Source organism: Xenorhabdus aichiensis, from assembly GCF_028598775.1.
In the GTDB taxonomy this organism is placed as follows: Bacteria; Pseudomonadota; Gammaproteobacteria; order Enterobacterales; family Enterobacteriaceae; genus Xenorhabdus; species Xenorhabdus bovienii.
This window is the reverse complement of the sequence record NZ_JAQRFO010000018.1, coordinates 1-57671: the sequence shown is the minus strand read 5'-3', so window position 1 is coordinate 57671 and position 57671 is coordinate 1. Positions and strand designations below refer to the sequence as shown.

The 57671-nt window shown below is 43.0% G+C and carries 48 protein-coding genes, 1 pseudogene and 1 riboswitch (1 of these 50 running past the window's edge); of the genes and pseudogenes, 21 read left to right on the top strand and 28 right to left on the bottom strand.

Going from position 1 to position 57671, the window contains the following annotated elements; genetic code table 11:
- Both PSI22_RS10090 and PSI22_RS10085 read right to left on the bottom strand, forming a co-directional pair.
- On the bottom strand, window positions 1-181 hold the start of the coding sequence (locus tag PSI22_RS10090; protein ID WP_273579625.1) for a PliI family lysozyme inhibitor of I-type lysozyme. Its footprint begins 302 nt before the window's first position; 181 of the gene's 483 nt are visible here — the first part of the coding sequence; the start codon lies at window positions 179-181; its stop codon lies beyond the left edge, outside the window.
- Between the two features lie 427 nt (window positions 182-608).
- On the bottom strand, window positions 609-800 hold the full coding sequence (locus PSI22_RS10085) for a hypothetical protein (protein ID WP_012989158.1): 192 nt from the start codon (window positions 798-800) through the stop codon (window positions 609-611).
- A gap of 783 nt (window positions 801-1583) precedes the next feature.
- On the opposite strand from PSI22_RS10085, the gene PSI22_RS10080 reads away from it, so the two are divergent.
- Both PSI22_RS10080 and PSI22_RS10075 read left to right on the top strand, forming a co-directional pair.
- Complete coding sequence (locus PSI22_RS10080; protein WP_273579624.1) at window positions 1584-3038, top strand: alanine/glycine:cation symporter family protein; 1455 nt, start codon at window positions 1584-1586, stop codon at window positions 3036-3038.
- 341 nt (window positions 3039-3379) lie between these two features.
- Window positions 3380-4210, top strand: a complete 831-nt coding sequence (locus PSI22_RS10075; protein WP_273579649.1) for an N-acetylmuramoyl-L-alanine amidase — start codon at window positions 3380-3382, stop codon at window positions 4208-4210.
- Between the two features lie 110 nt (window positions 4211-4320).
- On the opposite strand, the gene PSI22_RS10070 is transcribed toward PSI22_RS10075, so the two are convergent.
- Entirely contained in the window at window positions 4321-4707 is a 387-nt protein-coding gene (locus PSI22_RS10070) for a helix-turn-helix domain-containing protein (protein WP_012989155.1), read from the bottom strand.
- 188 nt (window positions 4708-4895) lie between these two features.
- On the opposite strand from PSI22_RS10070, the gene mgrB reads away from it, so the two are divergent.
- Together mgrB and PSI22_RS10060 are read left to right on the top strand one after the other, a co-directional pair.
- On the top strand, window positions 4896-5036 hold the full coding sequence (mgrB, locus tag PSI22_RS10065) for a PhoP/PhoQ regulatory lipoprotein MgrB (protein ID WP_461716741.1): 141 nt from the start codon (window positions 4896-4898) through the stop codon (window positions 5034-5036).
- Window positions 5037-5543: 507 nt separating this feature from the next.
- Entirely contained in the window at window positions 5544-6914 is a 1371-nt protein-coding gene (locus PSI22_RS10060; protein WP_038182229.1) for an amino acid permease, read from the top strand.
- Window positions 6915-7101: 187 nt separating this feature from the next.
- Here the strand turns inward: PSI22_RS10060 and PSI22_RS10055 are convergent, their stop codons facing one another.
- Window positions 7102-7305, bottom strand: a complete 204-nt coding sequence (locus tag PSI22_RS10055; protein ID WP_273579623.1) for a hypothetical protein — start codon at window positions 7303-7305, stop codon at window positions 7102-7104.
- Window positions 7306-7849: 544 nt separating this feature from the next.
- On the opposite strand from PSI22_RS10055, the gene cspE reads away from it, so the two are divergent.
- A complete protein-coding gene (gene cspE, locus PSI22_RS10050; RefSeq protein WP_038195172.1) occupies window positions 7850-8059 on the top strand; it encodes a transcription antiterminator/RNA stability regulator CspE in 210 nt (69 codons plus the stop codon).
- Window positions 8060-8179: 120 nt separating this feature from the next.
- Window positions 8180-8272: riboswitch (TPP riboswitch) on the top strand.
- Between the two features lie 41 nt (window positions 8273-8313).
- Complete coding sequence (gene thiD, locus PSI22_RS10045) at window positions 8314-9114, top strand: bifunctional hydroxymethylpyrimidine kinase/phosphomethylpyrimidine kinase (RefSeq protein WP_273579648.1); 801 nt, start codon at window positions 8314-8316, stop codon at window positions 9112-9114.
- Between the two features lie 83 nt (window positions 9115-9197).
- On the opposite strand, the gene fbaB is transcribed toward thiD, so the two are convergent.
- The 8 genes from fbaB to PSI22_RS10005 form a co-directional block, all read right to left on the bottom strand.
- Window positions 9198-10247: a class I fructose-bisphosphate aldolase gene (gene fbaB / locus PSI22_RS10040; protein WP_273579622.1), complete on the bottom strand. Its 1050-nt coding sequence runs from the start codon at window positions 10245-10247 to the stop codon at window positions 9198-9200.
- A 599-nt stretch (window positions 10248-10846) separates the two neighbouring features.
- Window positions 10847-12223, bottom strand: coding sequence for a prephenate-dependent tRNA uridine(34) hydroxylase TrhP (trhP, locus tag PSI22_RS10035; protein WP_273579621.1), 1377 nt, complete (start codon window positions 12221-12223; stop codon window positions 10847-10849).
- Window positions 12224-12422: 199 nt separating this feature from the next.
- Entirely contained in the window at window positions 12423-13019 is a 597-nt protein-coding gene (locus PSI22_RS10030; protein ID WP_273579620.1) for a cysteine peptidase family C39 domain-containing protein, read from the bottom strand.
- A gap of 269 nt (window positions 13020-13288) precedes the next feature.
- Window positions 13289-13996 (bottom strand): envelope stress response regulator BaeR, encoded by a 708-nt coding sequence (gene baeR, locus PSI22_RS10025; RefSeq protein WP_273579619.1) that lies wholly within the window; start codon window positions 13994-13996, stop codon window positions 13289-13291.
- Window positions 13993-15381 carry an envelope stress sensor histidine kinase BaeS gene (baeS, locus tag PSI22_RS10020; protein WP_273579647.1) on the bottom strand — a complete coding sequence of 463 codons (1389 nt, stop codon included), beginning with the start codon at window positions 15379-15381 and terminating at the stop codon, window positions 13993-13995. The genes baeR and baeS overlap by 4 nt, the downstream gene beginning before the upstream one ends.
- 8 nt (window positions 15382-15389) lie before the next feature.
- The gene (gene mdtC, locus PSI22_RS10015) at window positions 15390-18473 is read right to left on the bottom strand and encodes a multidrug efflux RND transporter permease subunit MdtC (RefSeq protein ID WP_273579618.1); all 3084 of its coding nucleotides are present in this window, start codon (window positions 18471-18473) and stop codon (window positions 15390-15392) included.
- A complete protein-coding gene (locus tag PSI22_RS10010; RefSeq protein ID WP_273579617.1) occupies window positions 18470-21640 on the bottom strand; it encodes an MdtB/MuxB family multidrug efflux RND transporter permease subunit in 3171 nt (1056 codons plus the stop codon). The genes mdtC and PSI22_RS10010 overlap by 4 nt, the downstream gene beginning before the upstream one ends.
- Window positions 21640-22881: an MdtA/MuxA family multidrug efflux RND transporter periplasmic adaptor subunit gene (locus PSI22_RS10005; protein WP_273579616.1), complete on the bottom strand. Its 1242-nt coding sequence runs from the start codon at window positions 22879-22881 to the stop codon at window positions 21640-21642. Before PSI22_RS10005 ends, PSI22_RS10010 begins: the two co-directional genes overlap by 1 nt.
- Window positions 22882-23002: 121 nt before the next feature.
- Between PSI22_RS10005 and PSI22_RS10000 the strand changes: the two genes are divergently transcribed.
- A complete protein-coding gene (locus PSI22_RS10000; protein ID WP_273579615.1) occupies window positions 23003-23170 on the top strand; it encodes an Hcp family type VI secretion system effector in 168 nt (55 codons plus the stop codon).
- A 55-nt stretch (window positions 23171-23225) separates the two neighbouring features.
- Here PSI22_RS10000 and mgtE read toward each other — a convergent pair whose 3' ends face one another.
- From mgtE to purM, 6 genes are all read right to left on the bottom strand, one after another.
- Window positions 23226-24689, bottom strand: coding sequence for a magnesium transporter (mgtE, locus tag PSI22_RS09995; protein WP_273579614.1), 1464 nt, complete (start codon window positions 24687-24689; stop codon window positions 23226-23228).
- A 277-nt stretch (window positions 24690-24966) separates the two neighbouring features.
- A complete protein-coding gene (gene ppx / locus PSI22_RS09990; protein ID WP_273579613.1) occupies window positions 24967-26499 on the bottom strand; it encodes an exopolyphosphatase in 1533 nt (510 codons plus the stop codon).
- Window positions 26500-26502: 3 nt separating this feature from the next.
- Window positions 26503-28572 (bottom strand): polyphosphate kinase 1, encoded by a 2070-nt coding sequence (gene ppk1, locus PSI22_RS09985; protein ID WP_273579612.1) that lies wholly within the window; start codon window positions 28570-28572, stop codon window positions 26503-26505.
- A gap of 16 nt (window positions 28573-28588) precedes the next feature.
- On the bottom strand, window positions 28589-29152 hold the full coding sequence (gene speG / locus PSI22_RS09980) for a spermidine N1-acetyltransferase (protein WP_038257923.1): 564 nt from the start codon (window positions 29150-29152) through the stop codon (window positions 28589-28591).
- 278 nt (window positions 29153-29430) lie between these two features.
- Entirely contained in the window at window positions 29431-30069 is a 639-nt protein-coding gene (gene purN / locus PSI22_RS09975) for a phosphoribosylglycinamide formyltransferase (RefSeq protein ID WP_273579611.1), read from the bottom strand.
- A gap of 5 nt (window positions 30070-30074) precedes the next feature.
- Complete coding sequence (gene purM / locus PSI22_RS09970; RefSeq protein ID WP_273579610.1) at window positions 30075-31136, bottom strand: phosphoribosylformylglycinamidine cyclo-ligase; 1062 nt, start codon at window positions 31134-31136, stop codon at window positions 30075-30077.
- A gap of 231 nt (window positions 31137-31367) precedes the next feature.
- Between purM and upp the strand changes: the two genes are divergently transcribed.
- The 3 genes and pseudogenes from upp (at window position 31368) to hda (ending at window position 34775) form a co-directional block, all read left to right on the top strand.
- Complete coding sequence (upp, locus tag PSI22_RS09965; protein ID WP_038188686.1) at window positions 31368-31994, top strand: uracil phosphoribosyltransferase; 627 nt, start codon at window positions 31368-31370, stop codon at window positions 31992-31994.
- Between the two features lie 65 nt (window positions 31995-32059).
- Window positions 32060-33378, top strand: a pseudogene (gene uraA / locus PSI22_RS09960) (uracil permease).
- 689 nt (window positions 33379-34067) lie between these two features.
- Window positions 34068-34775 carry a DnaA inactivator Hda gene (gene hda, locus PSI22_RS09955; protein WP_273579609.1) on the top strand — a complete coding sequence of 236 codons (708 nt, stop codon included), beginning with the start codon at window positions 34068-34070 and terminating at the stop codon, window positions 34773-34775.
- Between the two features lie 92 nt (window positions 34776-34867).
- Here the strand turns inward: hda and arsC are convergent, their stop codons facing one another.
- Both arsC and bepA read right to left on the bottom strand, forming a co-directional pair.
- Window positions 34868-35224 (bottom strand): arsenate reductase (glutaredoxin), encoded by a 357-nt coding sequence (gene arsC / locus PSI22_RS09950; RefSeq protein ID WP_273579608.1) that lies wholly within the window; start codon window positions 35222-35224, stop codon window positions 34868-34870.
- An 11-nt stretch (window positions 35225-35235) separates the two neighbouring features.
- Entirely contained in the window at window positions 35236-36699 is a 1464-nt protein-coding gene (gene bepA / locus PSI22_RS09945; protein WP_273579607.1) for a beta-barrel assembly-enhancing protease, read from the bottom strand.
- Window positions 36700-36846: 147 nt separating this feature from the next.
- Here bepA and PSI22_RS09940 point away from each other — a divergent pair, with 147 nt between their 5' ends.
- Window positions 36847-37911 carry an AI-2E family transporter gene (locus PSI22_RS09940; RefSeq protein ID WP_273579606.1) on the top strand — a complete coding sequence of 355 codons (1065 nt, stop codon included), beginning with the start codon at window positions 36847-36849 and terminating at the stop codon, window positions 37909-37911.
- A gap of 83 nt (window positions 37912-37994) precedes the next feature.
- On the opposite strand, the gene bcp is transcribed toward PSI22_RS09940, so the two are convergent.
- Together bcp and PSI22_RS09930 are read right to left on the bottom strand one after the other, a co-directional pair.
- The gene (bcp, locus tag PSI22_RS09935; RefSeq protein ID WP_273579605.1) at window positions 37995-38468 is read right to left on the bottom strand and encodes a thioredoxin-dependent thiol peroxidase; all 474 of its coding nucleotides are present in this window, start codon (window positions 38466-38468) and stop codon (window positions 37995-37997) included.
- Window positions 38469-38482: 14 nt separating this feature from the next.
- Window positions 38483-39040 carry a glycine cleavage system transcriptional repressor gene (locus PSI22_RS09930; RefSeq protein ID WP_273579604.1) on the bottom strand — a complete coding sequence of 186 codons (558 nt, stop codon included), beginning with the start codon at window positions 39038-39040 and terminating at the stop codon, window positions 38483-38485.
- Between the two features lie 243 nt (window positions 39041-39283).
- On the opposite strand from PSI22_RS09930, the gene dapA reads away from it, so the two are divergent.
- The 3 genes from dapA to purC all read left to right on the top strand — a co-directional run bounded on the left by dapA (window position 39284) and on the right by purC (window position 42050).
- Window positions 39284-40183, top strand: coding sequence for a 4-hydroxy-tetrahydrodipicolinate synthase (gene dapA / locus PSI22_RS09925; protein WP_273579603.1), 900 nt, complete (start codon window positions 39284-39286; stop codon window positions 40181-40183).
- 16 nt (window positions 40184-40199) lie between these two features.
- Window positions 40200-41246: an outer membrane protein assembly factor BamC gene (gene bamC / locus PSI22_RS09920; RefSeq protein ID WP_273579602.1), complete on the top strand. Its 1047-nt coding sequence runs from the start codon at window positions 40200-40202 to the stop codon at window positions 41244-41246.
- Window positions 41247-41336: 90 nt separating this feature from the next.
- The gene (gene purC, locus PSI22_RS09915; RefSeq protein ID WP_273579601.1) at window positions 41337-42050 is read left to right on the top strand and encodes a phosphoribosylaminoimidazolesuccinocarboxamide synthase; all 714 of its coding nucleotides are present in this window, start codon (window positions 41337-41339) and stop codon (window positions 42048-42050) included.
- Window positions 42051-42237: 187 nt separating this feature from the next.
- Here the strand turns inward: purC and PSI22_RS09910 are convergent, their stop codons facing one another.
- The gene (locus PSI22_RS09910; protein WP_273579600.1) at window positions 42238-42618 is read right to left on the bottom strand and encodes a hypothetical protein; all 381 of its coding nucleotides are present in this window, start codon (window positions 42616-42618) and stop codon (window positions 42238-42240) included.
- A gap of 1087 nt (window positions 42619-43705) precedes the next feature.
- On the opposite strand from PSI22_RS09910, the gene PSI22_RS09905 reads away from it, so the two are divergent.
- A complete protein-coding gene (locus PSI22_RS09905; RefSeq protein ID WP_273579599.1) occupies window positions 43706-44140 on the top strand; it encodes a DUF441 domain-containing protein in 435 nt (144 codons plus the stop codon).
- A gap of 3 nt (window positions 44141-44143) precedes the next feature.
- A complete protein-coding gene (locus tag PSI22_RS09900; RefSeq protein WP_273579598.1) occupies window positions 44144-46303 on the top strand; it encodes a tRNA(Met) cytidine acetyltransferase TmcA in 2160 nt (719 codons plus the stop codon).
- Here PSI22_RS09900 and PSI22_RS09895 read toward each other — a convergent pair.
- From PSI22_RS09895 to PSI22_RS09875, 5 genes are all read right to left on the bottom strand, one after another.
- Window positions 46248-46442, bottom strand: coding sequence for a YpfN family protein (locus tag PSI22_RS09895; protein ID WP_273579597.1), 195 nt, complete (start codon window positions 46440-46442; stop codon window positions 46248-46250). The genes PSI22_RS09900 and PSI22_RS09895 overlap by 56 nt on opposite strands.
- Window positions 46443-46490: 48 nt before the next feature.
- Complete coding sequence (locus PSI22_RS09890; protein WP_273579596.1) at window positions 46491-47165, bottom strand: M15 family metallopeptidase; 675 nt, start codon at window positions 47163-47165, stop codon at window positions 46491-46493.
- On the bottom strand, window positions 47162-48289 hold the full coding sequence (gene dapE / locus PSI22_RS09885; protein WP_273579595.1) for a succinyl-diaminopimelate desuccinylase: 1128 nt from the start codon (window positions 48287-48289) through the stop codon (window positions 47162-47164). The genes PSI22_RS09890 and dapE overlap by 4 nt, the downstream gene beginning before the upstream one ends.
- Before the next feature lie 14 nt (window positions 48290-48303).
- Window positions 48304-48684 (bottom strand): ArsC family reductase, encoded by a 381-nt coding sequence (locus PSI22_RS09880; RefSeq protein WP_273579594.1) that lies wholly within the window; start codon window positions 48682-48684, stop codon window positions 48304-48306.
- A gap of 346 nt (window positions 48685-49030) precedes the next feature.
- Window positions 49031-49666 carry a response regulator gene (locus PSI22_RS09875; protein WP_273579593.1) on the bottom strand — a complete coding sequence of 212 codons (636 nt, stop codon included), beginning with the start codon at window positions 49664-49666 and terminating at the stop codon, window positions 49031-49033.
- Between the two features lie 551 nt (window positions 49667-50217).
- Here PSI22_RS09875 and maeB point away from each other — a divergent pair.
- The 5 genes from maeB to PSI22_RS09850 all read left to right on the top strand — a co-directional run.
- Window positions 50218-52497 carry an NADP-dependent oxaloacetate-decarboxylating malate dehydrogenase gene (gene maeB / locus PSI22_RS09870; protein ID WP_273579592.1) on the top strand — a complete coding sequence of 760 codons (2280 nt, stop codon included), beginning with the start codon at window positions 50218-50220 and terminating at the stop codon, window positions 52495-52497.
- Between the two features lie 154 nt (window positions 52498-52651).
- Window positions 52652-53554 (top strand): ChaN family lipoprotein, encoded by a 903-nt coding sequence (locus PSI22_RS09865; protein ID WP_273579591.1) that lies wholly within the window; start codon window positions 52652-52654, stop codon window positions 53552-53554.
- A gap of 112 nt (window positions 53555-53666) precedes the next feature.
- Window positions 53667-54470, top strand: coding sequence for an energy transducer TonB family protein (locus PSI22_RS09860; RefSeq protein ID WP_273579589.1), 804 nt, complete (start codon window positions 53667-53669; stop codon window positions 54468-54470).
- An 18-nt stretch (window positions 54471-54488) separates the two neighbouring features.
- Window positions 54489-56660 carry a S9 family peptidase gene (locus tag PSI22_RS09855; protein ID WP_370689018.1) on the top strand — a complete coding sequence of 724 codons (2172 nt, stop codon included), beginning with the start codon at window positions 54489-54491 and terminating at the stop codon, window positions 56658-56660.
- Window positions 56661-56784: 124 nt separating this feature from the next.
- A partial coding sequence (locus tag PSI22_RS09850; protein ID WP_273579588.1) for a TonB-dependent receptor plug domain-containing protein occupies window positions 56785-57671 on the top strand: 887 nt, incomplete at its 3' end.

Genomic DNA, 57671 nt, shown 5'->3' with positions numbered 1-57671 from the left:
TGAAAACAGCGATAGAATAGCTGCCAATGGATTCACTTTCCAGATCGCCAACTGATATGACAGCAAATTTCTTATCAGGTAAATTAATCAATGCTCCATCTTTTGCGAGAGCCGGGGTTGATAGTGATAGAACGAATAGAGTAGGGATAACAGCAATTTTTAGTATCTTACACAAATACATAAGTAATACTCCATTGGCTATTGTTTGTTTCAACATGTGGATGGTATTAAATTTATATCGTAGCATGGATTTCAAAAGCTGAGATGCTTACTGGCCGGATGAAGTCGTCAATTGGGTTAGGTCGATAGCCTATAGGTGAGAGAATGTGATTTTAGTGCGGATTATTAGTAAATTTTATTATTATTATTTGGATATTAAAAGTATGGTTATTGACTATAAATAACAAGAAAATATTTCGTAATATGGTTTTTTTTGATATGGATGCTGAATTTTATTCTAATTGAGATATATCATTCTTTAGAAATATCCAACAATTCATTACACATTGGTTGTTTTTTGTTTGAAAATATGAATGGAATTAATTGAAAGCCAGAAAATCAACGGGAGTGGAAACTCCCGCTTTATTAATCTCAACATATATCAAACTCTACGTGCTGTTTTTTTCAATTTTTTCTACAACCTTGTTGTATTCTTTCCAAACAACGGATACTGGTGAACTTAAACAACAGATAGAGATCGAACCGCCTGTTGCTGGGTGATACTCGTATTTTGATTTTCCTCTATAAACCCGTTTAGGCAGAATGTTGTCTGCGGGGTTTTTTCTTTTTCGCTCTAACATCAATTATAACCTCACTAGCAGATTATCTGATGGCCAGATAGTGGAACGTTAACATCTTATTAACTTATCGTTGTTGTTTCTACTGTAAAAATAACAATTGAAAATTTTAATATGCAATGATGGTTTTTTCCAACTATCACAGTATTAAAATTTAATAATCTCATTTGAAGAAGAATATTGCTATATGTTTTCGTAAATCTTAGAAATTTCAATATTAAATTTTGTAATTATTTTATTATTTTTAATAAATAGAGTTATTACTACATAAGGAACATGACAGTATATGGGAGGGAGGAAAAGTGAGTAGTACATTTGGTGTGCTTGTAGAAAGATAACTTCTGATTAAAGCACGTTTTTTATAAGGGTATTGTATTGAGATTGCTTTGTGGTGGTTGTATCTTGATTGCCAAATGGTTATTTATTATGGGTGAAATTGTTAATTAAATTGTATTTTTGCAATATATCTGGAAACAAGATTACGCAGCATATATTGCTGGTGAAATGCGCTTGAGAGGCTTGAAATGGGCAATAAATCTCCAGTAAAACTTAGCATGAATCTTAATAAATGCTAAAGTAAATGTAAAAAAATTATTAAAAGTTACCTATTGAAATAGATATTGTGTTACATTCTTTTCGTTTTACTGGCGGGTATCTCTGTATTTTTTGTACACAGAATTGTGTTGCTTGTGACTGGTTAATTATAAAGGATATTGAGCACAATAAATTTTGCAGGATACTGATTTATGGTCAGCTAATGTTTGCTAATAGTAAGGGGAAAATATCTTGACGGATCTGATTAACTTCATTAACAACATGCTTTGGGACTATGTATTAATATATTTACTCCTTGGAGTTGGCCTTTACTTCACACTGCGCACTGGTCTTATACAGCTTCGTCATTTTAGCCACATGTTTTCAGTCTTGAAAAATAGTAATAAGTCAGATGATTCTGGCATTTCATCTTTTCAGGCTTTATGTACTAGCCTTGCAGCACGTGTTGGAACGGGTAACTTGGCGGGAGTTGCAATTGCGATTACGGCTGGTGGGCCTGGCGCTATTTTTTGGATGTGGGTAGTTGCATTTATTGGTATGGCAACTTCTTTTGTGGAAAGCACGCTTGCCCAGTTGTACAAGACGAAAGACGATCAAGGAAATTATCGTGGCGGCCCTGCCTACTATATGGAAAAAGGGTTGAAGAAGCGATGGATGGGGGTATTGTTTTCAGTCTTCCTTATTATCGCGTTTGGTCTTGTATTTAACGCTGTTCAGGCAAACTCAATTGCGGAAGCGGCTGCTTTTGCCTTTCATGTCAAACCTATTTATGTCGGTATTGTATTAGTCATTATCAGTGGCGCGATTATTTTCGGCGGGCTGCGTTCGATTGCGCGGGTTGCGGAATTAGTCGTACCAATTATGGCTGGTGCTTATTTGTTACTGGCGTTTTGGGTTATTGGTCACAATATTGAACGTATTCCAGAAGTATTTGCATTAATTATCAAGAGTGCCTTTGGCCTTCAGGAAGCGATCGCGGGAACATTAGGTTATGGCATTTCTCAGGCGATGATTCAGGGTGTTCAAAGAGGGTTGTTCTCGAATGAAGCTGGGATGGGTTCTGCACCAAACGCGGCGGCTTCCGCCTCGCCATATCCGCCGCATCCGGCCTCTCAGGGCTATGTGCAGATGCTGGGGGTATTTATGGATACGATTGTTATCTGTAGTGCAACCGCTGTTATTATCCTGTCTTCTGGTATTCTCAATGAAAATGTGACTGCTATCAGTGGAATTGAATTGACTCAGCGGGCATTATCATCGGCTGTTGGGCATTGGGGAACGACATTCATTGCTATTGCAATCTTCTTCTTTGCTTTTACATCGATTATTGCCAACTATGCTTATGCTGAAAGTAACATGATATTCCTGGAGCGTAATCACACCGCAGGTTTGTTTATCCTGCGCTTGGCTGCGCTAGGCATGGTGATGTTTGGTTCGGTGGCAGAGGTGCCATTAGTCTGGAATATGGCGAACTTATCGATGGCATGTATGGCGATTGTTAACTTGATTGCTATTCTTTTGTTATCAGGTATTGCGATAAAGCTGGCTAAGGATTACAACCAGCAGAGAAAAGCAGGGCAGTTGCCGACATTCGATATCAATATGTATCCAGAGCTTCAAAAGGAAGTTGAAGAAGGCATCTGGGATAATAAGCCATCTCAGAACAGCCAAAAGTGCAGTCACTGATACTGAGGTATATGCTTAATAAATTTTAAGTTGCAGCGCGGTGGTAAATGAGCGAAGCGAATCCCCAGGAATATAGATAACTATATGATTGGGGTGAGTGAAAGCCACCAATAAAGCAGCAATTTAAAAGGTGAAGGATATACATTCATTATGAGTAACATGATGTTACTCATATGAGATAAAACGTATCAGCCGGACATTCAATCATTCAGTGGATGCCCGGTTTTTATTGGATTTTAATAAGCGCCTCTGCCAGTAAAAAACATCACATCTATTGTAGTTTTATCTACTATATAGTCATGATGATTCTATTTTTCCTCCATAATCACTGATCAAACATGATAAGAAGATTAATATTAGGCGCATGTATTACGTTGTTGATTGGTTGCAGTCATCAGCTTCAAAGAGAAGTCAGAAACGATTATATCGTTGATCACTCGCATTCTTATTCAACTAAGCAGGGCATCGATTCAGCCCGATTTCTTGTTTTGCATTATACGGCATTGAATGATCAAAATTCTTTACGAGTATTAACCGGAGGTAATGTCGGTGTCCATTATCTCATCCCATCTCGGCCAAAATATGAAAATAAAGAACCCGTTATTTTTCAGTTGGCTTCTGAAAATGAGAAGGCCTGGCATGCAGGGAGGAGTGACTGGAGGGGGTATAAAAATCTAAATAGCAATTCTATTGGGATTGAAATCGTTAATTGTGGTTTTAAGCAACACTTTATCAAAAAAGAATGGTGTTTATACCATCCGTCACAAATTGATGCATTAATCCGACTGGCAAAAGATATTATTCAGAGATATCAAATTGAGGCTGTGAATGTTGTTGGTCATAGTGATATCGCACCGCTCAGGAAAAAAGATCCTGGTCCTGTTTTTCCGTGGCAAGCACTTTATCAACAAGGTATTGGTGCTTGGCCGGATCTCATAACGGTTAATAAATATCTGGCCAACAGGGTGTCGAGTATGCCTGTGCCAGTCATTGGTATCCAGAAAGCGTTGGCTCTCTATGGCTATTCCATACCTCAGACAGGTCATTTGGATGAAGATACCCATAAAATCATTCAGGCGTTTCAGATGCACTTCCGCCCATCAGATATTAGTGGTGTTCCTGATGTGGAAACGGAAGCGATTGCTTTGGCATTAGTCGAAAAATACAAATGATGATTCATGTAGTACGGTAGTACTGTGTTATTCAGAGCACTGGAATAGATATCATGACGTGAGGGAAGGAAACTGCGGCCTTAACGAATGGCCGCTGATGGTGCTAGAGTTCATAACTGGCAGTTATAAGTCAAATGCAATGGAAGCTTAACTTCAAGTTCTATATCTGTACTTTGACGAAAATCGTAAGGTGTAATGCCATATTCTTTACGGAACATATAGGTAAAATGAGATTGAGAGCCGAAGCCAAAATCTAAGGCAATATCAAAAATAGACAAGGAACTGTTTCTCAGCAGGTGAACAGCGCCGGCCAACCGCCGTTGGCGTATGTACTTTCCAAGCGAGATTTCCGTGACTTCCTTGAATATTTTCTGCATGTGCCAAAGCGAATAGCCAGAATAAGCAGCAAGCTCTTCAAGATGGATAACTCGGCCAAGGTGGTTTTCGATCCATTTACTCAGTGCGCATACAAGTGCTAAGTGGTTATCTTGTGGCATTACAATTTTAAATTGATTGAAGGTTTGAGGAGTATACACAACTTCCTTTCAAGATGACAAAACCCATCAGCATAGGTATTTCTAGTAATCAAGCGTGAGATTTAAATTTTTTCTACATAAAAACTCTCTATAATATTTTATTATAAAGTTAACTACAATGAAATTATTGTGAGGTGACTCAATTGAACATAAAAAAAACTTTTTTAGTGCTATGTTTAATAACAGTGTGTCTGTTTTTATATTTATTAGCGTTGGACATCCATTGTGATCAAGGTAATGAAGGGTTTGAATTGGGGATCTGTTCAATTACCCGATACCTGCCTTTTTGATATTCACCTCAATCATCCTCTTGCAACTATCTGTGCTAACATACGTTCGCAGTATTCATTCTTGGAAAATGATGTTTTAATATTCACCTGATTCTAATTAGCAGACTAAAAGCTTATCCCAGCAGGCGTTAATTGTTGACGACAGTTTGAACACGGACTGTGTGTAGAAACTGGAGCGTAAACGTAGTTGCTTAAGGATTAGCACGTAAAGATGATTCGCTGAGTTCCCCTTTGGGCCGTACTAAAGCGCGTTTAAAAACTATTGCTTTCGCATGAACACAGTCTAGGTTCAAAGTGATAAATAAGATAGCTTAATGGGGGTTGGTTTAAATGTCGCGCTAAAATCAGAGCTTAACCCAATAGCTACAATTGTTAAGGTAGTTTGAGCACGACAAATCGCGCAGAAATTAGGGGAAATGAGAGAATTTCTCGCCCTGTTCAGGTTCAAAACGACAAATAAAATAGCTTAATGAGACGGGTTCTAAGCATTATAAATAAGAGGACTAGATGGCAGAACAAGCAGAACAATCTACGCTTAAGCGTGGTTTAAAGAACAGGCATATTCAGCTTATTGCCCTCGGTGGTGCAGTAGGAACGGGATTGTTTTTGGGGATTGCTCAAACCATAAAAATGGCTGGGCCTTCGGTACTTCTCGGGTATGCCATTGGTGGGTTTATTGCATTTCTAATTATGCGTCAACTGGGCGAAATGGTTGTCGAAGAGCCTGTCGCTGGCTCGTTTAGCCATTTTGCTTATAAATATTGGGGTGATTTTGCCGGTTTTCTGTCTGGCTGGAATTACTGGGCAATGTTCATTCTTGTCGGAATGGCAGAATTGACGGCAGTCGGCATGTATATTCATTATTGGTGGCCGGAAATTCCAACATGGATTTCCGCTGCAATATTCTTTGTGCTGATCAACGCCATTAACCTGATTAATGTCCGGTTATATGGTGAAACCGAATTCTGGTTTTCTATCATCAAAGTTACTGCCATTATTGGCATGATTATCTTTGGAGCTTATTTGCTCATCAGCGGCACTGGCGGGCCACAGGCTAGCGTAGCCAATTTATGGCAGTATGGCGGGTTTATGCCAAATGGGGTTTCCGGTCTGATTATGGCGATGGCCGTGATCATGTTTTCATTTGGAGGACTGGAAATGGTCGGGATTACTGCGGCAGAAGCTGAAGATCCTGAAAAAAATATTCCAAAGGCAACTAATCAGGTCGTTTATCGAATCCTGCTGTTTTATATTGGTTCGTTGTCTATTCTGCTTTCGCTTTACCCATGGATGAATGTGGTAGAAGGTGGCAGCCCATTTGTTTTGATTTTCGATCACTTGGATAACTTTTGGGTGTCTAATATCCTGAATGTGGTTGTATTAACGGCGGCATTATCTGTTTATAACAGTGGCGTATACTGTAACAGCCGGATGCTGTATGGTTTGGCAAAACAGGGTAATGCCCCTCGCATCTTGACAAAAGTTAATCAGCGCAGTGTACCTGTTTTATCAATAGGGTTGTCGGCATTGGCGACATCTATAGGGGTGCTGGTTAACTATATTATGCCCGGAAAAGCATTTGAATTGTTGATGGCGCTGGTAGTGACAACGTTGGTCATTAACTGGATTATGATCTGTCTGGCACATCTGAAATTCCGAGCTGCAAAAAATGCAGAAGGAATTAAGACGAAGTTTCAGGCATTTTGGTATCCATTCGGCAACTATTTGTGCTTAATATTCCTTGCATTCATTCTCGTCATTATTCTGATGACACCGGAAATACGTATCTCAGTTATCCTGATGCCGTTCTGGATTGGCATGTTATGGGGAGGCTACTTGTTTTCCAAGGCCAAAAAGGCAAAGGCGCGAGTTATCTAACGGTAAGTTTATTCAGTATTCTTCCGGCCGGATTTATTTCCGGCTGGTCTTATGATTAGCTTCATTAAACTTTCCTACAGCCAGCATCATACTCAACAGGGAAAATGATGCAGGAAATAGAGTTTGCGCAACATAATGTGTGCCACTCAGTCTAACTTCCTCGTACAACTATCTTGGATCACCATTGCTAGCGTAGCCAGCCAAAAAGCACATTCCTACTATTGTATGTCGCGGGAATATAAGTTGACTGAAATGACAGTCTATTATATTCGATAGAAAAAATCGGTAATGGCAAGGGGAGGGGGACATAATAATAATTATTACTTGCTGTGACATTTAATGTCAATCCCATTCCGATTTTGAAACCATCCAGAGCACCTGATATCCACACGCTGTAAGCTTTATGAAATAATATTATCGCTCTAATAGAATAGTAGATGAATGTGGCTCCATATTAGAATTGAATAATATTTAATAAAGGATAAATAAAATATAACTTAGTGACGTGTAAGATAATTATATTGTATATACTAGCCTTGAAGTGAAGTTAGTCATAATCTTTTTGTTATCTGAAATATTTCTTTGGCAATTATAACTCTCTGATGTACTTCATAATAGGTGTGGAAAACAGCATAAAGTATTAGATTGTCTAAAGCGGTTTCTTGGGGTTAAAATTTATTTTTGCATAAATTCATATTGTTGTGTTATGTGTGGACTTTTTAGTAATTTAAAAATAGGAACAGTTGTTAAGAATTTTAAATGTGTGCATTGGATTCAGCACCTGAAAAAAATGGCTTGCGATTATATAAAGAGTATGTGATAAAACACATGGGTAAACGAAGTATTGGTTCTGTTAATGAATAACAGCGACGAATATGGGTTTGTTTATTTTTATTACAATCGGCGAATAAAGCGATTCAAAGGAAATTTTTGAAATGGCAAAAATCACTGGTACTGTGAAGTGGTTCAACGAGTCTAAAGGTTTTGGTTTTATTACTCCAGCTGATGGTAGCAAAGATGTATTTGTACATTTTTCTGCAATTATGAAAGATGGGTTTAAAACATTGTCTGAAGGCCAACAAGTTGAGTTTGAAATTCAGAATGGTCCTAAAGGTCCTGCGGCTGCAAATGTCACAGCTTTATAGTAACAAACTTATTTTGGCTGGTATTTTATTACTGACCAAATAGATTTATCGTTAGTTTTGTTTCTTAACGATAACTGATTGCAAATATCACTCTATTGAGCTACTAATAGAGTGATTTTTTATTTTGACTCGGGGCGTTCTTGATTGAACTGAGAAGTACCCGTATTACCTGATCTGGATAATGCCAGCGTAGGGAAGTCATGGTATCTCCTATTCTGATACTGGCTTTTCTTTGGCTGGTGCTAGGAGTCACCATCATGAGAATTAATTCATTGACCATCGCAGGAACCGATCCTAGCGGTGGTGCCGGCATTCAAGCTGATTTAAAAACTTTCTCCGCACTTGGAGCCTATGGCACAACAGTAATAACCGCTTTGGTTGCCCAAAATACGATGGGAGTTCAATCAGTTTATGACATTGATCCCCGCTTTGTCGCTGAGCAGCTTGAATCGGTGCTTTCTGATGTCAGAATGGATAGCATCAAGATAGGCATGTTATCCAATGTTGCCAATGTCAATGTAGTTGCAGAAGCTCTGAAACGTTATCCTGTTCCCCATATCGTGTTGGATACGGTTATGGTGGCTAAGAGTGGCGATCCCTTATTATCCCCAGAAGCAATAACGACGATGGTAGAGCAACTCTTGCCAAACGTCTCCCTAATTACGCCAAATTTGCCAGAAGCGGCAGCCATACTGAAATGTAACATTGCCGGGACGGAAGACGAAATGTTGCAACAGGGGCGGGAATTGCTTTCAATGGGATGTCAGGCGGTTTTACTGAAGGGGGGACACCTGGTTAATGAAGAAAGTCCAGATTGGTTGTTTACTGCTAAAGGAGAGTGGCGTTTTACTGCTCCCAGAATCAATACGCGACACACTCATGGCACAGGTTGTACGCTCTCTGCGGCGCTTGCTGCATTACGTCCCCGTTATCCTGATTGGGAAAACACACTGCCAGCGGCGAAAACTTATTTGCAGAATGCACTGACGCAGGCAGATACACTGGATGTTGGAAAGGGAATAGGGCCAGTGCACCATTTTCATCAATGGTGGTAGTGGAGGTACATAACCATATTGTGATTAAACGATGGGGATATGGTTATCCCCATCATGAAAAATGAAGAATTGAATAAGTTCAGTCAGGCAATGGTTACTTTCTTATCGAGGTAAACATCTTGAACCGAATGGATTAACTCCACCCCTTCTTTCATTGATTTTTTGAACGCTTTACGGCCAAGAATCAGCCCCATACCACCCGCTCGTTTGTTGATGACGGCAGTGCGAACCGAGTCGCTCAGGTCATTGGCTCCGGATGCACCGCCAGAGTTGATCAATCCTGCACGCCCCATATAACAGTTAGCAAGCTGATAACGGACCAGATCGATAGGATGCTCGGTTGTTAAATGGGTATAGACACGTTTGTCCGTGTGACCAAAGCCGATTGCAGTATATCCGCCATTGGTCTCAGCCATTTTTTGTTTAACGATATCTGCACCGATAGTTGCTGCCAGATGGTTAGCCTGGCCAGTTAAATCGGCGCTTGTATGGTAATCAACACCATCTTTCTTGAAAGCTGAATTGCGCAGATAGGCCCATAACACGGTTACCATGCCTAATTCGTGAGCACGTTCGAAGGCGGCGGAAATTTCTCCTATCTGACGGCGTGATTCGGTAGAGCCATAATAGATCGTTGCACCAACTGCAACCGCTCCCATATCAAATGCCTGTTCGACACTGGTATACAGGGTTTGGTCATATTGGGCTGGATAGGTTAATGCTTCATTGTGATTAAGTTTCACCAGAAACGGAATTTTATGGGCATAGCGGCGAGAGACAGATGCTAGAACACCATAAGTTGAAGCAACACAGTTACAACCCGCTTCGATCGCTAATTCAACGAGATTTTTGGGATCAAAATAGAGAGGGTTGGCTGCAAAAGAGGCACTGGCTGAATGTTCAACGCCTTGGTCTACTGGCAAAATCGAAAGATAGCCAGTCCCTGCCAGACGTCCATGATTCAATAAAGTCTGCATTGAACGCAGAACGGTATTTGGTCGATTGTTTTCGATCATGACTCGATCGACGAAATCTGCGCCGGGAAGGTAAAGATGTTCATTTTGGATAGTAGTACATTGATGCTGTAATAAACTTTCTGCGTCTTTTCCTAACAACTTAGCGATATCAGTCATAATGAACTCCAGTTTGCAAAAGGCGCTATTGATTGTTGTTTATATTTACGTTGAGCACAAGGTAAGCAGAGAAGGAAACAGCAGTGGATCGCTTCAGTTAGAACAGTATTTATTAAAATTTAACTATCTTGCGGGGTAGTGAAGTTAAATAATCATCATTTGGCATGATGTAAATTAAACATAAGTATTATTCTTCAATCTAATAATTTGAAAAGAGTTTTCCTAAAATTTCCTTCATTAAACTGAAGAATTATTAATGATATTTATCATGAGATGATTTTTTTATTTATAATAAATAGAGTTATTAATTGTTCGTTAGGGTATTTGTAATGAAGAAACAGAAAGTATTAATTAAAACAATATTTTTTTATTGTGGTTTTATTTTTAACCATTTGAATTTATTATATTTTATTTATTTTGGAATAAAAGAAAAGGCCAGCTCAAGGGAGATTGAGCTAGCCAAGGAGGTGGTTCCTAGTCTTACAGTAAAGCTTTTTTAGTTCTTCATTTTTCAAGCTCGATAATACGAGAAATAAAATAGCATTGATGTGATCTGTTTCTAAAAAAACAGAACAATTTCTTTAAAAGTTCATTTTCAGTTATTTTTCTTGTATTTCTTTTGTATGTAGTGTTCTGGCATTGGTTCCCTTTAAATTTCGGATAAGCAGCGCATAATTCAAAATAATTTCTTCAGGAATGGGCAGATAGACGATATGACCATCTCCGGGTGCTACTTCGATTGTCTGGCCTTTTTTATTTGCCATAGATTCCAGCGTAAAGTTGATATTACCTGATGGTGTCATCAGTTCCAGTTGATCTCCGACCAGAAATTTATTTTTTACGGTAACTTCCGCCAGACCATTTACGCGATTGCCAGTGAACTCGCCGACAAATTGCTGGGTATCTGACATTGAATAGCCGTATTCATAAGTCTGGTACGCGTCATGAGTATGGCGCCGCAGGAACCCTTCTGTGTAACCACGGTGTGCCAGACCTTCTAGTGTGGTCATCAGAGTGGAGTCAAAAGGCTTGCCAGCAGCTGCATCATCAATAGCACGACGATACACTTGTGCAGTACGAGCACAATAATAGAAGGATTTAGTGCGGCCTTCGATTTTCAGTGAATGAACCCCTATATTGGCCAACCTTTCGACATGCTCAATCGCACGAAGATCTTTCGAATTCATGATATAAGTGCCATGCTCATCTTCAAAAGCACTCATATATTCCCCTGGACGTTTGGCTTCTTCAATCATGAATATCTTGTCTGTCGGCGCTCCCTGCCCAAGTGTCGGTTCAATGTTTTTGACCGGAATAGGATCATGCATATGAACGATATTACCGATATTATCTTCCTTGCCTTCCTGCACATTGTATTCCCAGCGGCAGGCATTGGTACAGGTTCCCTGATTTGGATCGCGTTTGTTGATATAGCCTGATAACAGACAGCGACCAGAATAAGCCATACAAAGTGCACCATGAACAAAAACTTCAAGCTCCATATCAGGAACTTGCTGACGTATTTCAGTAATTTCTTCCAGCGAAAGCTCACGGGAGAGAATAACGCGTGTCAGTCCCATCTGTTTCCAGAATTTAACCGTGGCCCAGTTAACGGCATTGGCCTGAACTGAAAGGTGGATATCTATCTCAGGAAATGCTTCACGTACCATCATAATTAAGCCAGGATCGGACATAATCAACGCATCAGGCCTCATTTCAACGACGGGTTTTAAGTCGCGGATAAATGTTTTCAGCTTTGCATTGTGGGGAGCAATATTGACGACAACATAAAAACGCTTGCCTAACTCGTGCGCTTCCTTAATCCCTTGAGCCAGAGTTTCATGATTAAATTCATTATTGCGGACACGCAGACTATAACGGGGCTGCCCGGCATAAATGGCGTCTGCACCATAAGCAAACGCGTAGCGCATGTTTTTCAAGGAGCCGGCAGGAGACAGTAATTCTGGAGTAAACATAATTAATAACGTTCTCGATCTGAGTTCAAGTCAGGCCTTGCCATTAAAAGCAAGGTTAAGGGAGTAATAATTTTAACGTTTAATCCATCTATGGCACAAATTTATTGTGGAAATATAATTGTGCTTACAGCCGATGAAAAAGGAAGAAGCTAAGTTTATTCTCAGCGGCTAGTTGCCTGAAGTGATGATTCAAGCTTATTTATGAGATCAATATTCCTCGTCCCGCATAAAATTTATTGAAAATTTCTATGGAAATGGTCACGTTGACTTGGCTTTTGTGATTATCGCCGGAAGGGTTATGAAAAGTCACTTCGGTAGGTGTAGCTTTGGTGACAAGTACAAGATGCCCCCCTTTTTTATCAGGTGTCTGTTGTGGCCATCTTATGTCAGGGTGGACGGAGGCGATATATAAGCTACCATCGGCTAATACTTTGTGAAGATTTTCAGTTGTGAAGTTGGTCTTGATTTGAGCAGTAATTCCAAACTGCTCGGATAACATGGAAACTACGGGAGCATAGATCATGCCTCTGATATGATTTTCTTCAACTTGATACGCGCCGTAAGTGATTGCCATTTTAGTTAATGTCAGCAGCGGATAAATTTTATCGGTACGAGAGGCAAGTAACATCTTGATACAGGCCATACCGCAGATATGATTCGCCCATGTAGCATATTCTTCTGGCGAGTTTGCGCCAGATTGTACCCATAGCGGATCATTAATAAGAAGCAACCGTTGATGAATAATATCTGCTGCCAAGTGGGCTGATTCCCACTGAGAAAAATAAGGAACTTTCATATTTTCTCCACGAACATAAATAAAATAGCGACAAGCGCTATGAAGGAAAATATTATCAGCTTAAGTTTAACCTGAATTTTACACAGTCAAGCTTTGAGGCAAAAAAGATCTTATGATTTGGAAATGATTAACCGTGGTATTTTGGATATCCCTTAGGGATCAGGTAGATGGAATTGATTATTACGGTTCCAGTTGGATGAATTTTCATTGGAAGTAGTATCAAAGAGCGGGCATTACGCTTTCAATGTAGTGAGAGTGATGATGAACATTCACATTAAACGGCATATCTCCGCTTCCCAACGATAGCCCAACCCATAAATAGAGCGAATGAAGGACTTATCCTCATCTAATTGTTCCAATTTTCTGCGCAAGTTCTTGATATGGCTGTCGATAGTACGGTCATTAACAATACGGTGATCATCATAGAGGTTATTTAACAGTTGATCGCGGGAGAATACTCGTCCGGGTTGGCTGGACATGATCTTCAGTAAGCGAAACTCAACAGGCGTCAGCTCAAGGACGCGATCAAGATAACGCGCTTGAAAATGATTTTCATCAATTGTCAGGGAGCCATGTTCGCTGATGATATCTTGTGGACGATAGCAACGGCGCAAAATGGTCTTCACTCTGGCAACCATTTCCCTTGGGCTATAAGGCTTGCAGATATAATCGTCGGCACCGATTTCCAACCCCAGTAGCCGGTCAATTTCTTCTGTTCTGGCGGTCATCATCACAATGGGAATATCAGAAAACCGGCGAATTTCGCGACAAATCGATATCCCATCAAGGCCGGGTAGCATGATATCAAGCAGGATAATATCAGGCTGGTGCTTCTGAACATGGGCAATAACTTCATCACCACGTATCAGCCATTGTGTCTGATAATCTGCGGCTTGTAGATAATCAACGAGCAGTTGCCCTAATTTTGGCTCATCTTCAACGATTAAAACAGTATATTGTGTAGAATGCGTGCTCATTGTGCTTTATATTCAGGCAGTTCAACCAGCGGTAATTCTACGTGAATTTTAAGACCACCTAAAGATGATCTTTCTGCATAAATAACGCCATCGTGTGCTTCGACGATATTGTAACAGATCGCCAGCCCCAAACCTGAACCACCACTGGCGCGATTACGGGAAGACTCGCAGCGGTAAAAACGTTCAAAAATCTGTTGGCACTGCTCGACAGTCAGTCCGGGGGCGCTATCCTGCCAATTTAAGATCCACTTTTGGGGAGTGAGATGTGCCTGAATGATAACTTTTCCGGGAGCAGCGGTATAGCGCAGGCTATTTTCCAGCAAGTTTTGGAATAACTGTGTTAACCGACCTGGGTCTGCGAACAGAATTGCGTTTTCCGTCAAATTCAGTTCCAGTGTGATCTGCTTGTCAGCAAAACGTCCACGATAAGCGGCTAGGGTGACTTGCAGCAGATCGCTGGCATTGGTCAGTTCCTGTCGGTAGGCTAACGAACCACGATCAGAAAGGGATAATGAATGCAAATCATCCACCAGCTTTGTCAATGTGGTGATTTCGGTCAGTAGTGAGTGGATTGTCTCTGGCGTTGATTGGCGAACGCCATCCTGCAAAGCTTCCAGTTCACCGCGCAGCACAGAAAGTGGAGTACGCAGTTCATGAGAAATATCCACCATATAATCACGGCGCATTTGTTCATTTTTTTCCAGTGTACTGGCAAGCCGATTAAAGTCCGATGCTAACTGACCAATTTCATCTGTACTGGATGGTTTCACACGAACACTGAAATCACCCGCGGCAAGTTTATGTGTTCCTTCCACTAACCGTTTAACGGGTTTTAGAAAACCACGGGACAGGAGAAAAGTGGCAATCAGAGCCAGTAAGGTTGAAAAACCAGCAATAATCCAACTGGTTAATTGCTGCTGGCGGTCAAAATTGATATCCGCTTGACGAGTGATTTTATCTGATGTGCTGACAATGACCCAACCGACGATATTATTTTTATAAATCACTGATTTTCGATAAGTGTCCGTAGGGATTTTACCCGCATGACCGACCAGACGATGCATTTGATTGTCAACGACCCAGAATTGACTGCGCCAGCCACGGGATGACGGACTTTGGCGGCTATCACTGTTTTGTTCAATAGTTCGAATGATTTGAAAGATCATCCGATCGTTTTGAAGCAGGAAATCCCAGTTACCATATTTCTGGTATTGTTCCGTCAATGCTTCTGCCATCTTATTGGCACGCATTTGGCTATTTTGCTTGATATAACCAATGAAACTATGCTGGAAGCTGAGGCGAATCCCCCAGTGCATTGTCACTAGCACCAGCATACAGGTTGCGAAAATAGCTAAAAATAGCTTACCACTGATACCTATTCTTATCATGTGTCTCATGATGGTCTCACCGCCTGAGATTTTATCGTACGGCGGTGGTGCCATTTTTCACGCAGTCGGTCAAAAAACAGATACACAACAGGCGTGGTATATAATGTAAGAAGCTGGCTCATCACCAGACCTCCGACAATGGTAATACCCAGTGGCTGACGCAGTTCAGCCCCATCACCGCTATTCAGAACCAAAGGTAAGGCGCCGAACAATGCAGAAAGGGTAGTCATCATAATTGGCCTGAAGCGCAATAAACTGGCCTGAAGTATCGCTTCTTGTGCACTTAATTTTCCACTCTTCTGCGCTTCAAGGGCAAAATCCACCATAATGATGGCATTTTTCTTCACAATGCCAATTAGTAGCATGATCCCAATCATGGCGATCAGACTAAATGGTGTATTGAACAGCTCTAGTGCAAGTAAAGCACCCACTCCCGCAGAAGGCAGAGTGGAAAGGATTGTCAGAGGATGGATATAACTCTCATAGAGCACCCCTAAAACCAGATAAACGGTCACAATAGCCGCCAGGATCACCCACAATTGTGAGCTCTGAGTTTTCTGAAAATCCTGGGCTGTGCCTGCGAAAGAGCTGCGTACTGCAGAAGGGACACTCAACTCTGTCATTGTTCTTTCTATCGCACTGATCGCATCCGACAGTGTATAGTTTTTCGCGACATTGAAAGCGATAGTCGAGGAGGCTGACAGCCCCTGATGGTAAACACCCAATGGTGCATTCGCAGGTTGCCAGCGGGCAAAATAGGAAAGTGGAATACGTTCACCTTTGGCATTGATCACAAACATTTTTTCTAATGAGCTGGCATCTTGTGTATATTCAGGTGCGACTTCCATGACCACTTTGTATTGATTCCGGGGCAGATAAATTGTGGAAATAGACTGCTGCCCGAAAGCATTGCTAAGCAAAGCATTAGCTTCATTGACACTAATGCCCAAACGAGCCATCAGATCACGATCATAGATAATGGCTATTTCTGAGCCTTTACCTTCATAATCTGAATTAACATCAGTCAATTGAGGCAATTTCGTCAATGCCTTGCGAATAACAGGTTCCCATTTGCGCAGTTCACCAAGATCATCGGACAGCAACGTAAACTGATAAATTGATTTAGCACCGCCGCGTCCACCCGATCTGAGATCCTGAACGGGGATCAAATACAGTTGGGCACCCGCTTCATTCGAGAGTTTCCCTTTTAAACGGGTCATCACTTGTTCAATACTTTCAGTACGCTCTCTCAGTGGCTTTAGTGCTATCAACATAACTCCTGAGCGGCTCTCAGTAAATCCTGATACATTTTCGACCGTTGGATCGGCATCAATGACCTGCATAAAATGTTTCATCTTGTCGCGCATGGCCTGGAATGAACTGTTTTCATCGGCAACGACGAATCCCAAGAGTCGTCCGGTATCTTGCTGAGGAAAAAAGGTTTTCGGGATGTTGATATAGAGCCAAACATTCAGCACAACGATACCAACTAATGTTAGCAGTACCCAACGGGTATGATTGAGTACCCATTTCAGAGAACGCCCATAGCCCTGCTGAATTTTCAACAGTACCTTGCTAAAACCTCTAATACGTTTTTGCGATTTTTTCGGTGATGATTTGAGCAGACGTGCGCACATCATCGGGGTTAAGGTAAGAGAAATCAGTAGTGAAATTCCGATAGCTGTCGCGAGTGTCACGGCAAAGTCGCGGAACAGCCTGCCGAGTAATTCATCAATCAATACAAGCGGAATAAAAACTGCAACGAGTGAAACACTCATGGCAAGAACCGTGAATCCAACCTCTCTGACACCCTTTAGTGCGGCTTGGGCAGGCTTCAATCCAGCTTCCAGATGGCGGGAAATATTTTCCAGTACCACAATGGCATCATCGACAACAAATCCTGTCGCAATGGTCAATGCCATCAGAGAGAGGTTATTCAGGCTGAAACCACACAAATACATGGCAGTGAATGTACCAATGAGTGATACAGGCACTGCAATTGCGGGAATCAGGGTGGCGCGGCCTGAACGCAAAAACAGAAAAACCACCAGAATCACTAAAGCGACAGCAATGGCGAGTGACTGTTTCACTTCTTGCAGGGAGGCACGAATGGGCGGTGAGCGATCCTGTGCGACGTTAAGCTGAATATTGGCAGGAATAGATTCACGCAGAACAGGCAGTTCAGCACGAATTCGGTCTATGGTTGCAATGATATTGGCTCCCGATTCACGACGAATCATCAGTACGATGGCGGGGTTACCTCCGGACATTCCTGCTGCTCGAATATCTTCGATGGAATCCTTGAGATTAGCAACGTCCTGCAAACGCACAGGAGAACCATTACGATAATGCACAATAATGGAGCGATAACTGTCTGCGCTCTTCAGTTCGTCATTAGTCTGTATTTGCCAGTTCTGTTGTGCTGAATCCACATGTCCTGTTGGACGTTGGGCATTGGCACTGTTGATGGCTTGGCTGACATCATTGAGTGAAACGCCCTGATTGAACAAGGCATTGGGATTCAGTTCAATCCTTACCGCAGGCAGGGAACTGCCTCCGACAGACACATTACTGACGCCTTCTACTTGGGAAAGCTTTTGGGCAAGGTATGTTGAGGCAATATCATACAGTTGCCCTTCACTATAATTAGTTGACGTTAAAGTCAAAACCATGATCGGAGCATCAGAGAGATTCGCCTTATAGTACCTTGGCCGGCTTGGCATACCGGAAGGCAGCAGGCTTTCTGCTGCATTGATCGCCGCTTGGACATCCCGTGCGGCGCCATTGATATCCCGGCTAAGTTCGAATTCCAACGTAATGTTGGTATTGCCTAGCGAACTGTCGGAGGTCATCTCCTTCACGCCAGCAATCTTACCGAGTGAACGTTCCAACGGTGTAGCGACGGAAGATGCCATGGTTTCAGGTGATGCGCCTGGCATGTAAGCACTAACTGAAATGAAGGGGAAGTCCATCTTCGGTAGCGGCGATACAGGCAGCAGAACAAAACTGAGTGCGCCACATAAAGTGATGGCTAAACTCAGTAGCGTCGTGGCAACAGGCCGCTGGATAAATAGGGCGAAAAACTTCACAGCGGCTCCTGATGATTAACCGATGAATGATCTAATTCCCCTTGATTCTGGCTCTGGAGTCTGTTTTGGCGTTTGTTTTTAAAATAGTTCGCTAATCGGTCAAATAACAGATAAATAACAGGAGTGGTAAATAGCGTCAGGATCTGGCTCATGATCAATCCGCCCACCATACAGATACCTAATGGACGGCGTAACTCTGCCCCGATTCCCGTACTGAGCATTAACGGTAATGCTCCCAGCAGCGCAGCCATCGTCGTCATCAGAATGGGTCTGAAACGCAGAAGGCAAGCCTGAAAAATCGCATCATAAGGCGACATGCCTTTTTCACGTTCTGCCGCCAGGGCAAAATCGATCATCATGATGGCGTTTTTCTTCACAATACCGATCAGCAAAATGATCCCGATAATGGCAATAATATCTAACTCATAGCCACCCATCATCAGGGCTAACAATGCCCCTACGCCGGCAGTGGGCAAAGTTGACAGGATCGTAACAGGATGAATAAAACTTTCGTACAGAATACCCAGCACGATATACATGGAGATAACGGCAGCCAAAATCAGCCATAGGGTATTGCCGAGCGCATTCTGGAACGCCAGTGTTGCTCCTTGAAATTGCGTATTGATGTTTTTTGGCATCCCAATCGACCGCTCTGTTTCTTTGACTGCATTAACCGCGGCTTCAAGGGAAGACTCTTGCGCGACATTGAACGAAAAAGTGACAGCAGGAAATTGTTGCAGATGATTGATGGATAAGTACCCTAATTTTTGCTCAACAGTGGCAATTGTACTGAGTGGTACTACCTTGTTATCGGTTCCGATCAGGTGAACATTATTGAGTGCACTTATACCCGCTTCATTTTGTGTATCCTGCTCAAGGATCACCCGATATTGGTTAGCTTGGGTGTAAATCGTTGAAATCAAGCGTTGGCCAAAAGCGTTGTACAGTGCATTATCTATGGCAGTCATGGAAATACCTAATCGACTGGCCATATCACGATTGACATTGATATAAGCCACTAACCCCCGATTTTGCCAGTCAGTACCAACATCCACCAATTCAGGGCGCTGTTTCAGTGCTTCCTGTAGTTTGGGAACCCAAATGTTAAGGTCACTAGAGACAGTCGCCTGCAATGTAAATTGATATTGCGTGCGGGCAACTTGGGTATCAATCATCAAATCCTGTGTCGGTTGTAGATACAGTTTGACGTCAGGTACGTTAGCAACGCGAGCCTGTAGGCGCGGGATGATCTCATCAACTCGGATATCACGCTGATTGAGAGGCTTTAAGGTGATTTGCAGACGCCCGCTATTCAGCGTTGAGTTGCTGCCATCAACACCAATGAACGTTGTCACATTCTCTACATCAGGATCTTGCAGTAGCAGAGCCGTTACCTGCCGCTGTTTATCTGACATGGCATTGAATGAAATAGATTGCGGCGCTTCCAGTGTACCCTGAATCAAACCGTTATCCTGTAATGGGAAAAATCCTTTTGGGATCGTTAAATAGAGCAGGGCGGTGAATGCCAATGTGCTGAATGCAACTCCGAGAGTTATCCAAGGATGATTTAAAACCCGTTTCAGCCATTCGCCATATATTGCAATTATTCGCTCAAAGAAGTGTTCACTAGCCTGTTCAAAGCGGTTATGTTTAATTTCAGCTTCTGCTTTTAGCATCCGTGCGCACATCATTGGTGTTAATGTGAGTGATACCACGGCAGAAATTAAAATGGCGACAGCAAGTGTAATGGCGAATTCTCGGAACAGCCGGCCGACAATATCTCCCATGAACAAAAGTGGGATCAGAACGGCAATTAATGAAAACGTTAAGGAGATGATGGTAAAACCGATTTCTCCTGCTCCTTTCAGGGCAGCAGCCATCGGTTTTTCTCCTCGTTCGATATAGCGGGAGATATTTTCGATCACAACAATTGCATCATCTACAACGAAACCTGCTGCGATGGTTAATGCCATCAACGTGAGGTTATTGACAGAGAAACCACAGAAATACATGACGGCAAATGTGCCAACCAGAGAAAGTGGCACCGCAATGCTTGGAATTAAGGTCGCTGTTGCATTACGTAAAAACAGATAAATCACCATCACGACTAGCGCGATAGCCAGTAACAACTCAAACTGAACATCTTGAACCGACGCACGAATAGTGACAGTCCGATCTGTCAAAATATCCACGTTAACCGATTTGGGCAAGCTGTTGATCAACTCCGGCAGCATGGCACGGATATTGTCCGTGGTATCGATGACATTGGCACCAGGCTGACGTTGAACGTTGATAACAATGGCGGGTTTCTCATTTGCCCAAGCGCCTAATTTGGTATTTTCCGCTCCTCGTTCAATAGTCGCGACATCACGCAGACGAATAGGAGCACCATTTTTATAGGCCACGATCAAATTGCGGTATTCGTCGATGGATTTCATTTGATCGTTGGTGGTTAACGTCACTGAGCGAGTCGGGCCATCAAAACTGCCTTTTGCTGAACTCACATTCGCATTCATTATTGTGGTACGAATGGCTTCGCTGTTTAATCCCTGTGCGGCGATGGCCTGTGCATTAAACTTCACGCGCACAGCCGGACGCTGCCCACCAGCCAGTGTCACCAAGCCAACTCCTCCGACTTGAGAAATACGCTGGGCAATACGGGTCTCCACCATATCTTGTATCTGAGTCATCGGCAGGGCATCAGAAGTGACGGCCAACGTCAAGATAGGAGGATCAGCCGGATTGACCTTGCTGTAAATTGGCGGATAAGGCAGGTCATGGGGTAATAGATTCGTCGCTGCATTAATCGCTGCCTGTACATCCTGCTCCGCGACATCTAATGGCAACGAGAGCTGGAACACTAGTGTTATAACGGAGGCGCCCCCAGAACTTTGTGACGTCATCTGTTTCAGGCCGGACATCTTCCCGAATTGACGTTCTAGCGGGGCGGTTACGACAGACGTCATGATATCGGGACTCGCTCCGGGGTAGAGAGTCACCACCTGAATAGTAGGGTAATCCACTTGAGGTAAAGCGGAAACTGGCAGCATCCGGTAGCCGATGATCCCTGCCAGTAGTATTGCCATCATAAACAGCGTGGTAGCAACAGGACGTAGAATAAACAGGCGAGATGGGCCACCGCCAGTCATTGGAGAATCAGAATGCATTAAGTATTCTCCACCTTACTGTTTGATGGCTTTGACTTATCAGTCTTATCGTGAGTATTGGCAGATTCTGATTTCAGTGGTTTGACAATATTGACGCCAGTACCTTCGGTTAATTGGTCAGTACCATCCGTAACGACTCGATCACCTGTTGCCAGACCTTTGCTGATGACCACCAACTGAGCATTTTGTAATCCGATTGTGACTTTATGTTTGTTAACTTTGTTTTCTTTATTCACCTTCCAGACATAATGCCCCTCATTACTCATCTGTAATGCGGCATTCGGGATAACGATGGCATTTTCCAGTGTGTTAACCTTAATCTGAATATTGACAAATTGATTGGGAAACAGCGCGTTGTTTTGGTTATCGAATCGTGCCTTCATCTTAATTGTGCCAGTAGCAACATCAATCAGGTTATCGATACTGAGTAATTTACCTTGTGCCAATTGCTGTTGGTTATTGCGATCCCAAGCGGTGACGACAACATCCTTATTGTTTTTCTGTGCTTTCAATACCGCGCTGATATCGTTTTCCGGCAGGGCAAACAACACATCAATCGGATCGACCTGAGTGATGATCACGAGTGGAGTTCCTCCACCGGCAGATATGTAATTGCCAACATCAATCTTTTTCAGACCAACACGGCCGGAAATAGGGGCTGTAATCCGGCTGTAAGTCAATTGCAGTTTCGCGTCATCAATACCTGACTGATCGGCTTTCAGGAGAGCTTCATACTGGCGCACTGTAGAAATCTGCTTATCTAGATCCTGTCGGGAGATTGATTTGTTTTTTGCTAATTGCTGATAACGGACTAAATCCTGTCGGGCATTGGCTAGTGTTGCCTGATCTTTGGCATATTGCCCTTGTACTTTTGCCAGTTGGATTCGAAAGGAACGGGGATCAATTTCTGCTAATAAATCGCCTTGCTTGACGAACTGACCCTCATCAAAATGCAAGGCGGTTAATTGGCCAGCAACAAGGCTGGTGACAGTCACGGTACTGGCCGCCTGAACAGTACCTAGTCCTCCTAAATAATGGGGTACGGCCTGTATTTTGGCTGTTGCTACTTGCACAGGCGGTTGTGGAGAATGCCTTAAATTTTGCGGAGATTTTGATGCCTGAGCCGATTTTTCTTCTGATATTGTGGGCGTTTTGAAATAGTTCCACGTAAAATAAGCGGCTGCGATGACAACGGCTAGTACCGCAAATCGGAAAAAATAAGTACGACGTTTATTCTTCATGTGCTCGACATTCTCTCAGTATTGTTGCGGTGACCCGTCACGCAGCATCTTATGCTAAATCGGTTTAATAAACATATATTATTAGTGTAACCAAAGGGAAATAGTCAATGGTGGAGAAAATATGGAAGTTATGGCAATTATTGAATTATCACCAAACTATCCGCACAGTATTACTCATGCGGAAGTGCAGCCGGAAGAAATTGTTTCTATTAAATATAAAGACATTATTTGCCGTCACCATATGGCAGGGACACCTGGATATAGTGTTTGGGACGAAAGGGTTTATTAATAGTTTGAGAAAAAACGCCGATATCATTTATAAATCGGCGTTTCTCCCATAAAGCTCAAACCAAAAACAGCGTTGCCAATCCCAAAAAGATAAAGAATCCGCCAGTATCGGTTATTGCGGTGATCATCACACTGGAACCAATGGCCGGATCTCGCCCCAGTTTCATCATAATAAATGGAATCAATACGCCCATCAGCGCTGCCATCAGCAGATTTAATATCATTGCCATTGTCATCACGCCGCCCATCGCAAGATCGCCATAGAGTAGATAGGTGACAACGCCCATGATTCCACCCCAGATAACGCCGTTAATCAGAGCAACACCGAACTCCCTCAATAACAGATAAGAAAAACTGCCGGATTGGATTTGGTGGAGTGCCAACGCCCGGACGATCATGGTAATGGTCTGGTTGCCCGTGTTACCTCCGATACCCGCCACAATGGGCATTAATGTCGCAAGGGCAACCAGTTGGGAAATGGTATGTTCAAACAAGCCAATCACCCGCGAAGCAACAAAAGCGGTACACAAGTTAATGGCGAGCCATGTCCAGCGGGTTTTTACTGCCTGCCCAACAGGGGCGAAGACATCTTCTTCACGGCTTAATCCCCCCATGCGTCGGATATTGGTGTCTGTTTCTTCACTTAAGGTATCAACGATATCCTCAACGGTCAGACGCCCCATCAGGCGCCCGTTATTATCCACCACGGCAGCGGAAATTAAATCGTAACGTTCGAACGCACTGGCGGCATCTTCGCCTTTTTGCTCTGGTAAGAAGGTGACAGTATCTGTATTCATCACTTCTGCAACCAACTTGTCCGGTGTATTGGTTAACAGAGTTGTGAGTGGGAGTTCCCCCTGAAGGCGGTTTTTGCGGTCAATAACAAAAATTTTATCCGTTGCGTCGGGAATGGAGCCTCTGGAACGCAGGAAACGTTGTACTGTACTGAGTGTGATGTTGCCTCGCACTGTCACAAACTCAAAATCCATCATCTGGCCGATGCTGTCTTTATGGTACTGCAATACTTCGCGAATACGGTTGCGTTGACTCGGTTCCAGATAAGTCAGTAAACGGCGCGTAGTATCACGGGGCAGATATTCCGCAATATAAGCCTGTTCATCAACATGCAGCGTGCCGATGGCTTTCAACAGTTCAAGGTCAGACATATCCTTGATCAAATTGTCCCAGACCGGAATGGAGGCTTCCACCAGAACCTCACCGCGCTGGTTATTATCGATGAGTCGCCATAAAGCAAGACGTTCATCGTAGGGCAGGGCCTCCAGAATATCTGCAATGTCGGCAGCGTGCAGATCGGTCAGCTGCGCACTGACTTCCTCAATTTTCTCCAGTAACTGCTCGTCGCTGATTGTTGAATGTTCATCAGCCTGACCCAATAACGTATCAACGAATAATTTATCGTTAATAAAAAGAGACAGCAGACGTTGGCGAACAACTGCCAGTTTTTGGGAATGTTGACTGGCAACAGTTGAATTACCAGATTTAAAGGCCGGTTGTAGCATGGTGTACCTTTGGTGCAAAAATAGTGCAAAAAAAACAGGGCGATCCCATTATCTAACGATAATATAATCTGAAAAATGGCTTTTAGGGCTAATATGACGACTATTTTGTTTTAATATTCCCAATATGCTCCATCGAATGTTGTTGCTTTTGCCGGTGATGTTCCAATGCTGCGATGGATGAATAGATAAAGCGCCCAAATAAAATCAGAAAACTGATCAGCAGAATTAATTTTGTAATCTGAACGGTATTCTTTTTCTTCTTCATAGGGTGATATCGTTACGTCGATTCCTCTTTGATATGCAAGTACCAGCCAATCACGTCACTCCAGTAAGCCTGCTCTTTTTCCAAATCGAGTTGCATCAGGGCATTTTGGGTTAAATAGTTTTGTGGCAGGTAGAGCGTCCAGTGACCATGAGAGGTGTCCAGCCTAAGCGATTCGGGTGTGGTGGTGGATTGGCGCTGGTTGTTGAGCAATGTTGCCAACCGTAATATCTGGAGCATCGGAAGATATTGTTTTTTCTTGAACAGGTAAAAGCGGGGATGCTCATGCACTTTAACTGCCTTGCGATGATAGCGTACCAATGTTGCCAGCAATGATTGCTGTTCTTGGTTAAAGCCCGGCAGATCGGTGTGTTGCAGGATGTAGGCGGAATGCCGCTGTAGCCCACTCAGGTTGATGCTTAAACCGACTTCATGCAGTATTGCCGCCCAAAGCAGAATTGATTCCAGTTGTGGTTGGAGCCGTTTCGGATTCTGTGCCGCCCATTGATCATAAAGTGTCTTGGCAGTACTCCAAACGCGATCGGCTTGTTCTCTATCGATATTATAATGGTCAGCAAGGCTTTTGGCGGTTCTTTGGCGAATATCCTGATGACGGAAACGATCTTCCATCTCGTAAAGTACGCCTTCACGCAGTGCCCCGTCAGACAAGCGCAGTTCTTTAATATGCAGGACATCGAATACGCCACACAGGATAGCTAGGCCGGGAACAAAGGTTTGTTTGCGGTCTTCGGATAAACCGGGTAGATCCAGTGACTTGAAATTCTTGTATTTCAGAACCCGTTTTACCAGCATATTGAGACGCTCAGGTGTCATCAGACCATCTTTTTCGCCTAAACCGACGAGTAATTCATGTACTGCTTTGATGGTTCCTGATGCTCCTAAGGCAAAATCCCAGCCTTTCATCCGGAATTGCCAAACAAGGTTTTCTAACTTTTGTGCGGCCTGAAGCCGTGCCCTACGGAAATTTTGTTCGTTTATTATGTTGTCAGGAAAGAATTGACGAGAAAAACTCACACAGCCCATGCGACGGCTTTCAATTAACAGCGGTTCGAAATCTTCACCAATCACCAGTTCTGTAGAACCTCCACCGATATCGATCACCAGCTTGCGGCCTTTTTCCGGCTGAGTATGTTCAACACCCATGAAGATCAGGCGGGCTTCTTCATGACCGGAAATGATTTCAATGGGGTAGGGGATGACTTCTTTCGCCCGTTTTAGAAACTCTTGTGCGTTGGTGGCTTCACGCAGGCTGTGAGTACCTACGAGACAGACATTATTGGCGGAAAAACCCTGCAACCGTTCTGCAAACAGAGAAAGGCAGGCAAGGCCACGATTGATAGCTTCTTCACTTAATTCATTTTTACTGTTGAGGCCATCAGCGAGGTGAACCCGTTTCTTTAAACGCCCGATCACCTGTAGTGCGCCATTCACAATACGGGCGATCACCATGTGAAAGCTATTAGAGCCCAGATCAATGGTGGCAATTTCCATGGGTTTGGGCGTTGGCTTGTCGTGTTTCAACGGCATAGATCAGGCTCTTGGCTCAGGTTGTTCCAATGTCTTCAGGTAATCATAGACGGCAATTTGTGCGCGAATTTTACGCTTATTTCCGCGTGGAACATAGCGATTGCTTAACTCTTTATCGATATAGCGAGCCTTAACTGTATCACTGAACTGTAATTCCAGAATATCCAAAACCCGTTGTTTTAATTGAGGATCGAGCAGACAAACTGCGACCTCAATGCGATAATCGATATTGCGGGTCATCCAGTCAGCCGAAGAAAGGAAAACCTTCTCATCCCCTTTGTTAGTGAAAACATAAACTCGATCGTGTTCAAGGAAGCGATCCACAATGCTGGTGACTTGTATATTTTCACTGAAACCCGCCTGATTTGGCACTAGAGAGCACATTCCCCGTATCAGAAGACGCACTTTGACACCCGCTTCTGAGGCATCATACAAGCGATCCACCAATTCCTTGTCCACAAGATTGTTGATTTTCAGAGTGATGCCCGCCGCTTCGCCTGCTTTGGCATTTTCAATTTCCTGAGTAATCAGTTGGTTGAGCATAGCGCGCGAATTTTGCGGTGATACCATCAGATTCTCAAACGTGACTGGGCGATAAGGATTTTCAATAAAGTTAAATACACGGCGAACTTCGTTGGTGACTTCCGGCTTGGCAGTCAGCAAGGAATAATCAGTGTATGAACGAGCCGTTTTTTCATTGAAATTCCCGGTTCCAATATGGGCATAACGGACAATTTCATCCCCTTCAAGACGCGAGATAACAAATAACTTGGCGTGAATTTTCAGGCCCGGTGCGGAGAAAATAACGTGTACACCTGCTTCAGTCAGTCGCTTCGCCCAGTGGATATTGGCTTCTTCATCAAAACGGGCTTGTAATTCAACCACCACAGTCACTTTTTTGCCGTTGTGGGCGGCATGGATCACTGAATCAATAATGCGTGAATCTTTTGCCACGCGATAAATATTGATCTTGATAGACAACACGCTAGGGTCGAACGATGCCTGACGCAGCAATTCCAGCACATGCTCGAAGGTGTGATAAGGATAATAGAGCAGAACATCCTGCTCACGGATGGCATCAAAACCGTTACGAAAATGCTCAAACCAAGTATGGCGTAGCCGTGGCATCGGTTTGTTCAGCAGATTTCGGTTTCCTTCATTGGGAAATTTGATGAAGTCTTTGAAATTGTGATAGCGGCCACCAGCAATCACAGAGTCATCATTGGATAGCCCCAGTTTACTGCGCAGTAGATCCACCATTTCATCAGGCATATCGCGCTGATAAACAAACCGGACAGGCTCGGCGGTCAACCGCTGTTTCAGGGTTGAAGACATCAGTTCCAACAGACTGGATTCCATCTCTGTTGCCAGATCATATTCGGAATCACGGGTCATTTTCATCGAATAAACATTCAGCGTATCGTAATCGAAAAAACCTTTGAAAATTTCGTCCAACGTATAGCGCAGAATATTATCAAGCAAGATCATCGATTTGCGTCTGCGTGGCATTTCTGGAGGCAAATTGACGAAACGGGGTACTTTGTCTGAGGGAATTTCCAGCAAGGCATATTTGGTCTCTTGCCCCCGAATAATTTCAACGGCCAGATAGGTGTAATCATCTTTCAAAAACTCAACCAGATTGGTTTCTGGATTGATGACGATAGGTGTAATGTGTGGGCGTAAATGCTGGCGGAAATATTGCCGCAACCAAATTTGCTGATTGGGAGATATTTGTCGCTCATTAATCAGGAAAATCTGATTCCTAGCCATTTCCAGCAGTAAATCGTTATAGAGCTCATCGAACTCTTGATCGATTTTTACGACTTTGGCCTGAATTTTTTTCAATAATTGGCGGCCGCTAGTGGCAGAACCCCGCTCTTCACTGATAAGAATTCGCCGTTTTACATCGGCAAAGCGAACTTTATAAAACTCATCCAGATTATTGGAGTAGATCCCTAAAAACCTCATTCTTTCAATAAGTGGATTGCTTTTGTCAGCCGCTTCCTGAAGTACACGTTCATTGAAAGAGAGCCAACTGAGTTCTTTTTCGTTATAGAGGCGGTCGTGGGACATTACTACTCCATTTAGTTTAATGGGCCAGCGAGCTGGTTTGGGATTCACGGGCTTTATTGGCAAAATAGTGGTGTTGGAAAGTACACATCCGAATGGCAGTATGATAAGAGCCGTTTACAAAAAATTCATCGATTAATTCGCCTTCGGTATGGAACCCTAATTTGTTGTATATATGAATCGCTTTTTCATTCTCTTTATCAACAATTAAATAAAGTTTATAGAGATTTAATACACAAAATGCGTATTCCATCGCAAGTTTAGCCGCTTTGGTTGCATAGCCTTGCCCCTGATAGGTTGGTGTAATAATAATCTGGAATTCTGCTCGTCGGTGAATATAATCAATTTCGACCAATTCCACTAATCCGACTTTGGCGTTCATGCTCTCAATGATAAAACGGCGTTCGCTTTGGTCATGGATATGCTTGTCATAGAGATCACATAGTTCGACAAAAGCTTCATAGGGTTCTTCAAACCAATAACGCATGACACTGGCGTTGTTATCGATTTGGTGAGCGAAAGGGAGATCTTCCCGCTCAAGAGGACGTAAATTTACAGGTGGATTTTCAGAACCACTGGACATTGGATACCTCAGTGCTTTTTAAAAACAAGTATTGGTTTAAATTCGGCCCACGCTAACTATGATTCACGGTAAGTAATGTTCAGATAATTAATTATTACCAGATACATAATTATTGCCAGATTAATATTTTATTAGATGAATAAATAGCCGATTTGCTGGGTATATAAAAGAATTTAATCTGAAATGATGACTTACAGCAAAGTATCATCTTAACGCGTCTTACCTTAACACGTTTCGTCTTAACACAATGCTGTAAGTTTGCGGTCTAGCAATATAGATTATTCTGAGGCGTAACCCTGCTGTGGCAGTGCTTTGCCATCCAGTATTGCTATATTATCGCTCATGCTCAGGCGCCCATCTAAGAACCAGCCAATGACCAGCGGATAGATATCATGCTCTTGAGCCTGAACTCTCCCGATAACATCCTCTTCCTGATCTTCCCCAAAAATCGGCACCTTAGCCTGTAAAATAACGGGACCACCGTCAAGCTCTTCGGTAACAAAATGGACGGAAGTGCCATGTTCTTGATCACCATTCTCAATGGCTTTGCGGTGAGTATGCAGGCCGGGGTATTTGGGCAGCAGAGAAGGATGTATATTGAGCATGCGCCCACGGTAGTGCTGCACAAAATCAGGCGATAGTATTCTCATGTAGCCCGCTAAAACCACTAAATCTGGCTGATATTGATCAATGGCTGTGAGCAGGGCGCAATCATAAGCAGTGCGATCTGGGAACGCTTGCGGATTGAGGAAATGGGCGGGAATATCTGCTTGTTCTGCACGTTGCAGGCCATAGGCATTGGCGTTATTACTGAATACCGCACAGATATGCCCATTAATCCGGTTTTGCTGGCTGGCGTCTATAATGGATTGAAGATTGCTGCCATTACCGGAAACCAAGACGACAATTTTTTTCATGGTTTTCATTCGCTGATGATAACTTGTTGCTCGTTGGTGTTCAGTTCAGTATTGGTGTCAAATTCGGTAATAGTACCAATCTGCCAAGCGTTTTCACCTGCCGCGTTCAGCCATTCAACCGCTTGTTCTACCTGAGATTGTGGCAGAGCGATGATCATGCCTACTCCGCAGTTAAATGTGCGATACATCTCGTGATTGCTGACATTGCCTGCCTGCTGCAACCACGTAAAGATAGCTGGCCATTGCCAACTGGAGGCATTGATTCTGGCCTGCATATTTTCCGGTAGAACGCGGGGAATATTTTCCCAGAAGCCGCCGCCAGTCAGATGGGCAATGGCGTGGATCTCGAACTGTTCAATCAGTTCAAGAACAGGCTTGACATAAATTCGGGTTGGGATGAGCAAATGATCTGCCAGCGATTTGCCTTCAAGCTCTGTTGTTTCCGGATTGGTCTGGCTAACGTCAAGGATTTTACGGATCAATGAATAACCATTGGAATGTGGTCCACTGGATGCCAGTGCAATTAGCGCATCACCCACTTGAACTTGGCTGCCATCAATGATCTCTGATTTTTCCACTACGCCGACACAGAAACCTGCCACATCGTAATCTTCGCCATGATACATGCCCGGCATCTCGGCGGTTTCACCACCGACCAGGGCACAGCCAGACTGTTTGCAACCTTCGGCAATACCAGTAATGACACTGGCTGCGGTATCAACATCCAGTTTGCCTGTTGCATAGTAATCAAGGAAGAAAAGTGGTTCGGCTCCCTGAACAACCAGATCATTGACACACATGGCGACCAAATCAACCCCGATGGTATCGTGGCGTTTCAGATCCATAGCCAGACGCAGCTTGGTGCCAACGCCATCTGTACCGGAAACTAAGATAGGTTCACGATATTTCTGTGGCAGCGCACATAGTGCCCCGAAACCGCCTAATCCCCCCATCACTTCAGGGCGACGGGTTTGTTTCACGACACCTTTGATACGATTGACTAAGGTATTGCCAGCATCAATATCGACACCAGCATCTTTATAGCTAAGAGAGGTTTTGTTGGTCACTGCGTAGCCCCCAGGCGGTTGCATTTGAATGAATAAAACAGAACGGCGGCAATTCTAACAGTCTAAGCAAACGTTTGCGATAGCTTTATGCAGGTTTCCTGCCAGACAAAAATAAAAGGAAAAATGCTTATGCTTGATAAAAATCAATGGATTGATAGTGGCTCGGTGTCGAAAAGGAGGTATAATCCCGCGATTTTTTTATCTGCCGGCTATATACAGTAGGAGAAATTCATGAAGATCGTTGAAGTTCAACACCCATTAGTTAAACATAAACTCGGCCTGATGCGAGCTCATGATATAAGCACTAAGCGCTTTCGTGAATTGGCCTCAGAAGTGGGTAGTCTTCTGACATATGAAGCAACTGCTGATTTAGAAGTAGAAAAAGTGACCATTGAAGGATGGTGTGGTCCGGTAGAGATAGACCAGATTAAAGGGAAGAAAATTACCGTGGTTCCTATCCTGCGTGCCGGTTTGGGTATGATGGATGGCGTATTGGAAAATATTCCAAGTGCTCGGATCAGTGTTGTCGGTGTTTATCGTGACGAAGAAACGTTCGAACCTGTACCTTATTTTCAGAAACTGGTTTCTGATATTAGTGAGCGCATGGCTTTGGTTGTTGATCCGATGCTGGCGACCGGCGGTTCTATGATTGCTACGATTGATCTGCTGAAAAAGGCAGGATGCCCTGTGATTAAGGTATTGGTTTTGGTTGCTGCGCCAGAAGGGGTTGCCGCACTGGCGAAGGCCCATCCTGATGTCGAACTGTATACTGCCTCGATTGACGAATGTCTGAATGAGCATGGATATATTGTTCCTGGCCTGGGGGATGCGGGCGATAAGATATTCGGTACTAAATAACATTTAGCCGGCTGAAAAGCCGGCTTTTTTTGGTTTCTAGCAAGGTAACATAGAGGATATAAATAATGACCCGCCGTACTATTGGGGTAGACGAAAGGCCATCACTGATACAGACCATTCCCTTGAGTTTACAGCACTTGTTTGCCATGTTTGGTGCAACTGTTTTGGTTCCCATCTTATTTAAAGTGAATCCTGCCACCATTCTGCTGTTCAATGGTATTGGAACATTGCTGTATCTATTTATCTGTAAAGGGAAAATTCCGGCTTATTTAGGCTCCAGTTTTGCATTTATTTCGCCGGTACTTTTGTTGTTGCCTCTGGGCTATGAACTGGCTCTGGGTGGGTTTATTGTTTGTGGACTGTTGTTTTGTCTGGTTTCGTTGATTGTCAAAATTGCAGGGCGGGGCTGGATCAATGTGATATTTCCGCCAGCGGCAATGGGGGCAATTGTTGCTGTCATTGGTCTGGAGTTGGCAGGGGTTGCAGCAGATATGGCGGGTTTGCGTCCAGCCGCTGGGGCTGAAGTCAATACGGCTAACCTGACCATATCGATGGTGACGTTAGCCGTGACGATTTTAGGTTCGGTGATGTTCCGGGGCTTTATGGCGATTATTCCAATCTTGATTGGTGTTTTAGCAGGTTATGCGCTGGCGTTTTTTATGGGAGCAGTGGATTTTACACCTGTACTTGAAGCACCGTGGTTTGCATTACCGACGTTCTATACACCGCGTTTTGAATGGTTTGCCATTATGACTATTTTACCTGCGGCGCTGGTCGTGATTGCGGAACATGTTGGTCATCTGGTCATCTGGTCGTCACGGCTAATATTGTGCAGAAGGATTTATTGAAAGATCCCGGTCTGCACCGTTCGATGTTTGCGAATGGTTTTTCAACCATGATTTCGGGTTTTTTTGGTTCGACTCCCAATACAACTTACGGTGAAAACATTGGTGTTATGGCGATTACCCGAGTGTACAGTTCGTGGGTGATTGGTGGAGCAGCGATACTGGCCATTCTGCTTTCTTGTGTTGGCAAACTGGCTGCGGCAATTCAGGTCATTCCTGTCCCGGTTATGGGCGGTGTTTCCTTGTTGCTGTATGGTGTCATTGGCGCATCAGGTATTCGGGTATTGATTGATTCTAAAGTCGATTATAGCAAGGCACAGAACCTGATCCTGACCTCCATTATTTTGATTATTGGTGTCAGTGGGGCGAAGATCCAGATTGGTACAGCAGAATTGAAAGGTATGGCACTGGCAACTGTAGTAGGTATTGGTTTGAGCCTGATTTTCAAATTGATCAGTGTTATCCGCCCAGAGGAGCCTTATATTACTTCTTCTGTGGAATCGATTGACAATGATAAAAAACGTGAAGCTGTAGAATAAGTAAGATTAATTCAATTTATAAGGAAGGGTTTTAAAGAGCAAGCCCTTCTCTTTTTGACTCATAATGAAAGTCTACTATTTAATATATTTTTCCTAACGCTATTTTTACTAATTCACTCTATATCTTGGTTTTTTTCTTTAATTTTCGGCTGAGAGATCAGGAAGACTATATAGAGTCATTTTAATTGATACGTTAATCTCCTAAATAAATTTTAATCAGCGTTAATGTCTATTTATTGATTATTTTTAGTTTAGATTATCTCTAATTATAATTATTAAAATCATGGCGTTAATTATTAATAAAGAATATCATACGATGACACTTGGTTTTATTAATCTATCAATGTTTTTGAATAGCTCGTGTGGCAGTAGCACTCTCCAGATAATAATTCTCTAATTATTTGAATAATAATAAAATATGTCAGTAGTCTTTATCCTGAGCCAGCCATTTTATGGACAATTGATAAAGACGGCTTTGTGATGGAAAAATAGGCTTTGATACTAATCTGGATGTCAATTCTAATTCCAATTAGAAAAACAACACTTTGTTATCTACTGTATTGTAAACCTTACCTTTCATGGAAAGGTAGGCGTTGACAATCAATGCCTGTTTTGAACAGCGCATTTATTTCATTTATAGTCACTTTTTGTGGTAGACTTAGCGCTGTTCGTTATCCATTCTGTTTGAGGTGCTTCTGAATACACCGTCGCAGCTTTCATTGCCCCTATATTTGCCCGATGATGAAATATTTGCCAGTTTCTTTGCAGGTGAGAATACTTCCTTATTAGCTGCAATAAAACTGGCCATTAGCCAGTCACACGGCAGTTATATCTATTTTTGGTCCCGCGATGGCGGGGGCAAGAGTCATTTGCTTCATGCATCTTGTGCCGAATTATCCCAACGGGGAGAGGCGGTGGGATATGTACCACTGGATAAACGTGCCTATTTTGTTCCTGAAGTCCTTGATGGAATGGAACATTTATCATTAGTGTGCATTGATAATATTGAATGTATTGCAGGCGATCAAGAATGGGAAATGGCTATCTTCAATCTTTATAACCGGATTGTAGAGATTGGTCGCACCTGCTTATTGATCACCGGGGATCGTCCCCCACGGCAAATTAATCTGACATTACCGGATCTGGCTTCTCGTCTGGATTGGGGGCAAATTTACAAATTGCAGCCACTGTCTGATGATGAAAAGATTCAGGCATTGCAATTGCGGGCGAAATTACGGGGATTTGAATTACCCGAAGATGTAGGGCGTTTTGTGTTGAAACGACTCGATAGGGAAATGCAAACACTGTTTAGAACGTTAGATGAGCTTGACCGTGCTTCTATTGTGGCGCAGCGCAAGCTGACGATACCATTTGTGAAAGATATTCTTGATCTCTGAGCGAACCAGCCAGGAAGGAAACAGGAAAAAAGTGATAGTGAATATGTCCCTATCACTTTTTTGTTTGTATGATTTTTCTGGAAAGTGAGGTGTTAGACAAGAATCTCCTTAACTTGTTCTGGTGGGCGACCTAGACGCGCTTTATCACCGACAACAACAATCGGACGCTCTATCAATATAGGGTGTTTTGCCATCGCTTGGAGTAATGCCGCTTGGGATAATGTGTCATCACCAAGATTGAGATCCTTATAAAGTTCTTCTTTGGTTCGCATTAACTGACGGGCATCTTTGAAACCCAGTTGCTTCAGTAAAACGGTAAGCTGCTCTACCGTTGGTGGGGTGTCGAGATAGTGAATGATTTCTGGTGCAATACCGAGATCTTCAACCAGCTTGAGTGTTTCACGGCTCTTTGAGCAGCGAGGGTTATGATAAAAAATAACCTGTGGCATGTAAAAAATCCTCATTTGTCATATTGGCTATAACGTTGTTGCAATTGGCGCAATTGATCAATACGGGCATCATAGCGAGCCTGATCATCACTATTTAATGTTACCAAGGCACTGGCTTGGCTGAGATAGTTTATAGCCATGTCAAATTTGCCTTGCAATGCCATAGTCTCAGCGTAGGAAACCAGCTCTTTATCACGTTTTCCCTGTTTTTTGGCTAATTCTGTCATTAGTGACCAGCCAGTGGGATCATTAGGATTGTTGAAGGTATAGCGAAATAGCAGTTGTGATGCTTGCGGATAGTGTTTGGCCTGAATATAGGCATTGGCAAGATTGATTTGTAGTACCGGGTTATTTTGATGTTTCTGGAGAGCATGCTGTAAACGGGTAATCGCTTGCTCATACTGTTTTTGTTCAATATCGATATCCGTCATAGCATCGATAAACCAGATGTTATCAGGCTGCTTATCCAGTAATGGAGACAATACTGTTTTGGCTTCAGCATACTTTTGAGCCTGAGACAGAAGGAGAACCCGTCCATAAGAAGCGGCGAGCTGTTCTTTAGCGGTCCCCTGACTATAATTATTCAGAAGTTGTTCAATGTAATTGAGCTGATCTGTAGCGCTGATTGTCAGGATGCGAACACGGGCAAACAGAAAATCTTGAGATTCTGGAACGGTTTTTTTCGGATACTGATTCGCTCTGTTGCGAGCATCGGATAAACGGCTATCGGGTAGTGGATGGGTTAATAACATTTCTGGCGGTTTGGAACTATATCGCGTCTGATCAACCAGAATCTGCATGAAATCAGGCATACCATGAGGGTTAAAACCTGAATTGTTGAGAATCTGCATACCAATGCGATCAGCTTCCTGTTCATTTGACTGGGTAAAGCTGATAATCCCTTGCTGAAAACCACCCAGTGTGCCGCTGAGCGTCGCCATTCCTGCCTGTGGATTGGCCATCATCAACAGTATGGATCCTAATATTCCTGCCCATGCGAATGGCGCTTTGCGCTGCGTATCTTCCATAAAACGAGCCAAGTGGCGTTGTGTTACATGGGAGATTTCATGAGCCATGACAGAAGCCAACTCACTCTCATTGCGGCTATAGCGGAATAAACCGGAATGTAGCACTACGTTACCACCGAAAACAGCGTACGCGTTAATAGCGGGGTTATTGATCAGATAAAATTGAAAAGGCGTTTTTACTGAATCGGCATGATTAACTAGTTTATGGCCTAATTTATTAATGTATTGTTTTAGCAGGGGGTCATCAATTAGCGGCGCTCCAGCACGTATCTGACGTATAAAAAAATCCCCCATTTCTATTTCTTGGTTGATACTGAGAGTCGCCCCCGCACTTGTTCCGATATCGGGTAGTGAATTTTCGGAACTTACAGATAAAGCGGGTGAATTTCCAAATAGTAATAGGCTAATCAATGTCACTATCAGGGATTTCTTGGGTGTTTTTATCATAAAATGATTCTCGTAAAAACAATGTGTCCCAGTGAGTTATTAACTTATGAATGTGTGTATGATAGCAAATCATAACTTAAAACCAGTCCATCGTAATAAATTTAGTAAAAATCATAATTGAGTGTTCGCTGTCGAGGAGTTGTATTTATGCTGGATATGATCATGCGATGGTATCATCGCCGTTTCGCAGATCCGCAGGTTGCTGCACTATCGGTAATTTTGTTGGTTGGGTTTGGCGTCATTTATTTTTTCAATGGCATCCTGGCTCCTGTTCTTGCCGCAATTGTGCTGGCTTATCTACTGGAATGGCCTACAGTAAAACTGGAAAAACTGGGTTGTAGCCGAACTCTTTCAGTGACCATTGTATTGACAATTTTTATGGGGATAAGTGCGCTGGTTATCCTGATCGTCGCTCCCACTGTCTGGCAACAGGGATTAAATCTGTTTTCTGACTTACCCAATATGTTCAATCGCTTTAATGAATATGCACATACTTTAACCTCCCGTTATCCTGCTTTGGTCGATGCCGGTATCATTGAAATGATTGCCGATAATCTGCGTACTAAGCTTCCTCTGGCCGGTGAGTCTTTTTTAAAGATTTCAGTGGCGTCCGTGATTGGTTTACTGACGCTCGCGATTTATCTGATCCTAGTTCCTTTGATGGTGTTTTTCCTGCTGAAAGATAAAAGCCAGATGGTTGCAGCATTACAGAGTGTGTTGCCACGTAATCACGGTTTAGCGGGTAAACTATGGCATGAAATGAATCAACAGATCGTCAACTATATTCGTGGAAAAGTCACGGAGATGGTTATTCTGACTATTTGTACTTATGCGGTGTTTGCTTTCTGTGGATTACGTTATTCTCTGCTGCTTGCGGTATTTGTTGGTTTGTCTGTACTCATCCCTTATATCGGCACGGTGATTGTCACAATTCCTGTCATTATTGTGGCGCTGTTTCAATGGGGGCTTGGTGCTGATTTCTGGACACTGTTTATTGCCTATCTGGTTGTGCAGGGGCTGGATGGTAATCTCCTTGTACCTATCTTGTTCTCAGAGGCGGTGAACTTACACCCACTCGTGATCATTCTTTCTGTCATTATTTTTGGCGGATTCTGGGGGTTCTGGGGCGTCTTTTTTGCCATTCCACTGGCAACTTTGATCAAGGCGGTTATTCGTGTTTGGCCTGAAGAAAAAATCGTAGGATCAGAATAATAATTGCACTGACATTTCAGGCACGACGTCAACGCAGATAACGAAATTCCCCCTGTCAAACAGGGGGATTGGTCGATGCCGGATTATGATGAATGTTGTTTCAGGTAGTCCAGTACGATTTGGTGATGGTTACTGGTTTTGAATTTATCAAAAACGTGTTCAATATCACCTTTTGGGTCAACTAAGAAACTAATGCGATGGATGCCCTCATAGGTTTTTCCCATAAACTGTTTTACTCCCCAAACACCAAATTGCTCGGCAACTTGATGGTCAACATCAGAAAGAAGTGTGAAATTCAGCATCTCTTTTTCTGCAAAGCGGGATAACTTTTCAGGTGTATCTGTACTGATACCCAACACTTCAACACCGATTTCTTTCAGTTCATTCATCTTGTCACGCAAGCCACAAGCTTGAACAGTGCAGCCTGGCGTCATCGCTTTGGGATAAAAATAAACTAAAACACGCTGACCTTTGAAGTCAGATACGCTAACGGTTTCGCCATCTTGGTCAGGAAGACTGAATTTGGGGGCTTTATCACCAGCTTTCAATCGGCTCATCACGTATTCTCCGTTTAATCGTTTTTATTTAAATGATCCAGTACGCTAATACTGCCTTGTGCATTTAATTCTGTACATAGGCGATAAAAGGATTCTTTGAATATGAGGCCATTATCATCCAGTGGATTATGGCCTGTAATGTGGACTTGCAGACGGGCTGGCCTATTTTCCTCAGCGGGATGGGTTTTTGATGCCAGTTCAGCAATATTGAAATTCTGGGTCGTGAACAGATTGGTAAAACGTTCAACAATACCCGGTGAATCATCCACATCCACTCTGACGGAAATTGTCGAAGGAAATTTTGTCTGGACACCGCACCGAGTCCGTTTCATCACAATAAGCAATTCGAGTTCTGCCCCTTTCTGTGGCAGAGTGGATTCGATCAGAGTAATGGCGTTCCAGCTACCGGATAGCAGCATGATAAAGGTAAACTCTTCGCCAAACATTGCCAGACGGCTGTCTTCAATATTACAGCCGCATGCACTGGCAAGGCGGGTAATGGTATTGACGATGCCGGGGCGATCTGCACCAAGGGCGGTGATCACTAAAAAATGCTGTTCTGATTTTGGCAAAGCGATTTTCCTTTCTACGGTAGATGTTTGCTGTATATGTCGTCATTAAACATAAAAAATGATCAGGAGAAGGTCAATCGTATTTGTGAAGGGAAGTGCGATTATAATCTCTGTTTAATCGACTACACTTGATATTAACAAAATTCATTGAAATCGTGCGCTTAAAGAGTTTTCTTCTGTATGACAAGAAAGTACCATGAACTTCTCATCCGCAGTTTAAGGTTTAGTTAAGGGGAAATGGCAATGGTGAGTGGTAACTCTGGTTTTACGGGCAGTATGGTTGCAATGGTAACGCCAATGAATTCAATCGGTCAGATTGATAAAACCAGTTTGAAAAAATTAATTGATTATCATGTCGCCAGTGGTACATCTTCAATTGTTTCTGTTGGGACAACGGGTGAATGTGCAACACTCAGCCAAGATGAGCATGTGGATGTCGTACTGACAACACTGGAATTGGCCGATGGCCGTATTCCGGTGATTGCCGGAACAGGGGCAAATGCGACGGCAGAAGCCATTTCGCTGACTCGTCGTTTTGAAAATACGGGTATTGCTGGTTGCCTGTCTGTGACACCTTATTATAATAGACCATCACAGGAAGGTTTATATCAGCATTATAAAGCGATAGCTGACAATACTGACTTACCGCAAATTCTGTATAATGTACCCTCTCGGACCGCATGTGATTTACTGCCATCGACTGTTGCCCGTCTGGCAAAACTGGAAAATATTGTTGCGATTAAGGAAGCGACTGGGAACTTAAGTCGTGTCAGTCAGATCCAAGAATTGGTTAATGATGAAAATTTCATTTTGCTGAGTGGTGATGATGCAAGTTTTCTCGATTTTGTGCAGCTTGGTGGAAAAGGGGTTATTTCTGTGACGGCGAATGTAGCGGCTGCGGAGATGGCACAAATATACGAACTGGCTCAGAAGGGTGAATTTGTGAAGGCGCGTAGCCTGAACAACCGACTGATGGAATTGCATCATCAATTATTTGTTGAACCTAGCCCGACGCCAGCCAAGTGGGCCTGTCGTAAACTGGGATTGATTGCCGATGACACGCTGCGCCTGCCAATGATTCCGTTGACGCAGGCAGGACAAGTTTCGGTTAATAATGCCTTGAAATTGGCTGGATTACTGTAAAAATTAGGGAATTTTAATGGCAACATTATTGCAAAAATCGAAGGTCATGAAGGTTGCTGGCCTGTCATTAGTCGTTTTGCTGGCAGCCTGTTCCAAAGATCAGCACTATAAACGCCAGGTGAGTGGGGATGAGTCTTATCTTGAGACGCCACCGCTGAAAGCATTGAACGTTCCAGCAGGAATGATATTGCCGCCGCAAAATAGTGAATATACTATTTTATCAGCGCCCGAAAAAGGGGCGGTGGGTAAATCCCTTGATATTCGTCCGCCAGTACAGGCGATGCAGTTATTGGCGGGCTCACACATGGGAAATAATGTGCGAGCCGGTAAGTTGTTGATTGAAAATACCCCAGAACACAGCAACCTGTGGTCACAAGTGGTTAGTCTATTGGCGAAGAAGAATTACCAAATTAGCGAAAAAGATGATACCAAGCAAACTCTGGTCACTGATTGGATCTCATGGCCGCGGGCAGATGAAAATATTCCTTATCGTGGACGCTACCGTATTGAAGTGTCTCCACAAGGTTCCCAAATTGCGCTGTCTGTTACAAATGAAACTTTGGAACATGATGGGCAAGTCGTCTCTGATCCGGCAATAATCCAAGATTATGATTTAATCATGCTTAACGAGCTGTCTGATGGTTTAAATCAGCAGCAGGAGTTAGCAAGTTTGAACAGCACGAAGAATACAGGGGCGTTAATAGTAAACAGTGGCAGTGATAATACAGCTTTGCCACAAATCATTGTCCGTGCGCCATACACTGTGGTTTGGAACCGATTGCCGCATACGCTGGAAAGTATAGGCATGCGTGTCACTGATCGTTCGCGTGCGACGGGAATGATAGAGGTGACTTATAAAGAGCTGAGTTCTTCAGGCTGGAAAGAACTAGGCGTCGAGGCTCCTTCCATCAGCGAAGGAAATTACAAGTTACAGGTGGGCGATTTGGATAACCGAAGCAGCCTGCAATTTATCAAAGAGAAAGGCCAGCCGCTGACTCAGGCTGAAAATGATCAAATGATGGCTGTATTTAAGGCAGCATTCAGCAGAACCACAGACAAGTAATACATAAAGGGGCCTAGGCCCCTTTATATTTTGGGTGAAATTTTTTCGTTTAATTTTTTGTTTAAAGATGTCACATCTCTGGAGTGTAAGATGCAGAAAAAAGCTGAGTTGTATCGTGGAAAGGCAAAAACAGTGTATTCCACTGATAATCCTGACCTGCTTGTGCTGGAATTCCGTAATGATACATCAGCCTTGGATGGTGAACGCATCGAACAGTTTGATCGCAAAGGTATGGTGAATAATAAATTCAACCATTTCATTATGAACAAACTGGAAGAGGCGGGTATTCCGACGCAAATGGAACGGCTGCTGTCAGATAACGAATGCCTGGTGAAAAAACTGGATATGGTGCCGGTTGAGTGTGTTATCCGCAACCGTGCTGCGGGTTCTCTTGTGAAGCGCCTTGGTGTGGAAGAAGGAATGGTATTGAATCCTCCCCTGTTTGATCTGTTTTTGAAAAATGATGCTAAGCATGATCCGATGGTCAATGAATCCTACTGTGAAACATTCGGCTGGGTTAGCAAGGCGCATCTGGCTGAGATGAAACGACTGAGTTACAAAGCCAACGAAGTATTGAGCAAATTGTTCAATGATGCCGGTTTGATTCTGGTGGATTTCAAATTAGAGTTTGGTTTATTCAACGGCAACGTCGTATTGGGGGATGAGTTTTCGCCGGACGGTAGCCGACTGTGGGATCAACAGACCTTGGATAAAATGGATAAAGACCGTTTTCGCCAGAGTCTTGGTGGCTTGATTGAAGCGTATGAGGAAGTAGCACGTCGAATCGGTGTTATTTTGGACTAGTGACGCAAACGATTACTTAAGCTGATAACCAGAGATATCCTACGATAAAAATCGTGGGGTATCTTTGTTTGGGATAAAGGGAAGATATTTATTTAATCATTATCAAAAGGAGGGATGGTAATAAGTAGTATGCAGGATAGCCAATAGATTGGCTACCCGGATCATAACTCTTATTTATTACAGCACATTAAAACAGATATTTTGTCTGTTTTTCCCAACCATTTCGTTCCATGCAGCTGTTATATAAGTGATTTCTAGAACTTTCGTTAACATCCATAACATAACTCTCGGTCGTAGGAACACTCTGATCGAAATAACAGTCTCTGTCAGATTTATCAGCTTTGTCAGATTTACAACAGGCAGGACAGTAATGTTTTACGGTTTTGATTGAAGACCGTTGGGCAACTTCGTTTCTCACAGGGAACTGCTGGAGTGCTTCTATATTGCACTCTGCGTTCGCTTCATTAAAAGGGGTGTAGTGACTTCCTACCGGCACCCATTGAGTGGTGCAACCAGTTAATGCCACACTGAACATGATTGAGAAGAGTGTTTTTTTCATATCTTTCATACAAATACATCCCGTTTGCAAGGCTTTCCTTACAATCTTTCCGCATTTTCCCTGTTAAAAGTTTTAATGTGTTTTTGTCTCGTATGGTTAATGTAGCTTGATGCTGAACCAACAAATATATCATCACAATCTATGATATTTCAGACACTTAGGTAAGTGAATTAATTTGATTGTCACTAATTATTATTGATAACCGTTATTATGTAAACCAATAATTCCAAATGCCAGCAATTCTATGATCAGGACTGTAAACATCGGGTTAATGGGAAAGGGTTATCTTAAAGTACTTTCTGAAAGTATTGGATATTCAGGAGAGGGATCCTATTACCGTTACACAATGGTGATTTAGATTAATGTATTAAATGATTATTTAAATTAATAATTAGAGATATTCCTTAATCAAAATAACGGGGTAGCCTTGATGAGAAAAATAGAGTTATCTATTTGCTAAATATAAAAAGGAGTCAGAGTGGCTAATAGATTGATTGACTATCAAAAACATGATTTTTTATTAATTTGAACATATTAAAACAAGTATTTTATTTGTTGTTTCCAACCATTTTGTTTCATATACATCTCATTATAATATTTCCGTTATCAATAAATTATTTAATGTTATTATCAACAATTATTAATAATAATTATGATGTAAACAAAACAACAAACATTCATAATAATATGATTTAAATGATAAATATTAGATAAGCGGGAGAGAGGTTTAGGATAGTCAATTGGTTGATTGATTATCCAAAGTATGATTTTTATTCATTGCAGGCACTCATTGAGAGGTATAGTTAGTTAATAGTAAATTGAATATGATTGAGAATATAAATTTTTTCATAATAAAATGAATAAATGTAACTATAAATTACAGTTATTGTTAAATAATAGGGAAGGGGGAATCTTATGTATTTTTTATTACAGACTATTTTTTCTACTAATGCGGTCATTAATTAGCATTATTTTATTGAATGCAAATAATATGATTAAGATATTAAATTTTAAGTTATTATTCTGCTATGTATTAGATGTGTATTGGTCGGTGTAAAAACCATCAGTTAAAGTTTTTTGCAGGGAACAAAAATTCATGAACTATATTGACCCTACTTTACTTATTTTGTTAGTACTGGCAGGCCTTGGCATTATCAGCCATAACATGACAGTAACGCTTGCCATGTTGTTTTTGCTGATAGTCCGTATTACACCACTGAATCAGTTTTTCCCTTGGGTGGAAAAGTATGGCTTGACGATAGGTATCCTGATTCTCACCATCGGAGTCATGGCACCTATCGCAAGTGGGAAAATTTCTGCGCAGGACATATTCAGTTCATTCCTGAATTGGAAATCGCTACTCGCTATTGCTGTCGGTATTATCGTATCGTGGCTGGGAAGTCGTGGTGTTGCCTTGATGTCGAGTCAGCCTTCTACAGTGGCGGGGTTATTGGTCGGTACTGTATTGGGCGTAGCGTTGTTCAAGGGCGTTCCCGTCGGTCCACTGATTGCGGCGGGTCATGATTGGTAAACCATGACCGTGTTAGATTCGATCTGGAAAAAGTTGCAGGAACAAATGCAGCAGCAAGGGCAGCGCCGCTTGGTGGTTTTAAGTGGTGATACCCAGTGGAGCGAGCAGATTGTCATTCATCTGAAAAAACAGTTTCAGGGGGATTGGGTAACCGTCGCATCTGGAGACGAGGGTGCGATTGAGTCAGCAAAAGCGTCTAGTCTACTTGGGCGCGAATTTATGCATGGGGTTTTTGATGTAACCCGTGGTTTTAATGCCGAAGCGCTGGCGATTCTGGCTGGTACGCTAAAAGCCGGAAGCTGGCTGGTGATGCGTGTACCAACCTGGTCACAATGGCCAGCACAACCAGATGAAGACAGTTTGCGTTGGAACGAGTCGGCTGGCGTGATCTCTACACCTCATTTTATCCAACATATTCAACAGCAAATCCTTGAGCTTCCCAATATCCTGTTATGGCAACAGGGAAAACCCTTTCAGCCAGTGCAATTATCACAAACCGTACCGTGGCAGATGCCTGATGGTAATCCTACTGCCAGCCAGCAGGCTATTCTTGAGCAATTACTACGGGCTTCACAGGGGGTTTGGGTGGTCACTGCGCCCCGAGGACGCGGAAAATCTGCCTTGGCCGGAATGCTCATACAGCAATGGCAGGGGAAGTGTTGGCTATGTGCACCTGCAAAAATCACGACAGAAGTTATTCGACATTATTCCGGGACTTCCGATCCTGAGCAGGATTCTCCTGTTGATAAAACCCCATTCTGGGCGGTAGACAATTTATTGAAATATTGTCGATTGAAAGATAATCGAGAAGGTCACGATATTGATGCTGATTGGCTTCTGATTGACGAAGCTGCGGCGATCCCAACCCCGCAATTAGCCGAATTAATCCGATATTTTCCACGAGTGTTATTAACGACAACGGTGCAGGGCTATGAAGGAACCGGACGTGGATTTTTGCTGAAGTTGTGTGCCACATTGCCTGATTGCCATGTTAGAGAATTGGAAACACCGATGCGCTGGGCTGAAAATGATCCGCTGGAAACATGGTTAGATAGCTCACTGTTATTCGACGACAAACGGTTATTTAACGAAAAATCGTTGCCTGATGAGCCATTGGTTTATTCCGAGCCTGAGAAAAATTTGCACTTTTATCCCATCACTCAAGCAATGTGGTTGCGACAACCTGAATTGCTGCGTCAGTTTTATGGATTGTTGACCAGCGCTCATTACCGCACATCCCCTCTAGATTTGCGCCGTTTGCTGGATGGTAACGGAATGACTTTTCTGGCCGCTATATCTCGTTCCGCTGTGAATAATCAACAATTGATCGGCGCGCTATGGATGGTAAGTGAAGGCGAGTTGCCACAGACATTGGCGCATGAAGTGTGGGCAGGACGTCGCCGTCCAAGGGGAAATCTGGTGGCTCAGTCTCTGGCCGCCCATAGTGGCTTTCCGCAGGCTGCGACGATGCGTTCACAGCGTGTCAGTCGCATTGCTGTGCAGGCACAATATCGCCGTCGTGGCATTGCACAGCGCCTGGTTGCTCAACAGTGTCAAGAAGCTCGTGCGCAAAAGCAGGATTTTCTTTCTGTCAGCTTTGGTTATACCGCTGAACTTTGGTCACTCTGGCAAACATGTGGCTTTCGATTGGTGCGGATGGGAACCCATCTTGAAGCGAGCAGTGGTTGCTATACCGCGATGGCTATTTTGCCACTGAGTGAGCAGGGCAAATGGCTGGCTGAGTCCGCGCAACAGCAATTATGTCGTGATGCATACTGGCTGGAATTATTGATCGGTTTTTCCTTACCCATTGATCATCATAATGATAACCAGCTCAATGATAGCGACTGGCAGGAACTGGCGGGTTTTGCATTCGCTCATCGTCCCCTGTCTGCGTCTTATTTCGCGTTACAGCGGCTATTGTTGGCATATGATCTGGCTTTGCCCGCATTGAGAAAATGTCTTCAACAACAGATAGATATTGAACAGTGCGCACGCGATTTATCCCTGAGCGGGCGTAAGGCGTTGTTGAAACGTTGTCGGGAAGAAACGGAAGGAGCATTGGCAAGCATTGATGAGACACTTGCCAATCAGTGGAAAAATTGGACTATTTCTTGCGGTGTTTCTGAGGACAATCGTCTTCATCGTCCCATTTATCATTAAAATCTCGGTGAGGGGGTAATTTTGGTTTGTTATCTAAAAAGCGCTTCGTATCGACGCGGCTTAACTCTTTTATTGCATTAAAAACAATACCGACGAGTAGTAGCAGAATAACCCACCAATAATCCATCAACCAGTGCATCATGCTCTCCTGGGAATATTATGAAATTAGTGCCTACTGGGATTACGCTTAATCCGGCTCAGCTATCTTGACATACTTTTCAAAAAGAGAGGAGAGGTTGGCGGACAACCAATCAATACCAGCAATATTGTGATCCTGCCAGACATCTAGCAGTACTTGCTCATTGAACAAATTTTCTGCTTCATGGGACAGCGGCCAAAAACTGATATGCCACGGTTCATAGGCTACACCACTGCTATGTCGGTTGAATGGGCGATAAAAATCGTAAATAGACATATTTTCAGTCAGCCAGTCTGATAGTGGTTCAAAATAGCCGCCGTTTTCATATTCCCATGGTTCCAGTAACAATTTCTTACCTTGTGGCAGAAGGAATGGGTCATAAATATCCAGTTCAGTACCCCAGTGATGACGGCTGGCACCCGGCAAAGCAGACCAGCGGAGAATAGCTTCACAAATCTCTCCTTCGGTCATTTTTGTAATATCAAGGGGCTGGCTATTGTCATCCAATACCGGACGTTGCCCCCGAAATTTTTCATTCCAGATAGCTTGCTGGCGCGCGAAATCACGAAATGAACTGGCGGGCTGTAATTTAAAGCCTGCCTTGGCTGCATCTCTTTGCATGGCAAGAAACGCTTTGGTGGCATTGAACTGTAAACGGTGATTACCCGCTAATGTTACCAAGTGATCTGTTGACAAACCTGTCAACATTTCAGGCGTCATCATTTGATTAATTGCTCCATGATACGTTGGTAAATCAGGCTCAATCTCTGTAAATCTGACACGCTGATACACTCATTGACTTTATGGATAGTGGCGTTGATAGGCCCTAATTCCACGACCTGCGCTCCCATTTTGGCAATAAAACGCCCATCCGATGTGCCGCCACTCGTTGATATCTCTGGCTTATATCCGCAACACTGTTCAATGGATTCAACCACGGCATCGACAAGTTCACCTTTGCAGGTCAAGAAAGGCTGGCCGGATAGCCACCAGTCAATATCATATTTCAGATTATGTTTTTTCAGCATATCTTCAACCCGCTGGCGGATCTCGGTATCTGTCAATTCAGTACTGAAACGGAAATTAAATTGAACCCACAATTTACCCGGTATGACGTTATTACTGCCAGTTCCCGCTTGAATATTGGCGATCTGCATACTGGTTGCGGGGAAAAATTCATTGCCATTGTCCCATTGGGTATTGACCAGTTCTTGTAGAAAAGGCAGTGAATGGTGAATAGGGTTATCTGCCAGCTGTGGATAGGCAACATGCCCTTGAATACCGTGGATAGTCAGACTGGCTGTCAGGGAACCCCGACGCCCATTTTTAATTATGTCACCCAGACGTTGCTGGCTGGAAGGTTCTCCTACCAGACAATAATCCAGGCGTTCATGGCGTGACATTAAAGTTTCGACCACCTTGACTGTGCCATTTGTCGCGCTGGCTTCTTCATCTGAAGTAATCAGGAAAGCGAGGCGGCCTGGATGGTCAGGATTAGCTTTAACAAAACGTTCAGCAGCAACAACCATGGCTGCCAGAGAGCCTTTCATATCCGCTGCACCACGGCCATACAGCATGCCATCACGAATAACGGGATCGAAAGGAGGGGTTTGCCATTTAGAAGTATCACCGGCAGGAACCACGTCAGTGTGTCCTGCGAGGGCAAACGTTGTGCCTGTTCCGTGGTAAGCCCAGAAATTCAGAGTATCCCCGAAAGGCATTCGTTCTATTGTAAAACCAGTATTTTGCAGACGTTGAATGAGTATATCCTGACATCCTTGGTCATCAGGGCTGACAGAAGGATGTTTGATTAGCTGCTGGGTAAGTTCAATTACTGGACAAGTCATTATTTGGCCTTTATCTAGTCATGAAAGAAAAACTGTTGATATTGTTCGGCTTTAAATCCGAGTAAATAATTCCCTGTTTCTGACACCAATAGTGGGCGTTTTATGATTGAAGGTTGTTCCAGCATCAATTTTTTGGCAGCTTCTGTATTATTAATAGTTGACTTTTGATCATCAGACAATTTGCGCCAAGTTGTACCGCGAGTATTCAACAGAGGTTCCCAGCCCACTTGTTCAATAAATAACTGTAGCAATTCAGAGGATAGACCATCAACGCGATAGTCATGAAACTGATAGGGGATCTCTTGGTCTTCTAGCCAGCGACGCGCTTTTTTCATGGTATCGCAGTTTTTGATACCGTAGAGAGTGAATGCTTTGTGAGAAGTGGTATCTGACATGATGAGATCCTTAGTTTGGTTTTACACATCCGACATAATGCGGGAAATTTGGCATTTTATCCAGATAACACGGCATCTTTCATGTGCGCCATCTACGTCATTTCTTTAGGATGGATAACAATCTACTCTGCTTATGTTCAAATTTAATTAAACTTGATCAAATTATTCTGCCTGTTGACACTAGTTAATCACGTGAAATAATAAATTATACAAATAACAGTTGTTATTAGTCATATATGAAACTAATTGGTTGGTAATTAATTGACAATCTCGTTAACTCACAATTTCCCCGTTGGCAGACTCAGGGAAATTGTGTTGCATATTGAGGACATTGATCAACCAGATGTCAAATTAACTCTGGTTTTCTATGCCTTAGATAGATGATGGTGGCTTCTAGACGGGAGCGGGATTTAAGTTTTTTCAATAAGTTACGGGTATGAACTTTCACAGTTTCTTCTGAAATAAAAAGAAAGTCAGCGATTTCTTTATTTGTCATGCCTTCTGAGATTTCTTTTAGGACATCTAATTCACGTTTGGTTAATTTTGATAAAGGATCAATATAAAGATGACGGGTGGATAAATATTGATAGACTTTTTCACTGTACACTGCATCGCCATTTGCGGCTTTTTTTATGTTACTCATCAGAGGAGCCAGTTCAATATCTTTTAATAAATAACCATTCGCACCGGCATCAATTGCATCATAAATATCACCGCGATTATCTGAATCTGAGAGTACCAAAACATAGGAATCAAGCCCTTTTCGGCGGAGAGATTTAATCGTATCAATTCCGGAAAGGCCATGGATTTTTAAATCCATCAAAATAATGTCAGGTTTTATCTGGCAGGCGATATTAATGGCATCTTCACCATTGTCTGTTTCAGCAGTCACAATGAGTTCACGTTCCAATTCAATCAACCTTTTTAAACCGTGACGAATGATAGGATGATCATCGACTATCATGACTGAATAATTATGCATGTTCCTTCTCCCATATAGAAATGCAGATTTTTATATTTAATAAAACATAAAAGACAGGACTCTGCTTTATGTTAAATTGCTGTGTAATTTTTATAGAGTATATTGAATCATAGATAATGAGATTCTGAAAATATATCCTGATATAAAAATAAAAATATCGCAAACAGGTTTATCCATTCAGGCGAAATAAAATTCACTGCCATAAGAAAATGCGTTTCCTTAATTGCTAATAATTTTCTAAATAAAATACGCACGATGATTTTATAGATTAAATTTCGTTTTTGTAAACTTATTTTAAAAGTTGTTTTTAGAATGCTTCTTTAATTAATTTAGCGGGTTATTAATGAATTGGAGATAAGAGTACCTCTTAGTGAGTATTATGAGAATAATATTTATCTAGTATTGGTTAACATGAGATCATCTTTTGTCTGTTTTTTATCCTTGATTCCCAAGGATTCTTAACAAAATGTTGCTGACATCATGATTTAACCTTCTGTAACTATTATACTGGGCGGGTTTTCACTTCGATATGACTCGCAAAGGATCAGATGATGGACGAAAAATTAAAACAAAGTGCCCTTGATTTTCATGAATTTCCGCAACCCGGGAAAATCACTGTTACTCCGACCAAGCCATTGACAACACAGCGTGATTTGGCATTGGCATATTCTCCAGGCGTTGCTGCGCCTTGCCTTGAGATAGCAAAAGATCCATTGGCGGCTTATAAATATACTGCACGCGGCAATCTTGTTGCGGTTATCTCCAACGGTACTGCTGTTTTGGGCTTGGGGAATATCGGAGCATTAGCCGGCAAACCCGTTATGGAAGGTAAAGGCGTTCTATTTAAGAAATTCTCTGGCATTGATGTTTTTGATATTGAAGTTGATGAGTCCAATCCTGATAAATTGATTGATATCATTGCTGCATTAGAGCCGACTTTCGGTGGTATTAACCTTGAAGATATCAAGGCACCGGAATGTTTTTATATTGAGCAGAAACTCCGTGAGCGGATGAAAATTCCTGTATTCCATGATGATCAGCACGGCACGGCGATTATCTGTACGGCTGCGGTATTAAATGGGTTGCGCATTGTCAATAAAGATATCGGCAAAGTACGCATGGTGGTATCTGGTGCGGGTGCAGCATCCATTGCCTGTATGAACCTGTTGGTGGCTCTGGGTCTGAAGCGTGAAAATATTACCGTCTGTGACTCGAAGGGTGTTATCTATCGTGGTCGCGAAGAGAATATGGAAAAGACCAAAGCCGATTATGCTATCGAAGATAATGGCTGTCGTACGTTGATGGATGTGATCCCAAATGCCGATATTTTCCTTGGCTGTTCTGGGCCGGGTGTCCTGACACCAGAGATGGTGAAGACGATGGCGAAAGATCCGCTCATCATGGCGTTAGCGAATCCAGAACCGGAAATCTTGCCACCACTGGCAAAAGCGGTGCGCCCTGATGCCATTATCTGTACAGGCCGTTCTGATTTTCCTAACCAAGTTAACAACGTGCTCTGCTTCCCATTCATCTTCCGTGGCGCACTCGATGTCGGGGCGACAACGATTAATGAAGAGATGAAACTCGCCTGTGTTCACGCGATTGCGGATTTGGCACTGGCAGAACAAAGCCAGGAAGTGGCTTCAGCTTATGGCGATCAAGATTTGTTCTTTGGCTCTGAATACATTATTCCGAAGCCATTTGATCCACGCCTGATTGTCAAAATCGCGCCTGCCGTGGCGAAAGCTGCGATGGATTCCGGCGTCGCAACGCGGCCTATCGCTGATTTCGGGGCTTATATTGAGAAGCTCAACGAGTTTGTCTATAAAACCAACCTGTTTATGAAGCCGATTTTCTCTCAGGCGAAAAAAGAGAAAAAGCGTATTGTATTGGCGGAAGGGGAAGATATTCGTGTACTGCATGCCACGCAGGAATTGGTTTCCCTTGGATTGGCATTCCCAGTATTGATTGGTCGCCCAAGCGTCATTGAAATGCGTATTAAGAAGCAAGGTCTGCACATTGAAGTCGGTAAAGATTTTGAAGTAGTGAATAACGAAAATGATCCACGCTTTAAAGAGTATTGGCAGGAATATTACCAACTGATGAAACGCCGTGGGGTTTCTCAGGAGCAGGCTCGCCGTACGGTTATTGGTAATCCGACACTGATCGGTGCAATCATGGTACATCGTGGTGAAGCAGACGGCTTGATTTGTGGTACCGTCGGCAGCTACAGCGAACATTATCAAGTAGTGAAAGATTTCTTTGGCTTCCGTCAGGGGGTACATACCGCAGGTGCGATGAATGCCTTGATGTTGCCGATGGGGAATACTTTTATTGCAGATACTTATGTCAATGAAGATCCTACTCCAGAGGAACTGGCTGAAATTACATTGATGGCTGCCGAAACTGTGCGCCGTTTTGGTATTGAACCTAAAGTTGCCTTGTTATCACGTTCAAGTTTTGGTTCTTCTGATTGTGTTTCCGCACAAAAAATGCGTAAGGTGCTGGAACTGGTGCAGGAAGCGGCTCCGTCACTTGAAATCGACGGGGAAATGCACGGGGATGCGGCACTGGTGGAAAACATTCGTCGTGACATCATGCCGGACAGCCCACTGAAAGGTGCAGCTAATTTGTTGATTATGCCAAATATGGAAGCTGCGCGTATCAGCTATAACCTGCTGCGTGTCACCAGCTCCGATGGTGTAACAGTTGGCCCAGTATTGATGGGCGTGTCGAAGCCAGTGCATATCTTGACGCCGATTGCTTCTGTCCGTCGTATCGTGAACATGGTTGCGTTGGCTGCCGTTGAAGCACAAACCAATCCACTGTAAGTTATCTTTATGACCTGTCCTGATAGCAGTAATCACGTCGGGATGAAGAAATTAGCTACCCTGTTAAGCCTATGCTTGGCAGGGTAGTTTTATTTGTAAATAATTCTCATTATCTATAATATGCGGAAAATTTATATTTTGATAATGAATACCTATGAAAGCATCTACCTGTATAAAATCGACTTTTTTAGCGTGTGCCTTCCTGCTTGGTGGCTGTGTGACACTACAGCCCGATCCTCAAAATGGATCTCAAAAAGTGCTTCAAACCCTTTCCAATGAATTAGTGCAACCCGGCATGTTGCTTGATATGAAAACGGGTAAAGCGATCACTTCCGCTGAACTACTTGAGCAACTGGCTGCTTATCCTAGAGTCATTGTGGGTGAAAAGCATGATAATCCCTACCACCATCAGATCGAGTTATGGCTGGTTCAGCAACTTGGGCAAAAACGCCCCCACGGTTCCGTATTGTTGGAAATGATTAACCCAAACCAACAGGAAAAAGTGAATAAAGTCAAAAGCTGGTTGCAGAGCAATCCGATTGTCAGAGAGGAAAGAATTAAGCAATTATTGGCGTGGCAACAGGGCTGGCCGTGGGAATTGTATGGAGAGCTGGTTACAGAGCTGGTGAAAGCGCCTTATCCGTTGCTGGCGGCGAATTTGGATCGTTCCGAGATCGATCAGGCATATAAAAATCATTCCTCTACGGATAAAACGGCATGGGTTTCTGATGACGTTAAAAAATTAATCGAAGAAACAATTAAAAATTCTCACGGTGCGGACATAGAGGCAAAAAACCTTTCTGCCATGACGATGATTCAACAAATGCGTGATCAGCGGATGGCAGAGCAGTTGGTTAACGCACCATCACCCGCTTTGCTATTTGCGGGAGGATACCACGCGGTAAAAGCGATGGGAGTCCCTCAGCATGTAAAAAAAATAGCGCCAAATGAGCCGATTGCTGTATTTGTTATCGCAGAGCAAGGCGTTTCTCTGAACAGCGAATATGCTGATTTTGTCTGGTTTACCCCCAAAGTAACTAAAGCTATAACCCAATAGTTGTAAATATCATAAGGATGTGATGACACTAATAAATAAAAATAGTTTTCATTTATATATCTAATTGATTATCATTCTCTTAATTTATCATTGATATTATGTGCTATAAGAAATGTTGACGTATACCACGTATCAAACCACTCACGTTGGTCACGTGACAAAATCCTTTCTCGCTGCGATCACTCTTCATGCTTTGTTGGTGGGGTGGTTTATTTATACGCCCACGAGCATCGATATTGAGGAGTTTCTGCCCCCGCCTGCGGTTATGGTGGAGTTGTCATTGCAGACGGAAGCGATACACAAGATACAGAATCAACCTATTGGAATTGAACAACAATTGTCTGTTGCCAGCCAGCAACAGGAAAGTAAGGTTGATGAAGTCAACATGCCAAAATTAGACGTAAATGAGAGTGCTCATATTTTGGTCCATAAACCAAAGAAAAAACAGAAAGAGCAAGAGGTCCCTAAAAAAACACAGCCTGTTAAGCGTGTGAAGGCAAAAGAACAGGAAAGTGAAAAATCCCGCAGTAGTGTTGCACCGACAACCAGTAGTGCGACGGCAGATAACATAGCCTCTCGTACAGCCGCATCTTATGAAAGTAATTCCGATGCCATTGTAGATGCCAGAGCGGTCTGGCAGGCTGAGGTCAGTGGGCATTTAAATCGCTATAAGAAATACCCGCCGGATGCCCAGAGAAGAAATCGGACAGGGCGACCGATGGTAAAATTTACGGTTAATCAGTTGGGTACTGTGATTGATAGTGAATTAATAAAACGTTCGGGGACGAACTCACTCGACCGGGAAGCAAGGCTCGTGTTGGAAAGGGCACAACCCTTACCTTTACCACCTGATGTTATTTTAACCAATGGCAGGGTTACAGTTGAACTGCCGATTGATTTCTATTTATCTCAGTAAAAATACAGGATGAATGGCATGTTACAGCATAAAACGGTATTTTCTCCACAAACAAAAAGGGTAGTGCGCAGCTTTCTACTGAGTGGTAGTTTGCTGTGTAACAGTTTTGCTACTATTGCAATGGAGGAAAATATGGTGCCACCTATGGCCACAAAACAGCCACATAAGATGACGTTTCACGGTGATACCCGCGTTGACAATTATTACTGGCTGCGCGATGACACTCGTCAGGATAAAGACGTTATTGATTACTTGACGGCTGAGAATAAGTATACCGAACAGGTGCTGAAATCAGGCCAGGAATTACGGGAAACACTGTATAACGAAATGGCTGGCAGAATGAGTAAAGAAGACCAGTCAGCTCCTTATACCTATAATGGGTATGTTTATCGTACCGTTTACGAGGCAGGGAAAGATTTCCCGATCTATCAGCGTAAACCTGTCGATAATTCAACCGATTGGCAGGTGATGGTTGATGGTAATGAACGAGCAAAAGGCCATAAGTTTTATCGAGTCAGTGGGTTTGCGGTTACGCGGGACAACAAGCGTATAGCTGTGGCAGAAGATACTCAAGGTCGTCGCAATTATCAGATTTCATTTAAAAATTTAGGTAATGGTGAATGGCAGAACAACGTCATTGAAAATACGTCGGGCAATATTGTGTGGGCAAATGATGGCAATACGCTGTTTTATGTGCGTAGAGACCCACAGACTTTGTTGCCCTATCAATTATTTCGTCATCAATATGGCACGGATATCCAACAGGATAAAAAAATCTATCAGGAAGATGATGACCGCTTTTATCTGGGAATATCAGAAAGCACCTCACTTGACTATATTTTGATCTCAATTGCCAGCAGTACGACCTCGGAATATCGGCTGATTGATGCCAATAATCCTCAATCAGAACCCCAGATTTTCTCCGCTCGTCAGGCTGGGCGTGAATATGATCTCGATCATTTCCGTGGACAATTCTATATCCGTTCCAACCATGAACATCCATTGTTTGGCTTATATCGGGCAGACGCTATTAATAAGCCGTGGGAGACGGTGATTGCGCCCCAGGAAGAGACTGATCTGGAAAATTTTGCCCTGTTCAACAACTGGTTGGTAGTGCAAGAGCGTACCAAAGGATTGTCAACAATTCGCCAGATAGATTGGAAAACTCAGCAGGAAAAACACGTTAAGTTTGATGAACCTGCATATATGGCATCGTTAGACTATAACCCGGAACCTGATACTGATTTACTGCACTATAGCTATTCATCCATGACCACACCGAGTTCGGTATTCCAATGGAATATGCAAACAGGTGAACGTGAATTGCTGAAACAGCAGGAAGTGAAAGGGTTTAATAAAGAGCACTATGAAAGCCAGCGTATTTGGGTAAAAGCCCGAGATGGCGTAGATGTTCCGGTTTCTCTGGTTTACCGTAAGTCTCTGTTTAAGAAAGGGGAAAATCCAATCTTGATTTACGGTTATGGTTCTTATGGTATTAGTATGGACCCTTATTTCAGCTCTCCGCTGCTGAGTTTGCTGGATCGTGGCTTTGTGTATGCCCTAGTGCATGTGCGTGGTGGTGGTGAATTGGGTAAGAACTGGTATCTGCAAGGTAAAGTCGAAAACAAAATGAACAGTTTTCATGATTTTATTGATGCGACCAAAACATTGCTTGCTGATGGGTATGGTGACAGCCAGCGCGTATATGCCGAAGGTGGCAGCGCAGGGGGGTTATTGATGGGAACGGTGATCAATCAGGCTCCGGAGCTATATCGCGGTGTGATTGCAAAAGTGCCTTTTGTGGATGCTGTGACTACAATGCTTGATTCATCCATTCCATTGACGACGGGTGAATATGAAGAGTGGGGCAATCCAAATAACAAAGAGGATTACTTCCGCATTAAGTCCTATAGCCCTTATGATAATGTTAAACATCAGCGTTATCCTCATTTATTGGTTACTACGGGTTTGCATGATTCTCAGGTGCAATATTGGGAACCTGCAAAATGGGTAGCCAAATTAAGGGAAATAAAGCAGGGGGATAGTCTTTTATTATTGGAAACGAATATGGATACCGGGCATGGTGGAAAACCAGGGCGTTTTAATCGCTTGAATGATATTGCCTTTGATTATAGTTTCCTTTTAATGTTGGATGATGCCAAAGTTTATTTTCCACAACTAAAAGACTAATAAAAAATATATTTATAACCCTAGGCGCTGATAATTTATTATCAGTGTCATGGGTATTTTATCGCCAAATTTGCGAAGCAATGTGAGTATTAATCAGTATTATTTTATTTAGGGTGTGATGTTAATGAAAATTGTGGCAAAAATAGCGGGAGCCAGTGTAATACTTATTGGGCTTCAGGGGATAGCTTATGCTGAAAATGCGAGTGACAATAAAAAAGAAAAAGTCATGCGCTTCAGCAGTCTGAAAGTTTCAGGTGCTCAAGATAATAATTCCCCACAGGTTGAAGCAATGGAAAAACCCGGCGCTTATAGTTCTGTCGGTGAAGATAATAAACTGGAATCGATGGACAGCGTCCTGCGAAGCCTGCCGGGGACTTATACCCAGATGGATGTGAGCCAAGGTGCAGTTAGCGTCAATATCCGTGGCTTAAGTGGTTTTGGCCGCGTCAATATGATGGTGGATGGTGTCAGCCAGAGTTTTTATGGTACTGCTCCGAGTGAATTTTCACATGGGCAGCAGCCTTATAACCAGACTGGTGCATTAATTGATCCTAATTTTATTGTTCGTGTTGATGTTGCTCGTGGGCAATCTGACGATTCTGCTTCTGTCAATGCTCTGGTAGGAAGTGCTAATTTTCGTACTCTTGGTGTTGATGATGTAATATTTGATGGTAACAATCTAGGTGTGCGTACTAAATGGACATATGGAAATAATGGCATCGGCAAAAGTGGCATGATGGCGGTTGCAGGAAAAACGCTGGCATTCAGTCCTGATGGTTCTATTGGCGCTATGCTTGCGGTTAGTGGGCACAGCATTGACGCTCATTATAAAAACGCGATGGGCGTCAGCAGCGATGAATTTGGTACACGTGATACATTTAAACAAAAACCAAATTCTCAATTGATGAAATTAAATATTAAACCCAATGAATTTCATGATTTGGAATTAAGTGGGCGTTTTTATCATAATAAATTTAATCAACGTCATATCGACAGTTCAGATTATTATCT

Excerpts from the sequence above, each read along its gene's own strand:
- fbaB (WP_273579622.1), bottom strand. The coding sequence starts at position 10,247 with ATGACTGATATCGCTAAGTTGTTAGGAAAAGACGCAGAAAGTTTATTA.
- PSI22_RS10000 (WP_273579615.1), top strand. The coding sequence starts at position 23,003 with ATGGAAGTTATGGCAATTATTGAATTATCACCAAACTATCCGCACAGT.
- purC (WP_273579601.1), top strand. The coding sequence starts at position 41,337 with ATGCAGAAAAAAGCTGAGTTGTATCGTGGAAAGGCAAAAACAGTGTAT.
- PSI22_RS10070 (WP_012989155.1), bottom strand. The coding sequence starts at position 4,707 with ATGCCACAAGATAACCACTTAGCACTTGTATGCGCACTGAGTAAATGG.
- PSI22_RS09895 (WP_273579597.1), bottom strand. The coding sequence starts at position 46,442 with ATGCACTGGTTGATGGATTATTGGTGGGTTATTCTGCTACTACTCGTC.
- cspE (WP_038195172.1), top strand. The coding sequence starts at position 7,850 with ATGGCAAAAATCACTGGTACTGTGAAGTGGTTCAACGAGTCTAAAGGT.
- PSI22_RS10010 (WP_273579617.1), bottom strand. The coding sequence starts at position 21,640 with ATGCATTCTGATTCTCCAATGACTGGCGGTGGCCCATCTCGCCTGTTT.
- upp (WP_038188686.1), top strand. The coding sequence starts at position 31,368 with ATGAAGATCGTTGAAGTTCAACACCCATTAGTTAAACATAAACTCGGC.
- mgtE (WP_273579614.1), bottom strand. The coding sequence starts at position 24,689 with ATGCTACAACCGGCCTTTAAATCTGGTAATTCAACTGTTGCCAGTCAA.
- PSI22_RS09905 (WP_273579599.1), top strand. The coding sequence starts at position 43,706 with ATGAACTATATTGACCCTACTTTACTTATTTTGTTAGTACTGGCAGGC.
- PSI22_RS09910 (WP_273579600.1), bottom strand. The coding sequence starts at position 42,618 with ATGAAAGATATGAAAAAAACACTCTTCTCAATCATGTTCAGTGTGGCA.
- ppk1 (WP_273579612.1), bottom strand. The coding sequence starts at position 28,572 with ATGTCCCACGACCGCCTCTATAACGAAAAAGAACTCAGTTGGCTCTCT.
- PSI22_RS09860 (WP_273579589.1), top strand. The coding sequence starts at position 53,667 with ATGTTGACGTATACCACGTATCAAACCACTCACGTTGGTCACGTGACA.
- ppx (WP_273579613.1), bottom strand. The coding sequence starts at position 26,499 with ATGCCGTTGAAACACGACAAGCCAACGCCCAAACCCATGGAAATTGCC.
- PSI22_RS09890 (WP_273579596.1), bottom strand. The coding sequence starts at position 47,165 with ATGATGACGCCTGAAATGTTGACAGGTTTGTCAACAGATCACTTGGTA.
- maeB (WP_273579592.1), top strand. The coding sequence starts at position 50,218 with ATGGACGAAAAATTAAAACAAAGTGCCCTTGATTTTCATGAATTTCCG.
- bcp (WP_273579605.1), bottom strand. The coding sequence starts at position 38,468 with ATGAGCCGATTGAAAGCTGGTGATAAAGCCCCCAAATTCAGTCTTCCT.
- bamC (WP_273579602.1), top strand. The coding sequence starts at position 40,200 with ATGGCAACATTATTGCAAAAATCGAAGGTCATGAAGGTTGCTGGCCTG.
- PSI22_RS09865 (WP_273579591.1), top strand. The coding sequence starts at position 52,652 with ATGAAAGCATCTACCTGTATAAAATCGACTTTTTTAGCGTGTGCCTTC.
- PSI22_RS10060 (WP_038182229.1), top strand. The coding sequence starts at position 5,544 with ATGGCAGAACAAGCAGAACAATCTACGCTTAAGCGTGGTTTAAAGAAC.
- PSI22_RS10030 (WP_273579620.1), bottom strand. The coding sequence starts at position 13,019 with ATGAAAGTTCCTTATTTTTCTCAGTGGGAATCAGCCCACTTGGCAGCA.
- dapA (WP_273579603.1), top strand. The coding sequence starts at position 39,284 with ATGGTGAGTGGTAACTCTGGTTTTACGGGCAGTATGGTTGCAATGGTA.
- bepA (WP_273579607.1), bottom strand. The coding sequence starts at position 36,699 with ATGATAAAAACACCCAAGAAATCCCTGATAGTGACATTGATTAGCCTA.
- PSI22_RS09855 (WP_370689018.1), top strand. The coding sequence starts at position 54,489 with ATGTTACAGCATAAAACGGTATTTTCTCCACAAACAAAAAGGGTAGTG.
- PSI22_RS10085 (WP_012989158.1), bottom strand. The coding sequence starts at position 800 with ATGTTAGAGCGAAAAAGAAAAAACCCCGCAGACAACATTCTGCCTAAA.
- dapE (WP_273579595.1), bottom strand. The coding sequence starts at position 48,289 with ATGACTTGTCCAGTAATTGAACTTACCCAGCAGCTAATCAAACATCCT.
- baeR (WP_273579619.1), bottom strand. The coding sequence starts at position 13,996 with ATGAGCACGCATTCTACACAATATACTGTTTTAATCGTTGAAGATGAG.
- PSI22_RS09880 (WP_273579594.1), bottom strand. The coding sequence starts at position 48,684 with ATGTCAGATACCACTTCTCACAAAGCATTCACTCTCTACGGTATCAAA.
- speG (WP_038257923.1), bottom strand. The coding sequence starts at position 29,152 with ATGTCCAGTGGTTCTGAAAATCCACCTGTAAATTTACGTCCTCTTGAG.
- trhP (WP_273579621.1), bottom strand. The coding sequence starts at position 12,223 with ATGTTTACTCCAGAATTACTGTCTCCTGCCGGCTCCTTGAAAAACATG.
- PSI22_RS09900 (WP_273579598.1), top strand. The coding sequence starts at position 44,144 with ATGACCGTGTTAGATTCGATCTGGAAAAAGTTGCAGGAACAAATGCAG.
- PSI22_RS09875 (WP_273579593.1), bottom strand. The coding sequence starts at position 49,666 with ATGCATAATTATTCAGTCATGATAGTCGATGATCATCCTATCATTCGT.
- PSI22_RS10005 (WP_273579616.1), bottom strand. The coding sequence starts at position 22,881 with ATGAAGAATAAACGTCGTACTTATTTTTTCCGATTTGCGGTACTAGCC.
- PSI22_RS09940 (WP_273579606.1), top strand. The coding sequence starts at position 36,847 with ATGCTGGATATGATCATGCGATGGTATCATCGCCGTTTCGCAGATCCG.
- purN (WP_273579611.1), bottom strand. The coding sequence starts at position 30,069 with ATGAAAAAAATTGTCGTCTTGGTTTCCGGTAATGGCAGCAATCTTCAA.
- arsC (WP_273579608.1), bottom strand. The coding sequence starts at position 35,224 with ATGCCACAGGTTATTTTTTATCATAACCCTCGCTGCTCAAAGAGCCGT.